The organism is Phytohabitans maris (assembly GCF_031085175.1).
Taxonomy (GTDB): domain Bacteria; phylum Actinomycetota; class Actinomycetes; order Mycobacteriales; family Micromonosporaceae; genus Phytohabitans; species Phytohabitans maris.
The window spans coordinates 1-57,671 of sequence record NZ_JAVHUY010000015.1 but is presented as its reverse complement, the minus strand read 5'-3'; the positions used below and the strand labels follow the sequence as shown (position 1 = coordinate 57,671).

50 protein-coding genes (1 of these 50 running past the window's edge) are annotated in these 57,671 nt (G+C 73.9%); 23 read left to right on the top strand and 27 right to left on the bottom strand.

Annotated elements, in window-relative coordinates:
* A protein-coding gene (locus RB614_RS17480) for an ABC-F family ATP-binding cassette domain-containing protein (protein ID WP_308713578.1) crosses the window boundary here: on the bottom strand, positions 1 to 510 show its 5' end (the start). The gene continues 1,104 nt to the left of window position 1, outside the view; only the first 510 of its 1,614 coding nucleotides appear in the window; the start codon lies at positions 508 to 510; the stop codon falls past the left edge of the window.
* Positions 511 to 790: 280 nt separating this feature from the next.
* On the opposite strand from RB614_RS17480, the gene RB614_RS17475 reads away from it, so the two are divergent.
* From RB614_RS17475 to RB614_RS17460, 4 genes are all read left to right on the top strand, one after another.
* Positions 791 to 1,672 carry a phosphatase PAP2 family protein gene (locus RB614_RS17475; protein ID WP_428983036.1) on the top strand — a complete coding sequence of 294 codons (882 nt, stop codon included), beginning with the start codon at positions 791 to 793 and terminating at the stop codon, positions 1,670 to 1,672.
* 506 nt (positions 1,673 to 2,178) lie between these two features.
* Positions 2,179 to 4,500, top strand: a complete 2,322-nt coding sequence (locus tag RB614_RS17470; protein ID WP_308713576.1) for an MMPL family transporter — start codon at positions 2,179 to 2,181, stop codon at positions 4,498 to 4,500.
* A 19-nt stretch (positions 4,501 to 4,519) separates the two neighbouring features.
* Positions 4,520 to 5,725 carry a sensor histidine kinase gene (locus RB614_RS17465; protein ID WP_308713711.1) on the top strand — a complete coding sequence of 402 codons (1,206 nt, stop codon included), beginning with the start codon at positions 4,520 to 4,522 and terminating at the stop codon, positions 5,723 to 5,725.
* On the top strand, positions 5,713 to 6,354 hold the full coding sequence (locus tag RB614_RS17460) for a LuxR C-terminal-related transcriptional regulator (protein WP_308713575.1): 642 nt from the start codon (positions 5,713 to 5,715) through the stop codon (positions 6,352 to 6,354). The genes RB614_RS17465 and RB614_RS17460 overlap by 13 nt, the downstream gene beginning before the upstream one ends.
* A gap of 4 nt (positions 6,355 to 6,358) precedes the next feature.
* Here the strand turns inward: RB614_RS17460 and RB614_RS17455 are convergent, their stop codons facing one another.
* Entirely contained in the window at positions 6,359 to 6,901 is a 543-nt protein-coding gene (locus RB614_RS17455; protein WP_308713574.1) for a carboxymuconolactone decarboxylase family protein, read from the bottom strand.
* Positions 6,902 to 6,961: 60 nt separating this feature from the next.
* A complete protein-coding gene (locus RB614_RS17450; protein WP_308713573.1) occupies positions 6,962 to 8,206 on the bottom strand; it encodes a cytochrome P450 in 1,245 nt (414 codons plus the stop codon).
* A gap of 75 nt (positions 8,207 to 8,281) precedes the next feature.
* On the opposite strand from RB614_RS17450, the gene RB614_RS17445 reads away from it, so the two are divergent.
* Positions 8,282 to 8,917 (top strand): pentapeptide repeat-containing protein, encoded by a 636-nt coding sequence (locus RB614_RS17445; RefSeq protein WP_308713572.1) that lies wholly within the window; start codon positions 8,282 to 8,284, stop codon positions 8,915 to 8,917.
* A gap of 691 nt (positions 8,918 to 9,608) precedes the next feature.
* On the opposite strand, the gene RB614_RS17440 is transcribed toward RB614_RS17445, so the two are convergent.
* Together RB614_RS17440 and RB614_RS17435 are read right to left on the bottom strand one after the other, a co-directional pair.
* Positions 9,609 to 10,898, bottom strand: coding sequence for an aspartate aminotransferase family protein (locus RB614_RS17440; protein ID WP_308713571.1), 1,290 nt, complete (start codon positions 10,896 to 10,898; stop codon positions 9,609 to 9,611).
* A gap of 92 nt (positions 10,899 to 10,990) precedes the next feature.
* Complete coding sequence (locus RB614_RS17435) at positions 10,991 to 12,793, bottom strand: glycoside hydrolase family 76 protein (RefSeq protein ID WP_308713570.1); 1,803 nt, start codon at positions 12,791 to 12,793, stop codon at positions 10,991 to 10,993.
* A gap of 260 nt (positions 12,794 to 13,053) precedes the next feature.
* On the opposite strand from RB614_RS17435, the gene RB614_RS17430 reads away from it, so the two are divergent.
* From RB614_RS17430 to RB614_RS17410, 5 genes are all read left to right on the top strand, one after another.
* Positions 13,054 to 14,460, top strand: a complete 1,407-nt coding sequence (locus RB614_RS17430; protein ID WP_308713569.1) for a hypothetical protein — start codon at positions 13,054 to 13,056, stop codon at positions 14,458 to 14,460.
* 10 nt (positions 14,461 to 14,470) lie between these two features.
* A complete protein-coding gene (locus tag RB614_RS17425; protein WP_308713568.1) occupies positions 14,471 to 15,292 on the top strand; it encodes an MBL fold metallo-hydrolase in 822 nt (273 codons plus the stop codon).
* 28 nt (positions 15,293 to 15,320) lie between these two features.
* Positions 15,321 to 15,896, top strand: coding sequence for a DUF5709 domain-containing protein (locus tag RB614_RS17420; RefSeq protein ID WP_308713567.1), 576 nt, complete (start codon positions 15,321 to 15,323; stop codon positions 15,894 to 15,896).
* A gap of 81 nt (positions 15,897 to 15,977) precedes the next feature.
* Positions 15,978 to 16,379, top strand: coding sequence for an STAS domain-containing protein (locus RB614_RS17415; protein WP_308713566.1), 402 nt, complete (start codon positions 15,978 to 15,980; stop codon positions 16,377 to 16,379).
* Positions 16,380 to 16,508: 129 nt separating this feature from the next.
* Positions 16,509 to 22,154 carry a CHAT domain-containing protein gene (locus tag RB614_RS17410; protein ID WP_308713565.1) on the top strand — a complete coding sequence of 1,882 codons (5,646 nt, stop codon included), beginning with the start codon at positions 16,509 to 16,511 and terminating at the stop codon, positions 22,152 to 22,154.
* A gap of 87 nt (positions 22,155 to 22,241) precedes the next feature.
* On the opposite strand, the gene RB614_RS17405 is transcribed toward RB614_RS17410, so the two are convergent.
* The 6 genes from RB614_RS17405 to RB614_RS17380 form a co-directional block, all read right to left on the bottom strand.
* Positions 22,242 to 24,455 (bottom strand): xanthine dehydrogenase family protein molybdopterin-binding subunit, encoded by a 2,214-nt coding sequence (locus RB614_RS17405; protein ID WP_308713564.1) that lies wholly within the window; start codon positions 24,453 to 24,455, stop codon positions 22,242 to 22,244.
* Positions 24,455 to 25,429, bottom strand: a complete 975-nt coding sequence (locus RB614_RS17400) for an FAD binding domain-containing protein (RefSeq protein ID WP_308713563.1) — start codon at positions 25,427 to 25,429, stop codon at positions 24,455 to 24,457. The genes RB614_RS17405 and RB614_RS17400 overlap by 1 nt, the downstream gene beginning before the upstream one ends.
* The gene (locus tag RB614_RS17395) at positions 25,429 to 26,004 is read right to left on the bottom strand and encodes a (2Fe-2S)-binding protein (protein WP_308713562.1); all 576 of its coding nucleotides are present in this window, start codon (positions 26,002 to 26,004) and stop codon (positions 25,429 to 25,431) included. The genes RB614_RS17400 and RB614_RS17395 overlap by 1 nt, the downstream gene beginning before the upstream one ends.
* A gap of 144 nt (positions 26,005 to 26,148) precedes the next feature.
* Positions 26,149 to 26,751 carry a response regulator gene (locus RB614_RS17390; protein ID WP_428983035.1) on the bottom strand — a complete coding sequence of 201 codons (603 nt, stop codon included), beginning with the start codon at positions 26,749 to 26,751 and terminating at the stop codon, positions 26,149 to 26,151.
* 59 nt (positions 26,752 to 26,810) lie between these two features.
* Positions 26,811 to 27,947, bottom strand: coding sequence for a sensor histidine kinase (locus RB614_RS17385; RefSeq protein WP_308713560.1), 1,137 nt, complete (start codon positions 27,945 to 27,947; stop codon positions 26,811 to 26,813).
* A gap of 68 nt (positions 27,948 to 28,015) precedes the next feature.
* Positions 28,016 to 28,555: a phytanoyl-CoA dioxygenase family protein gene (locus RB614_RS17380; RefSeq protein WP_308713559.1), complete on the bottom strand. Its 540-nt coding sequence runs from the start codon at positions 28,553 to 28,555 to the stop codon at positions 28,016 to 28,018.
* 131 nt (positions 28,556 to 28,686) lie between these two features.
* On the opposite strand from RB614_RS17380, the gene RB614_RS17375 reads away from it, so the two are divergent.
* Positions 28,687 to 29,847, top strand: a complete 1,161-nt coding sequence (locus tag RB614_RS17375) for a low temperature requirement protein A (RefSeq protein WP_308713558.1) — start codon at positions 28,687 to 28,689, stop codon at positions 29,845 to 29,847.
* Here RB614_RS17375 and RB614_RS17370 read toward each other — a convergent pair.
* Positions 29,825 to 30,505 (bottom strand): hypothetical protein, encoded by a 681-nt coding sequence (locus tag RB614_RS17370; RefSeq protein WP_308713557.1) that lies wholly within the window; start codon positions 30,503 to 30,505, stop codon positions 29,825 to 29,827. The two genes, RB614_RS17375 and RB614_RS17370, sit on opposite strands and share 23 nt — an antisense overlap.
* A 347-nt stretch (positions 30,506 to 30,852) precedes the next feature.
* On the opposite strand from RB614_RS17370, the gene RB614_RS17365 reads away from it, so the two are divergent.
* Positions 30,853 to 32,259 (top strand): glycoside hydrolase family 10 protein, encoded by a 1,407-nt coding sequence (locus tag RB614_RS17365; protein WP_308713556.1) that lies wholly within the window; start codon positions 30,853 to 30,855, stop codon positions 32,257 to 32,259.
* A 51-nt stretch (positions 32,260 to 32,310) separates the two neighbouring features.
* Here the strand turns inward: RB614_RS17365 and RB614_RS17360 are convergent, their stop codons facing one another.
* A complete protein-coding gene (locus RB614_RS17360) occupies positions 32,311 to 33,765 on the bottom strand; it encodes a DivIVA domain-containing protein (RefSeq protein WP_308713555.1) in 1,455 nt (484 codons plus the stop codon).
* A 386-nt stretch (positions 33,766 to 34,151) separates the two neighbouring features.
* Here RB614_RS17360 and RB614_RS17355 point away from each other — a divergent pair, with 386 nt between their 5' ends.
* Positions 34,152 to 36,218: an NPCBM/NEW2 domain-containing protein gene (locus tag RB614_RS17355; protein WP_308713554.1), complete on the top strand. Its 2,067-nt coding sequence runs from the start codon at positions 34,152 to 34,154 to the stop codon at positions 36,216 to 36,218.
* Positions 36,219 to 36,450: 232 nt separating this feature from the next.
* On the opposite strand, the gene RB614_RS17350 is transcribed toward RB614_RS17355, so the two are convergent.
* Positions 36,451 to 37,248 (bottom strand): amidohydrolase family protein, encoded by a 798-nt coding sequence (locus RB614_RS17350; RefSeq protein WP_308713553.1) that lies wholly within the window; start codon positions 37,246 to 37,248, stop codon positions 36,451 to 36,453.
* Positions 37,249 to 37,422: 174 nt separating this feature from the next.
* On the opposite strand from RB614_RS17350, the gene RB614_RS17345 reads away from it, so the two are divergent.
* A complete protein-coding gene (locus tag RB614_RS17345) occupies positions 37,423 to 39,555 on the top strand; it encodes a type 1 periplasmic-binding domain-containing protein (RefSeq protein ID WP_308713551.1) in 2,133 nt (710 codons plus the stop codon).
* An 86-nt stretch (positions 39,556 to 39,641) separates the two neighbouring features.
* Entirely contained in the window at positions 39,642 to 39,935 is a 294-nt protein-coding gene (locus RB614_RS17340) for a DUF6458 family protein (RefSeq protein WP_308713710.1), read from the top strand.
* Positions 39,936 to 39,956: 21 nt separating this feature from the next.
* On the opposite strand, the gene RB614_RS17335 is transcribed toward RB614_RS17340, so the two are convergent.
* Positions 39,957 to 40,928: a GlxA family transcriptional regulator gene (locus RB614_RS17335; protein WP_308713709.1), complete on the bottom strand. Its 972-nt coding sequence runs from the start codon at positions 40,926 to 40,928 to the stop codon at positions 39,957 to 39,959.
* A gap of 197 nt (positions 40,929 to 41,125) precedes the next feature.
* Here RB614_RS17335 and RB614_RS17330 point away from each other — a divergent pair, with 197 nt between their 5' ends.
* Complete coding sequence (locus RB614_RS17330; protein ID WP_308713550.1) at positions 41,126 to 41,590, top strand: DUF2269 family protein; 465 nt, start codon at positions 41,126 to 41,128, stop codon at positions 41,588 to 41,590.
* 3 nt (positions 41,591 to 41,593) lie between these two features.
* Positions 41,594 to 41,851, top strand: coding sequence for a DUF3817 domain-containing protein (locus RB614_RS17325; protein WP_308713549.1), 258 nt, complete (start codon positions 41,594 to 41,596; stop codon positions 41,849 to 41,851).
* Positions 41,852 to 41,867: 16 nt separating this feature from the next.
* Here RB614_RS17325 and RB614_RS17320 read toward each other — a convergent pair whose 3' ends face one another.
* The 3 genes from RB614_RS17320 to RB614_RS17310 form a co-directional block, all read right to left on the bottom strand.
* On the bottom strand, positions 41,868 to 42,206 hold the full coding sequence (locus tag RB614_RS17320) for a type II toxin-antitoxin system PemK/MazF family toxin (protein WP_308713548.1): 339 nt from the start codon (positions 42,204 to 42,206) through the stop codon (positions 41,868 to 41,870).
* A complete protein-coding gene (locus tag RB614_RS17315) occupies positions 42,203 to 42,343 on the bottom strand; it encodes a hypothetical protein (RefSeq protein WP_308713547.1) in 141 nt (46 codons plus the stop codon). The genes RB614_RS17320 and RB614_RS17315 overlap by 4 nt, the downstream gene beginning before the upstream one ends.
* Before the next feature lie 397 nt (positions 42,344 to 42,740).
* On the bottom strand, positions 42,741 to 43,532 hold the full coding sequence (locus tag RB614_RS17310; RefSeq protein WP_308713546.1) for a hypothetical protein: 792 nt from the start codon (positions 43,530 to 43,532) through the stop codon (positions 42,741 to 42,743).
* 190 nt (positions 43,533 to 43,722) lie between these two features.
* On the opposite strand from RB614_RS17310, the gene RB614_RS17305 reads away from it, so the two are divergent.
* Positions 43,723 to 44,631 carry a serine protein kinase RIO gene (locus tag RB614_RS17305; protein ID WP_308713545.1) on the top strand — a complete coding sequence of 303 codons (909 nt, stop codon included), beginning with the start codon at positions 43,723 to 43,725 and terminating at the stop codon, positions 44,629 to 44,631.
* Positions 44,632 to 44,707: 76 nt separating this feature from the next.
* Positions 44,708 to 45,565, top strand: a complete 858-nt coding sequence (locus tag RB614_RS17300; RefSeq protein WP_308713544.1) for a universal stress protein — start codon at positions 44,708 to 44,710, stop codon at positions 45,563 to 45,565.
* A 35-nt stretch (positions 45,566 to 45,600) separates the two neighbouring features.
* Here the strand turns inward: RB614_RS17300 and RB614_RS17295 are convergent, their stop codons facing one another.
* Genes RB614_RS17295 through metX form a run of 3 tightly spaced genes read right to left on the bottom strand, consistent with a single transcriptional unit; the run spans position 45,601 to position 48,632 of the window.
* On the bottom strand, positions 45,601 to 46,089 hold the full coding sequence (locus RB614_RS17295) for a CoA-binding protein (protein WP_308713543.1): 489 nt from the start codon (positions 46,087 to 46,089) through the stop codon (positions 45,601 to 45,603).
* Positions 46,086 to 47,423, bottom strand: coding sequence for an O-acetylhomoserine aminocarboxypropyltransferase/cysteine synthase family protein (locus RB614_RS17290; protein ID WP_308713542.1), 1,338 nt, complete (start codon positions 47,421 to 47,423; stop codon positions 46,086 to 46,088). The genes RB614_RS17295 and RB614_RS17290 overlap by 4 nt, the downstream gene beginning before the upstream one ends.
* Positions 47,424 to 47,444: 21 nt before the next feature.
* Complete coding sequence (gene metX, locus RB614_RS17285) at positions 47,445 to 48,632, bottom strand: homoserine O-acetyltransferase MetX (protein WP_308713541.1); 1,188 nt, start codon at positions 48,630 to 48,632, stop codon at positions 47,445 to 47,447.
* A gap of 93 nt (positions 48,633 to 48,725) precedes the next feature.
* Here metX and RB614_RS17280 point away from each other — a divergent pair, with 93 nt between their 5' ends.
* Positions 48,726 to 49,280, top strand: coding sequence for an OsmC family protein (locus RB614_RS17280; RefSeq protein WP_308713540.1), 555 nt, complete (start codon positions 48,726 to 48,728; stop codon positions 49,278 to 49,280).
* Between the two features lie 10 nt (positions 49,281 to 49,290).
* Complete coding sequence (locus tag RB614_RS17275; protein ID WP_308713708.1) at positions 49,291 to 50,529, top strand: flavin-containing monooxygenase; 1,239 nt, start codon at positions 49,291 to 49,293, stop codon at positions 50,527 to 50,529.
* 27 nt (positions 50,530 to 50,556) lie between these two features.
* On the opposite strand, the gene RB614_RS17270 is transcribed toward RB614_RS17275, so the two are convergent.
* Positions 50,557 to 51,120 (bottom strand): TetR/AcrR family transcriptional regulator, encoded by a 564-nt coding sequence (locus RB614_RS17270; protein ID WP_308713539.1) that lies wholly within the window; start codon positions 51,118 to 51,120, stop codon positions 50,557 to 50,559.
* Between the two features lie 49 nt (positions 51,121 to 51,169).
* Here RB614_RS17270 and RB614_RS17265 point away from each other — a divergent pair, with 49 nt between their 5' ends.
* Both RB614_RS17265 and RB614_RS17260 read left to right on the top strand, forming a co-directional pair.
* Positions 51,170 to 52,801, top strand: coding sequence for an FAD-binding protein (locus tag RB614_RS17265; protein WP_308713538.1), 1,632 nt, complete (start codon positions 51,170 to 51,172; stop codon positions 52,799 to 52,801).
* A gap of 9 nt (positions 52,802 to 52,810) precedes the next feature.
* Positions 52,811 to 53,608 carry an SDR family NAD(P)-dependent oxidoreductase gene (locus RB614_RS17260; protein WP_308713537.1) on the top strand — a complete coding sequence of 266 codons (798 nt, stop codon included), beginning with the start codon at positions 52,811 to 52,813 and terminating at the stop codon, positions 53,606 to 53,608.
* Positions 53,609 to 53,644: 36 nt separating this feature from the next.
* On the opposite strand, the gene RB614_RS17255 is transcribed toward RB614_RS17260, so the two are convergent.
* The 5 genes from RB614_RS17255 to RB614_RS17235 all read right to left on the bottom strand — a co-directional run.
* Positions 53,645 to 54,277: a cysteine hydrolase family protein gene (locus tag RB614_RS17255; protein ID WP_308713536.1), complete on the bottom strand. Its 633-nt coding sequence runs from the start codon at positions 54,275 to 54,277 to the stop codon at positions 53,645 to 53,647.
* A complete protein-coding gene (locus tag RB614_RS17250; RefSeq protein WP_308713535.1) occupies positions 54,277 to 55,335 on the bottom strand; it encodes an NAD/NADP octopine/nopaline dehydrogenase family protein in 1,059 nt (352 codons plus the stop codon). The genes RB614_RS17255 and RB614_RS17250 overlap by 1 nt, the downstream gene beginning before the upstream one ends.
* Positions 55,336 to 55,338: 3 nt before the next feature.
* Positions 55,339 to 56,574: an aminopeptidase gene (locus RB614_RS17245; protein WP_308713534.1), complete on the bottom strand. Its 1,236-nt coding sequence runs from the start codon at positions 56,572 to 56,574 to the stop codon at positions 55,339 to 55,341.
* The gene (locus RB614_RS17240; protein ID WP_308713533.1) at positions 56,571 to 57,305 is read right to left on the bottom strand and encodes a creatininase family protein; all 735 of its coding nucleotides are present in this window, start codon (positions 57,303 to 57,305) and stop codon (positions 56,571 to 56,573) included. Before RB614_RS17240 ends, RB614_RS17245 begins: the two co-directional genes overlap by 4 nt.
* 23 nt (positions 57,306 to 57,328) lie before the next feature.
* On the bottom strand, positions 57,329 to 57,671 hold a 343-nt coding region (locus tag RB614_RS17235; protein ID WP_308713532.1), incomplete at its 5' end, for an acetamidase/formamidase family protein.

The window sequence follows — 57,671 nt, the reverse complement described above, 5'->3', positions numbered from 1 at the left end:
CGCGAGGCGGCCGCGCTGCCCGCCGGAGATCGAGCCGAGCGTCCGGTCGTACCCGATGCCGCCCAGCCCGAGTCCGGCCAGCACCAGCCCGGCGCGGCGGTCGGCGTCCCAGGCGTCGGTCTCCTGGGCCCGGTCGAGCCGCTCGCCGTACTCGGCGAGCAACTCGACGTCGTCCGGTCTGGTGGCGAGCGCGGCGGTGAGCCGGTCCAGCGCGGCGAGCACCTCGCGGGCCTCGCGGAGCGCGTCGTCCACCACGTCGCGCACGGTCGCGGCCAGGTCGAACGGCATCTCCTGGTGCAGGTACCCGAGGTCGGGTGGGCGCACGACGGTGCCGCCGTCCGGCTGGTCGGCGCCGGCCAGCAGGCGCAGGAGGGTGCTCTTGCCCGTGCCGTTTTCGCCGATCAGGCCGATCCGGTGGCCGGGCGCGGCGACGAGGGAGACGCCGTCGAGCACGCGGCGCGCGCCGAACGTGCGGACGAGGTCATGGGCGAGGAGAGGATGACGTGACACGGGACACCACCGCGGAGTAGACGCTGCCGCCCGCCGGGCGATGGCCTCGGACGCGGGCGCGACGGGTGTCTGCGGATCACATCGCCGTCCACGGTAGCCACGGCGGTGCCCCACCCGCAAACGAATAAGCAAGGCCGGCTCCTTCACGCGTTTCTCACCAGAACCGGATCTCCCGGCGGCTACCGTCGGTGGGGTGCCGACGAGCGCGGGCTGGGGTTGAAACGTGACGCTGTGGGGGAAAGAAGGCCCCGTGGCTACGACGGTTGGGGAGCGGACGAAGATCCGCGAAGCGGGCGTCACCCTTCCGGCCGCCTGGCTGGTGCTGCTGGGCCTGGTCGAGGCGGTCAGCGTGGCCGGCCTGTGGTGGTTCTTCGTGCGCGGCGCGCGCGGCCAGCTGCTCGACACCGTCGCCCTGGAGGGCAACGCGATCGGCCAGGACCGCGTCGACGGCCTGGCCAATACCGTCCTCAACGCCATCTCCGTGGCCTCGCTGGCCGTGGCGATGGTCGTCGCCGGGGTGATCGCGCTGGCCCGGGGCCGGGTGCTGCTGACGCTGGTGGTCACCGCGTTCGTGGCCACCGCCAACCTGGTCACCCAGGTGCTCAAGCACGGCCTCGACCGCCCGGACCTCGGCGTCGACCTGGAGCGCGTGTACGCCGGCAACAGCTTCCCGAGCGGCCACGCGACCGTGGCGATGTCCGTGGTCATCGCGCTCGTCCTGGTGGTACCGCCCCGGCTGCGCGGCGTCACCGCGGTCGTCGGCGCCCTCTACGCCACCACCGCCGGCGTGGCGACCATGTCGCTGGGCTGGCACCGGCCGAGCGACGTCGCCGGCGCGGTGCTCGTCGTCGGCGGCTGCGCGGCCCTCGCCGGCCTGCTGCTGGTGCTGGCGCAGGGCCGGGACGCCCGGGTGAAGACCGACGACGCCCGCCCGCTCGCCGTCGCACTGCTGATGATCGCCTCAGCGGTACTGCTCGCGGCCGCGGCCGTCGCCCTCTGGTGGGTGGACCGGGTGGCCACACCCCCCGCCGACGAGCTGGGCCGCCGCACGCTGCTGACCGCGTACGTCGGCGCGGCCGCGGGCATCGCCGGCATCACGTCGGCGGTCACCGCGCTGACGCTGGCCGCGACGCACCGCGTCGTACCCTGGCGCACCGGCTGACCGCGCCGCCTCCGCCGCCGACCTGAAGGCCACATCTTGCGCATGAGCCACCCCACCCACGCTGAGTCGCGGCGTTTCTCCAGGAAGAGTTGCCCCGGTCCGCGCCAGCTGCGGACCGTTTGCGCGGGGTCCCCGGGGAAACGTGGAGCGCAGCGGAGCGTTTTCTTGGGGTGCTTTCCCGCGGGCACCGCTGCGGCCGGCGGCTCGCTGGCGCTCGCCGACTTCCCCGGCCTCCGCTGCCGGCTCCGCGCGGCAAGCCCAACCCCCGCACCCCGCCTCCGAAAGCGATCTAGAACGTTTAGGGCGCTATTTCAGCCCTAACCGTTCTAGATCGCGCCAATTGATCTTCTGGTGGACGCGGAGGCCGGCCAGGAGGAGGGCGACCAGGTCGGCGCAGACGGTGACGGTGGTGCTGGCACCACCGTCAAGAGGCGAGCGCGCTCCATCGATGGCGACCCACCCCGATCCATAGCGTCGAAAGCGACGATCCGGGAGGGGAGAGGGACGTGTTCGAGAGATGGGGTACGGCCGTGGTCCGGCACCCGGTACGGGTGATCCTGGCCTGGCTGGTGGTGGTGATGGGGCTGGGCGGTCTCGGCTACGCGGTGCTCGGCCCGGAGGGCGCGGCGGCCGTCTCCGGCCAGAACGAGACGGACTTCCTGCCGGAGGAGTACGAGTCCGTACAGGCGGCCCGGTTCGCGGAGCAGGCGTTCCCGTCCGGTGCCCGGGAGGGCGCGACCGCCGTGCTCGTACTGTCTCGTGTGGACGGCGCGCCGCTGGCCCCGGCCGACCGGGCCAAGGGGCGGGAGGTCGTCCAGGGGCTGGGCGGCGAAGGGGTACGGGACGTCGGCGAGCCGTCGCTCTCCCCCAACGGGAAGGTGATGCTGGCCCAGGTGACGTTCACCGGGAAGGTCGGCTACACCGGGGTGTCGAGCGCCGTCACCCGGCTGCGCACCGAGACCGCCGAGCGGGTCGCCGGCACGCCGCTGCGCTCCGGGTACACCGGCGAGGCGGCCGTCGCCAAGGACAGCGAGCGGCTCGACCTGCTGGTCAGCGTCGGCATGGTGGTGATGATCCTGGTGCTGCTCGTCGTCATCTTCCGCGGCCCGTGGGTGGCGCTGCTCAACCTGCTCATCATCGCGCTGGTCGGGCAGGGCGCGGTGGCGGTCATCGCGATCGCGGCGAAGGCGGCCGGCACCACATTGGACGGTTCGGTCACCGGGCTGCTGCCGGTGGTGCTCTTCGGCGTGGGCACCGACTACGTGGTCTTCCTGCTGTACCGGTACCGGGAGCGGCTGCGCCTCGGCGAGGACCGGCGCACCGCGATGGTCGCCGCGCTCGCCCGGGTCGGGTCGGCGATCGGCGTCTCCGCGCTGGCGGTGGCGGTGTCGTTCGGCGCGCTGCTGCTGTCCGGGTTCGGGTCGTTCCGGATCCTGGGGCCGGCGCTGGCGTTCGCGGTACTCGTGATGGTGCTCGCCGGCCTCACGCTCATCCCGGCGGTGTTCTCGCTGCTCGGCCACCGCGCGTTCTGGCCCGCCAAGGCGTGGCGCACCGTGCCGGAGACGGGAGGCGGCGCACCGGACGCGGGGCGCGGCGGGGCGACGGTGGGACTCGCGGCGCGTACCGGAAACCTCGTGGCCCGGCGCCCCGCGGCGGTGGCCCTCGCCGCGGTGGCCGTGCTGGCCGCGCTCGGAGCCGGCGCCCTGGCCCACAAGCCCAGCTACGACATCGAGGCCATGCCGGCCGGCACCGAGTCGGCCCGCACGATGGAACGGCTGGAGTCCGGTTTCCCCGCGGGGACGCTGAGCCCGACGACGGTCTACCTCTCCGGTCCCGGACTGACCGAACAGTCAGCGACCGCCTACGCCGAGCGCCTCTCCGCACTCTCCATAGTGGGCGGTGTGGGCGGCGTGCGGGCGACCGGCGACGCGGCCCAGGTCGACCTGCTGCTCGCCGCCGACCCGCTCAGCGAGGAGGCGCTGGACGCGATGGTGCACCAGCTGCGCCCGGCCGCGCACTCCGCCGCACCGCCCGGCACCACCGTGTACGTCGGCGGCGAGACCTCGGTCTTCGCGGACATCCGGGACGTGGTCGGGGTGGACCTGAAGGTGATCCTGCCCGCCGCGGGCCTGCTGATCGGGCTGGTGCTGCTGCTGATGCTGCGCGGCGTGCTCGCGCCGGTGTACCTGCTCGGCGCGGTCGTCGGCGGCTTCGTCGCCACGCTCGGCGCGGCGGTGCTGGTCTTCCAGGGCGCGGTGGGGCGGCCGGGCCTGACGTTCACGCTGCCGCTGATCGTGTACATGTTCGTGGCGTCGATCGGCACCGACTACAACATTCTCATGATCGCCCGGATCCGGGAGGAGCTGCGCGGCGGCGCGTCCCGGCGCGAGGCGGTACGGGTGGCGCTGCACCGGGCCGGCCCACCGGTGGCGGCGGCCGGCGTGATCCTGGCGGCCTCGTTCGGGGCGCTGACCGTCTCGGCCACGCTCGCCGAGGTCGGGTTCGCGGTCGCGGTGGGGATCCTGCTCTCCACGTTCGTGCTGTCGTGGTTGCTCGTGCCGGCGCTGACCGCGCTGCTGGGCCGGGCCGCGTTCTGGCCGGCGCGCCCGAAGCCGCCGGCGGCGGGCCGCCCGGCCCCGGCGCGGCGCGCGGAGCCGGCGGCCATCGGCCTCGCGAGCGGTGCCGGCGGTGCCGCCTTCGCGGGCGGTGCCGGCTTCACGGGCGGCCACGGCTTCGCGGGCGGTGCCGGCGGAGCGGGCGGTGCCGGCCGAGTGGGCGGACCGGGCGGTGCCGGCGGAGCGGGTGGCCACGGGAGAATGGGCCGGTGAGAGTGAGAATGGGGCGGTGATGACGCGGAGGCGGCGGGCGCTGCGGGACCTGCGGCACATGCTGGTGAGCACCGGGCTCGGGCTGGCCGCGCTGGGCCTGCTGCTGCTCACCGTCTTCGCGCTGCTCCTCTGCGTCGTGCCGCCGGTGGGCGGGCCCGCGCTGGTCAACGCGGCCGGCCTGGCCCGCCGCCTGGCGGACCGGCAGCGGCGGCGGGTCGAGCCGCCGATCCCCTCGCCGTACTCGGCCGTCCCGGCCCGGATCCGCGACCTTCTCCCGGACCCCACGTACTGGCGCGACACCGCGTGGCTGCTCGTCTACGGGGTCTGCGGGCTCGTCGCGATGTTCGTGTGGGGGCTCTGGGTGACCGGCCTGCAGGGGCTGGCCACGCCGATCCTCTACCGGCTGCTCCCGGCCGGCGTCGACCTGGAGTTCCAGTCGCTGCCGGTCACCAGCTCCGCCCGGTCGTTCGGCGCGGCCGGGATGGGCGCCGCCATCCTGGTCGCCGCCTACTTCCTGCCCCGCTGGTACCAGGCGGGCGAAGCCCACCTGTCGCGGTGGCTGCTCTCCCCCACCGCCGCCGCCCGGCTCAGCGCCCGGGTCGAGCAGCTCGTCGAGACCCGCACCGCCGCCGTCGACGCCTCCGCGGCCGAGCTGCGCCGGATCGAGCGCGACCTGCACGACGGCGCGCAGGCCCGGCTCGTCGCGCTGACGATGAACCTGGGGATGGCGGAGGACATGTTCGACACGGATCCGGCCGTGGCCAGGGCGATGCTCGCCGACGCGCGGGCCGGCGCGCACTCCGCGATCAGCGAGCTGCGCGACCTGGTACGCGGCATCCACCCGCCGATGCTCGCCGACCGCGGCCTGGCCGGTGCCGCCGAGGCGCTCGCCGCGGCCAGCCCGGTACCGGTCGCGCTGGAGGTGCGGCTCGACCGGCGGCTCGGCGCGCCGGTGGAGTCGGCCGCCTACTTCGTGCTCGCCGAGGCGCTCGCCAACGCCATCAAGCACGCCGGCGCCGCGCGCATCGAGATGTCCGTCGTGGACGAGGCCGTCCACATCAGACTCCGGGTACGCGACGACGGGCGCGGCGGCGCCGACCGGGCCAGGGGCACGGGATTGCGGGGTATCGAGCGGCGGCTGGCGGCCTTCGACGGCGTGGTCACCGTGTCCAGCCCGCCCGGCGGCCCGACGGAGATCGAGGCGGTGCTCCCGTGCGCGTCGTGATCGCCGAGGATCTCGTGCTGCTGCGCGACGGCATGGTGCGGATGCTGACCGCGTACGGGTTCGACGTGGTCGCCGCGGTCGAAGACGGTGCCACTCTCGCCGACACGCTCGTCGCGCTGCGGCCGGACGTGGCCGTGGTCGACGTGCGCCTGCCGCCCACGTTCACCGACGAGGGTTTGCGCGCCGCGATCGCCGCCCGCCGCGCGGTGCCCGGCCTGCCGGTGCTGATCCTGTCCCAGTACGTCGAGCAGGTGTACGCCCGCGAGCTGCTGAGCGACCGCGCCGGCGGGGTCGGCTACCTGCTCAAGGACCGGGTCGGCGAGGTGCGCGAGTTTACCGACGCGGTGCGCCGGGTCGCCGCCGGCGGCACCGTGATGGACCCCGACGTGGTCGCCCAGCTGCTCGGCGGCGGCCGCTCGGCGCAGCTGGCCACGCTCACCCCGCGCGAGCGCGAGGTGCTCGCCGTGATGGCCGAGGGGCGCTCGAACGGGGCGATCGCGGCCCGGCTGGTCATCACCGAGAAGGCGGTCAGCAAGCACATCAACAGCATCCTGACCAAGCTCGACCTGCCCCCGTCCGACGACGACCACCGTCGGGTGCTGGCGGTCCTCGCCTACCTGGGCGGGTGACCTCCTACGCGCTGTAGCCGTGCGCCACGATGACCTGGGCGCTCATCTCGTACGCCGCCGGGTCGTCCGGCACGACGGTGCCGAGCCCGTCGACGTAGCGGTTGAACATCGAGAACGCCGCCGCGATCAGCACCGTGTCGTGGATCTCCACGTCGGTGGCGCCCGCGCCGCGCGCCGCCTCGACCAGCTCGGTGGTGACACTGCGCCCGTCGACCCGGACGGCCCCGGCGATGCGCAGCAGGGCCCGCAGCTTGGGCGAGATGTCGGCCGCGTCGGGGTCGACGCAGGCGTCGCGCACCAAGCGCAGGCCGCCGTCGAGCTGGGCCGCCGCGAACGCCGAGTGCGAGTCGCGGCAGAAGTCGCACTCGTTGCCGCTCGACACGTACGCCGCGATCAGCTCGCGCTCGCCGCGGGACAGGCTGTTGGGCGCGCGGAGCAGGGCGTCGGCGAGGTCGTAGAGCGGCTTGGCCGTCTCCGGCCGGTACATCCTGAGGCCGATGATCCCGGGAAACCGCTTTTCGTCAACACCCAGATCGATGTGCGCCACCGTCTCAGGCTATCGGCCCGACCATAGGTTCGCGACCGTGCGGGAGGCCCGGCGGCAGTCTCAGCGCACGACTGGTACGCGGACCGACGACAGCACCATGCCGCTGCTCGGCCTCGTCGGGATGCGGTGCAGCGGGATGCCCACGTCCTGCTCGGGCACCGTGTACTCCAGCCGGGCCAGCATCGGCAGCAGCGTCCGCAGCAGCGCGACGGTCACCGTCTCGCCGGGGCAGCGGTGGCCGGTGCGCGGGTCGCCGCCGCCCTGCGGGATCAGCTCGTAGGGGCCGATCCGGCGCTCCAGGAAGCGGCCGGGCGCGAAGCCGTACGGGTCGGGCCAGAGCAGCGGGTGGTGGTTCTGGCCGTAGATGTCGAGCACCACCAGCGAGCCGGCCGGGATGCGGTGGCCGTCCCACTCCAGGTCGCGGGCGGCACGGCCGCCGACGAAGGGGGCGAACGGGTAGAAGCGGCGCAGCTCGTGCGCGAACGCCTCGGCGTACGCGGGGTCGCCGTCGCGCAGCCGGTCGCGGTGCTCGGGCCAGAGGTGCAGGGCGTGCGCGGCGAACGTGACGAACCAGCACACCGCCACCGTCGGCCGCAGCACGTTGAGCAACTCGACGGCCGCGACATGCGGGTCGAGCGGTTCGCCGGCCGCGTCGAGGTGCTCGGCGATCGCGGCCAGCGCCGAGCCGGCCGGGGCGGGAGACGTCGTACGGGCCCGGGCCACCACGCCGGCCAGCCACCGCTCGCGGCGGCCGCGGGCCTGGCGGGCGCGCCAGTGGCGGGGACCGGCCGTGGCGAAACCGTCCACCATCGACACCAGATCCTCGGCCAGCGCCCCGTCCGCCTCGTCCAGCGGGACGCCGGCCCACGGCGTCACCGCCCGCGCCAGTACCCGCGCGGTCTCGTCGAAGAGCACGACCCGGTCCCGGGTGACCCAGGTCTCGGCGGCGGCTTCCCAGGCATCGACCGCGTGCCGCTCCAGCAGGGCGACGCCCTCGCCGGTCAGCATCGACATGAACATCGCCTTGCGCAGCCGGTGGTCCACCCCGTCCAGGCCGTGTACGCCGCCGCGGCCGAAGAGCGTGTCCTGTACCGGGCCGGGGAGGGCACCGTGGCGGTGGACGTTGGCCTCCTCGTAGAAGAAGCGCGCCGCGTCCGGGCCGCAGAGGCCGGTCACCCGCTGCCCGAGCAGGTGGGTGCGCACCACGCCGTCGGTCGTACGGCGCCGGCGGTTCGGCAGCCACCCGTACCCCTCCAGGAAGAACCCGATCACCCGGACCGGATGCCCGGCTACGCGAGGACGCAAACTCCTACCCCGGGAATCGTGTCCAGGTGAGCGCGTCGTGGTGAGGGCCGCCGGCCGGCGCTAGGGTCGGTGACCATGGCCGAGCGCAGGTACGGTGCCGCCGCACCGCCCACCGAGTCCGAGGTACGCCACGCGGACTGGGCGTGCGACGACATCTCGGGGCAGGAGCACACCCGGGTCGCGTTCCACGACGTCGACCTGACCGAGGTGGTCGACCAGGGGGCGTCGTTCACCGAGTGCGTCTTCAGCGACTGCCGCTTCAACGCCTCCGTCCACACCGACGCCGCGTTTGTCAACTGCGCGTTTACCAATTGCTCGTTCTTCGACGCCACGTTCACCGGCTGCAAGCTGGTCGGCAGCGTCTTCGACCGGTGCGCGTTCGGCCTGCTGAAGGTGACCGGCGGCGACTGGTCGTTCGTCGGACTGCCCGGCGCCGACCTGAGCAAGTCGCGCATCGTGGGCGCGCGGATGCGCGAGTGCGACCTCACCGGCGCCAAGCTCGCCGACGCCACGCTCACCCACGCCGACCTCGGCGGCGCGCTGCTGCACCGCACCGACCTGAGCCGCGCCGACCTGCGCGGCTCCGACCTGTCCACACTGGACCCGCTCGCCGCCACCCTGCGCGGCGCCATCATCGACCCCGACCAGGCCGCGACGATCGCCGAAGCGCTCGGCCTCGACGTCCGCCCCGCCCTCCCACCACCCTCCTGACCCGCACCCTTCCTGACCCGCGCCCGTCCCGACTCACGGCCGTCCTGACTCACGGCCTTGGTGACGCTCGGTCCGAACGAGCCGCCCGCCAAGGGGCGGGACCGAAGCCGGCGAGGGCTCCGCGGTGACGCCGGCCCTTGATCGGCGTCACCGCCGGCTGGCGGTCCGGAGATCGTGGTACATAACTGCCCCTGGAGGGGCAGCGAAATACCACGATCTCCGCCTTGGGCGATCTCCAAGCGCCGATCATGGGAAGGGTGGTCGGCTCGATCGCGGATTCGGGGCTACCGCGACGTCCGCGGTGGTCGAGATCCGTCTGAGCCTGATGATCGTTCACCCGAAGCCCGCGTTATCCCCGCCGTTCCACGCGGAAACCGGGCGAACGATCACCGCGTTCCCCCGAGGGCTGGCCGCCGGTCGCCGTGACAGCCCGGTCCGGACGATCATCCATTCGGCTCGGGGAGGGGATCGACCGGGTTCTTCGAGAACGGCCGCAGCCGCGGCCGGAGCGCGCTCACCCTCGACCCGAAGCCGTCCACCTACTTCTGCGACGGGGATGTGGGGCGCGCCGCAACCCCGGCTCCGAGAGCGCTCCTGGTGCGCTGGCCACTAACCTTTGCCGGCTTCGCCGACCCGGGTGACCAGCGGCCGAAGGCCGCCGGTCACCCGGTGAACGTTGGTGGCCACCGCACTAGGCGGTGGTCTCGGCGATGGCCTGGTCGAGGATCTCCAGGCCGAGCGCCAGCTCCTCCTTCGTCGCGGTCAGCGGCGGGGCGATCCGGAACGTGCCACCCATGCCGGGCAGCTGCACGACGTTCAGGTGCAGGCCCAGCTCCAGGCAGCGGCGGGTGATCCGGCCGCCGAGCGCGTCCGCACCGCCGTCCAGCGTGGACAGTTCGAGGCCCTGCATCAGGCCGCGGCCGCGTACGTCCCCCACGGCCGGGTGCCGGTCCTTGATCTCGTCCAGGCCGTCCCGGAGCACCGAGCCCAGCTCGCGGGCACGGCCGTCCATCTTCTCCCGTTCCAGGACGTCGAGCACCGTGTTGCCGACCGCGGCGACCAGCGGGTCGCTGACGTGGGTGGTGTAGAAGAGGTACCCGCGCTCGTGTGCCCGCCGCTCGATCTCCTCGCTGGTCACGACGGCGGCCAGCGGCAGCCCGGCGCCGAGGGTCTTGGAGAGGGTGAGGATGTCGGGGACGATGCCGTCCCGCTCGAACGCGTACCAGGTGCCGGTGCGGCACAGGCCGGTCTGCGCCTCGTCGACGATCAGCAGCATGCCCCGCTCCCGGCACTTCCCGGCGAGGGCGGCGAAGTAGCCGGGCGGCGGCTCGATCACCCCGCCGGAGCTGAGGATCGGCTCCACGATGCAGGCGGCGAGGCTGCCGGTGGACTGGGCGTCGACCATCGCGAAGCCGTGGTCGAGCTGCCGCCGCCAGTCGAACCCGCCGTCCGGCGTGGTGAAGTCCGGGCGGTACGGGTTGGGCACCGGGATCGCCAGGTTGCCGGGGGCGTTCGGCCCGTACCCCTGGTGGCCGGCGCTGTACGTGGCGGCCGCCGCGGCCTGTGTCATGCCGTGCCAGGAGCGGGCGAAGGCGACCACCTCGTGCCCGCCGGTGACCAGCTTGGCCATCCGGATCGCGGCCTCGTTGGACTCGGCGCCGGTGGTGAGCAGCATCGCCTTGGACAGCGGCGCGGGCAGTGACTCGGCGAGCCGGCGGGCGAGGTCGACCACCGGGCGGGAGAGCATGCCGCTGAAGAGGTGGTCGAGGGTGCCGACCTGCCGGCGTACCGTCGCCACGATCTCCGGGTGGCTGTGCCCCAGGATCGCGCTCATCTGGCCGGAGGTGAAGTCGAGGAGGCGGCGGCCGGTGCCGGTGAAGACGAAGCTCCCCTCGGCCCGTTCGATGATCTCAGGGGTCCACCCGCCGCCGTACCGGATGAGGTGGCGGTCGGCGTCGGCCCAGAAAGACTCAGCGGTCATGATCACACGCTAGTGCGGTGGCCGCCGAGGTTCACCGGGTGAGCGGCGGCCTTCGGCCACTGGTCAGCCGGCTCCGGCGAAGCCGTCGAGGTTCAAGCGAGCAGCGCGCTGAGGCCGCTGGCCTGGGTACGCCAGTCGCGCGGGTTGGGGGTGCCGCCGGCCCAGCGCAGCCCGATCCGGTTGAGCGGGTCGCGGTCGCTGGACCAGATCGCGGCGGCCTGCCGCTGGGCGTACGTGGCGTAGGCGGCCGCACCGGTCACCGCGGCCAGCTCGCCGAAGTACCGCATGAAGACGCCCTTGAACTGCTTCTGGTTGTCGTCGCAGGTGCCGGCGGGGTCGCACGGCTCGGTGAGCACGCCGTCGCGGGTCAGGGCCGGCGAGGCGATCGCGGCGTCGGCGAGCTGGCGGGCCGAGGTGAGCAGCGCGCCGTCGCCGGTGGCGCGCCACAGCTCCAGCGCCGCGCCGATCGCGAGGCCCTGGTTGTACGTCCACACCGTCTGTCCATTGTTGACACACGAGGTGGTGATGCCGTCGTTGACGAGGCCGGAGCCGTTTATCATGCCGCTGGCCCGGAACCACTGCCATCCCGCGCCCGCCCGCGCCAGCCACGTGGCGTCGCCGGGCAGGCGGTTGTGCAGCGCGGCGGCGAGCCGGATGTAGAGGCCGTTGGTGACCGCGTTCTTGTACGTGCGCTCGCGGTCCCACCACACCCCGCCGCCGCACCGGCTCGTGTCCCAGTAGCCGTGCACGTACGTGCCGATGGTGACCGCCATGTCGAGGTACTTCCGCTCGCCGGTCAGGTCGTACGCGCGCACCCAGGCCAGTCCCCACCAGGCGGCGTCGTCGATCGCGCGGCTGATGAAGTTGCCCTCGATCGGGTCGGAGCTCTTCACCCCGGCCGGGAACGTGCCCCGGTTGACCTCGAACGTGCGGTCCACCACCCACCGCAGGTCGGTGCGGCCGGCGCGCCCCATCCAGTCCATCAGCGTGGTGACGGCGACCGCGCTGTTCCACCAGCTCGACGGCCACCAGGCGGTGTCCGGGCGGTACCCGTACAGGAGCGCGTCGGCGGCGGCCGCGGCCCGGTCGGTGGCCGGGCGGGCCCACGCGGTACAGCTGCCGTTGGCGCCCTCGACCGCACGGCCGCAGGCGCGCACCGCCCCGCCGTACAGCCGGGAGCGGGGATCGCGGGTGTTGACCATCGTGGTGCGGGTGGTGGTGGCGCCGGCCGGCACGCTGGTACGGCCGAGCGAGGAGCCGCCGGGCCAGGAGGCGCCCTCGTCCCAGGAGCGGTCCAGCCACACCTCGTCGCCGGCCCGGCCGTTCGCGAGCGTGGCCCAGGCGAGGCCGCGGGTGTCGACGTGCAGGCCGAAGCGGCGGCCGCCGAGCGTGGTCTCCGGCACCGGCTGGGAGTCGCCGACCGCGGTGGCCGGGTCGGTGCCGTCGCAGGCCGCGTCGCAGACCCGCGCGTGCGCCCAGGCCGTGCAGGCCACGCCCTGCGCGTCGCCGCAGGCCCGGATCATGCCGCGGCGGTGGGCGGCCGGGTCGGCGAGGTTGTACATGAGCGTGCGCGTGCCGGTCCAGGTGGACGGGATGCTCGCCTTGCCCAGCAGCCCGTCCCAGGACGGGCCGCCGTCCCAGGTGCGGTCCAGCCAGACCGCGTCGCCGACCTGACCGTCGTCGATGCTGCCCCACGCCATCCCGTCCACATCGGACACGTGTAGGACCACCCGCCGCCCGTTGAGCCTCAGCTCGGGCACCGGAAACGTCTCCTGCCCGGCCAGGGACGGGTCGCGGGTGTCGCAGTACACCGAGCAGACGGCGGCGGCCGCTTCCGCGCGGGCCGGCACGACCAGCGCTCCCAGGACACCCAGAACGGCGATCCAGACCCGCATCACGCCTCCCCAGAGCTTCCCCACAGGCTGTGATCGAAGCTCCCCTCACGTCGTTGGAACGACTTGAAGGGAGCTTCGATCTCAGCCCATCACCCCGACCCCGAAAGCACTCCAGAGAGCGCTCTCCAAGAAGAGGATCCCGCGCCGATACATCGTTGTCAATGAGTGGTGGGTTGCCGAAACAACCCGGCGGTGGACGTTTGGGCGACCGATTTGCGGCCATCTCGTGCGAGACCGGGCGACCTAAAGGGACGTGGGTGATGTTGGAGGAATCGGCACGTGCGACCGCCGCGACCGCGGCCGGTCCCGATCGGGTCGTGTGCCCGGACAGCCTTACCCGGGTACTCGTCACGGCCGGCGCCCGGGCGCTCCACGGCCGCGACTGCGGTGACCTCGGCCGGCGGCCGATGGTGGCCCGCTACGGCGGCGTCCTGCCCTCCGGTGCCCGCCGGGCCGCCGCGCGCCACGCCAGCCAGGCGGCGATACCCGTGGCGGCCACCAGCGGGATCGACGCCGACGAGGTGGCGCGGTGGGTGGTCGGCCAGTACCCGCGGCGGCAGTACCCGGCGGTGGTCATCGGCTCCCCGCACGGCGCCGCCGTGCACCTCGCGGCCGCGGCCGGCGTGCCGTGGCTCCCCTCCGGCTTCGAGATGGCGGTGCAGTGGCCGGACGGCTCCCCCGACGACCCGGCCGCCGCGCTCACCCACGGCGCCGCGATCGCCGCCCGGCTGCTCGCCAACAACCCGGCCGTCGCCGTTCGCCAGGTGCACGACCCGGTGCTGCGCGGCGTGCTCGCCGGCTCCACCGTCTCGCTGCACGCCCGCTGGCAGCAGCTGCCCGACCCGTACCGGGAGTTCCTCTCCGCGTACCTGACCCGGGGCGCCGCCGTGATCGTGGTCCGCGACATGCGGACCTGGCCAGTGCTCGACGTCGGCGCCGGCCACACGTTCCAGCTCGGCAGCCCGGCGAGCGGCCTGGACGCCGGCGAGTTCCGCACCGCCGGCCCGCAGCTCTGCCAGGCGCTGCGCTACCTCGACGCGGACCGGGTGCGGTGGCGGCCGCCGACCACCTCCTGCCCCGAGCGGTACACCGAGACCGGCGTCGAGGCCGGCTTCGAGGAGAGCGTGCGCTCGTGGGCCCGGGCCCGCCGGCTGCACCTGCACCGGGTGCTCTACGCCGCCCCGGAGGCGTTCAGCGCGGCGGTCGCCGACCTGTACCGCCAGTGGCTGCGCGGCGCCGGCAAGACCGGCAACCGGCTCGTCGTGGAGAGCGGCCGGCTGCTCGACCCCACCCAGGTGCTCCGCGCCGGGCTGGTGCCGTACTGGTGCGAGACCCCGGCCAGCCGCGCCGCGAACGCGCTCTGCTGGTGGCTGGCGGGCAGCACCACGTTCAGCTCGATCGACGTGCTGGTGGACGGCTTCGGCGTACCGACCGCGGCGACGGCCAACCCGTCGCAGTGGCACGCCGCCGCCCGGTTCGGCGCCCGGCGCGCGCACGTCGACCCGGCCGCCACCAACCTGGGCATGTTTCCGCTGCCGGTGCGGCACGCCACCGGCGTGCTGCGCGGCCAGGCCGCCGACCTGCCGCCGCCGGCGCCGCTGCGGCCGGAGGCCGCGATGGAGGCGATCGGCGAATGCGCCGCCACGCCCGCCATCCTCGTCTGCTGAGCGGCGCCGAATGACCGCGAGCGGCCTGCCGCCGGCGAGCGTCACGGTGGTCGGCAACGCGACGACCATCCTACGGATCGGCGGGTTCACCCTGCTCACCGACCCCAACTTCCTGCCCGCGGGGCACCGGGCCTATCTCGGGTACGGGGTCTGGACCCGCCGCCGAGCGGACCCGGCCCTCACCCTCGCCGAACTGCCGCCGCTCGACGCGGTCCTGCTGTCCCACCTGCACGGCGACCACTTCGACCGGGTGGCCCGGCGCGGGCTGGCCCGGCACCTGACGGTACTGGCACCACCGGCGGCCCAGCGGCGGCTGCGGCAGTGGGGCTTCCGGGCGGCGACCGGGCTGGGCCCGTGGGCGAGCCACGAGCTCGTCCGCGGCGCCCAACTGCTCCGGGTCACCGCCACCCCGGCGTATCACGGCCCGCGCGGACTGGCCCGGCTGCTGCCGCCGACGATGGGCGCGATCGTCGAGCTGGAACGGGACGGGCAGCCGCTGTTCCGCCTCTACGTCAGCGGCGACACGCTCTACCGGCCGGGCCTTGCCGAGATCCCCCGCCGGTACCCGGAGGTCGACGCGATGCTGCTGCACCTGGGTGGCGCCCGCGCGCTCGGCGTACCGCTGAGCATGGACGGGCGGCAGGGCAACCTGCTGACCCGGCTGATCCGGCCGCGGGTCACCGTGCCGCTCCACTACCACGACTACCCGGCGTACCGGTCGCCGCTCGGCGACTACCTGCGCGAGGCCACCCGCAACGGCTCGGTGACCCGCCTGCTCCCCCTGCGCCGCGGCGAGACCGCGGAGCTGCCGGTCCGCGCCCGGTCCGGATAAAGCCGCCCGACCTGGGTAGGAGACCGGCATGAGCGACCAGTACCCGCACCCGCTCTCCGATCCCGAGGTGCTCGGCGTCCCCGACGTCGCGGACGACGACTCCGGCGCCTACGACGAGGTCGAGACCGTCCGCGAGGCGGACGGGCCGGCGCCGGCCGCCATCCCGCTGGACCGCGACGACCACCCGGACGGGATCGACACGTTCGGCAACACCCCCGACGAACAGCGCGACGGCGAGTCGCTGGACGACAAGCTCACCCGCGAGACCCCCGACCCGGCGATGCGCGACCCCGGCGAACGCCGCGACGTCAAGACGTCGCCGATCCAGGTGGAGGCGTTCGACCCGGACCCGCTGACCGAGGAGACCGACCGGGTGGACAGCGACACCCCACTGGACGACACCGGCCCGGTCGACCCGCGCCGCGACTCAGCCGTCTCCCTCTACGACCTGGAGCCCGGCGAACGCGAGGTGGGCCGGCTGGTCGAGCCGGACGAGGGGGTCCGCGGGGACACCGAGGAGTCGTCGATCGCCCGGGACGCCGGCGCGGCGGGCGGCGCCCCAACGGCCGAGGAGGCCGCCATCCACGAAGTCGACGAACCGTAGCTTTCGTTCCACATCTTGGTTTGACCCCACCCGTCCGCGGGCAACCACGCCGGCACATGCGGGGGGTTGATCATGGGATGGGTGACGAACGACGGTCTGCACGCCGACCGGCGCCGCGACCCGGGCGGCGACGCCTACGGTGAGCTGGGGCTCACCGTCGAGGTGGAGGAGCACCACGACGTCAGCGTCGCCGTCGCGCGCGGCGTCATCGACTTCTGGAACGTCGGGCCGATGCAGGAGCGCCTCAACGACGCGTTCCTGGCCAGCCCGCACGTGGTGCTCGACCTGCGGGACGTGTCGTTCGTCGACTCGACCGGGCTGGGACTGCTGCTCTCCGTGCACGACCGGGCCATGGCCGAGGGGGGTTGGCTGCGCCTCGCCGCCCTCAACCCGCTCGTGCGGCGGCTCCTGCAGACGACCGAGCTGGAGCGCCGCTTCCACGTCTACCCGACGCTCACCGCCGCGACCGCGTCGCTCGGGTAGCGCGTTCCCGGACCCGGGCGGCGCCACCTTGACCGGCCGCCACCCTCCGTAGTCCCGCATCGACCCGACTGACCATGGGGCGCTATCCGTCATATCTTGTGAGGGCTTCCTCGCATCGGCGGTGATTGGATGGGACAGCACCCGGAGCCGGCGGCACAGCCGTGGCCGTACTGGATGCTGCGCTTCATCGCCGCCAACGGTGACGAGGACGCGTACGCGGACCTGGTCTGGTCGGTCGGCGGCTCCCCGCCGTACGGCGGCGTGGGGGTGGACGAGGCCGACGCCGTGTTCGAGCTGCTGGAGGCGTACGTGGGCGCGGGCGTGGCCGGCGCCGACCACTACGAGCGGGTCGCCGGGTTTCTGGCCGGCCGCCCCGAGGCCAGGCTGGCGCTGGAGGCGTTCCGCGTCCACGACCGGATCGCCAGCGACCCGGAGGGCTTCCGCAGCGCCGACGTGGCGGCCGGGCGGGTGCTCGCCGCGCAGGCCGGTCACGCCGGGCTGGCCATCTACTTCGAGCTGCTGGCGGCCGAGATCGCGCTGCGCGACAACCACGTACGGGTGGCGAAGGACGTACTGGTCGGCGCGCTGCCCCGGCTGACCGCGCTCGCCGCCGCCGACCGCGCGTACGTGGGGCAGGCCCGGGTCGCCGCGCAGAACGCCGCCGCCGTGGCCGCCATGGACGGCGACGCCCACCGCTCCCGGATCGCCAGCGCGGTGCTGGAGGTGCTCGCCGCCGACCCGGCCCTGGCCGCCCAGTACGCGACCGACCTCACCCGCCCGCCCGGCTTCGGCCAGGCGGCACGCTCGGGCGGCGTTCCCCAGGTGGCCCCGGCCGGCAGCTTCGCCCAGCCGGCGCCGTCGCACGTCTTCGACTCCTCGGCTCCGCCGGGCGAGCCCGGCCCGTGGCGCGAACCCGCCGGGCCGGCTCTTCCAGGCGGGCCGCCTCCCGCGCGCGACTTCGCCCCGCCGGCCGACCCCGGCGCCCTGGCCTTCACCAGGCCGGCCGGCCCCGGCGGCTCCGGCTCCCCGGCCGGCCCGGGTGACAGCTTCCCCGCGGTCCCCGGATCAGGCGGCTTCGAAACGGTGACCGGCCCGGGCGGCTATGGGACGGTGACCGGCCCGGGCGGCGGCTCCGCAGCGGCGGCCGGTCCGGGCGGCTTCGCGGCGCTGGCGCGGGAGGGTGCCGACCTGCTCGCCTCCGGTGAGCTGGCGGCGGCGATCGACCGGTTCGCGCGGGCGGAGGTGGCGGCCCGGGCGGAGGGGCAGGAGGCCGGCCTCTGCGGGGTGCTCGGCGAGAAGGCGGTCGCGCTGGACCGGGCCGGCGACGCGCGGGCGGCGGTCGACTCCTACGACCGGGCGATCGAGCACTGCCTGCGCTACGGCGACATGCTCAACCTCAGCCGCTGGACCGCCAACCTCGTCGCCCTCCTGATCAGCCGTGGCGGCCTCGACGAGGCTGAGCGGATCATCGCCACGATGCTCGACGCGGCGGCGCGGACCGGCCGCGCGGACCGGCTGGCCATCGCCGAGACGCAGACCGCCGCCTACCTCGCCGCCCGGCAGCGCTACCCCGAGGCGGTCGACCGGCTCGGCCTGGCGGCGCGGCACGCCGGCGGCGACCCGGTCCTGGCCGGCGCGGTCCGCCGGGACACGCTCGTCACCCACCTCGCCTGGGCGGAGGCGCTGCGCCGCGACAACGCCCGCGCGCCGGCCGAGGCCGCGCTGCGCACGGTGGTACGGCTCGCGGACGCCACGAACGCCGAGGAGTGCCGCCTCTCCGTCCGCGCCCACCTGCTCCTGGCCGAGCTGCACGACCGCGACGTCGCCAGACCGACCCAGCCGCCTCCCCCGGCCACCGGCCCGGATCACCTGGACGCCCCGCCGCCGCCGGCCCAGCCCGGGACCGCCCTCGCCACCCCCGACCACCCGCGGCCAACGACCACGGCCGCCGGACCCGACCACCCCGACCACACACCGGCGACCCCGGCCGACCACCCCGACCACACGCCGGCGACCGCGGCCGACCACCCGGACCTCACGCCGGCGGCGACCGCGGCCACCGGCGCCGACCACCCGGACGAGCCGCCGGCGGCGACCGCCGGTCACCCGGAGGACCCGGCGGCGGCCGCCACCCCCGAGGACCCGGCATCGACCGCGACGACCGGCGCCCAACACCCCGATGAACCGCCGGCGAAGCTCGAGCCGGAACCGGAGACCGCGGGCACCGAACCCGATCACCCGGACGACCAGGCGGCGCGAGCCGAGCCGGAGCCGCCCGCCGGATCTGACCAGCCGGACCACCACCCCACGGTGGACGTCGAGGCTCGGCAACCGGACGTCGAGGCGGCCCCGCCGGAGCCACCGGACACGGCGACCAGCCCCGAGCAGGCCGAGCCACGCGACGAGACAGTCGAACTGCTCGCCATGCGCCGCGACGACCTGGACCTCGTACTCGGCGCGTGGGTGGCCGGCGCGGACGGCGGCGCGGCACCGGCCGAGGCGGCGACGCCGTTCCTTTCCTGGTTGGATGCGGTTCAGGATCGGCTCGACCGGGGCCGGCCGGATCCGGCGCCGGCCACCTCCGCCGGTGGCGCCGCGGGTCTGCTCCACCTCGGCGAGGAGGTCGCCGAGGGGCGGCGGCCGTACGAGGCGGCCCGCGAGACCACCGCCGCCCTGGGGCTCGACGCCGACGTGGCGACCGCCGTCTGCCTGCACGTGGCCCAGGGCGGCGACGGGGTCATGGCCGGTACCGTGATCCAGCTCGTCGCCGACACCACGCCGGACGACCTGCTCGCCGGGCGCCTGTACCGGCTCCTGCTCGCGTTCGTCGAGTCGCCGGACGACGACCAGCGGTTCCTCGACCTGATCGAGGTCGGGCTCGCCCGGCTCTCCGGCGGTGCGGACGAGGCGCTCCGCGCCGAGCTGCTCAACGAGGGCGCGGCGCACCTCGCCCGGCTCGGCCGGCAGGAGGAGTCGCTGCGGTACGCGCGGGAGGCCCGCGTGGTGGCCGCCGAGCAGGGCTACGAGCGGCTGGCGCTGGTGGCGGCCGGCAACGAGAGCGCCGCGCTGATGGCCCTCGACCGCGGCGACGAGGCCGTCGCCCTCCTCGACCCGCTAACCGCCGAGTCACACCCCGACGGCGAGACCGCCGCCCCGCCAATGCACGCCGACAGCGAGACGTCCGCCCCCCAGGCGCACGCCGACAGCGAGGCGGCCGCCGGCCCGGAAGGGCGCGACGGCCCGACCCACGCGGAAGCCGGTGGCGCGGCGGCGAGCGGCGGCGGGACGGCGGAGCCGGAGGTCCCGGGCGAGAACGCCGGGCCGGAGGCGGACCGCGAGCCAGCCGGGACCGGGCTGCGCGGGCTCGAACGGGCCTGGCTGGAGACCGCCGACCCGGCGACGGGTGTGGCGCTGGCCCGGGCGTACACCGCCGGCGGGCGCGCGACGGCCGCCCTCACGGTGCTCAACGCCCTGCGCGGGCGGGTCGAGTCGGGCGCGCAGGGCGAGCTGCGGATCGAGTTCCTGACCGTGGAAGGGCTCGCCCACCGCGCCGGCCACGACACCTCCGCCGCGCTCGCCAGCCTGGGCCGCGCGCACGAGCTCGCCCTCGCCGCCGACCCCTCGCCGATCGGGGCGGCCGCCACCGGCGAGTGGGGCCTGGCGCTGACCGCCGCCGGACGCGCGGCCGAGGCGGTCGAGGCCCTGGAGCCCCGGGTACGCGCGCTGGGCGGGCACCCGGCCGCGGCGGCGTACCTCGAACAGGTGCTGGCGCGGGCGCTCACCGCGACGGGCGACGCGGCCGGCGCCAACCGGGTGCTCGGCCGGGCGGCCGAGACCTTCCGCGCGGAGGGTGACCTGGGTGGGCTGGGCCGGACGCTGGCGATCCGCGGCGAGGTGGCGTTCTCCCTCGACGACCTCGACGCCGCGCGGGACCACCTCGCCGCGGCGGCCGACCTCGCCGAGCAGGCCGGCGACCGCCACGCTCACGCGGCGGCGCTGGACACCCTCGGCACCGTCCACATGAGAGCCGGAGACGCCGCGGCGGCGGCCGTGTGCCACGAGCGGGCCGCCATCGGGTACCGCGAGCTCGGCGCCGCCGAGCAGGAGCGGGTCGCCCGGCTCAACCTGGTGGAGTGCCACCTCCAGCGCGGCGACGCGGGCGCGGCCGAGGAGGCGTTCCAGCCGGTACTCGCGCCGGGCGCGCCGGTGATCGTGTCGCTCGCCAGCCGCACGTACTTCCTCACCGCGCTGCTCTCGGCCGAGCGCGGCGACTGGCCCGGCGCCCGCCCGGCCCTGCGCCAGTGCCTGGACGCGGTCTCCCGGGACACCGGCCCGGTCGGGTCGCCCGGCGAGCGGTGGCGGCGGGCGCGCGGCACCGACCGGGCGTACGAGCTGGCCGGCGCGGCGGCGGTCCGGGCGGGTGACGCCACGTTCGCGGCGGAGGTGGCCGAGGGGCGGCGGGCGGCGTTCCTGCGGGCGGTCTTCGGCGAGGCCCTCCCGGCGGCGGCGCTGCCCGCGCTGGAGGAGGCCACCGCGGCGCTGCCGCCGGACACCGTCGCCGCGTACCTCGACCTGGCCCCCACCCTGACCGTCGTCTGCGCCGGGCGGCGCGGGTGGAGCGCGATCCTCGAACGCCCCGGCGTCGGCGCGGACGACGTCCCGGCGGCCACCGGCTCCGCCCTGCCCGCGGGCCGGCTGGACGCGGTGGGCCGGCTGCTCGGACGCGAGCTCTGGGCGCCGCTGCTGGCGGCGGTCCCGGCGGGTACGGCCGGTGTCGTGCTGCTCCCCTCCGCCCGCCTCGCCGGCCTGCCGCTGGACGCGGCCCGGCTCCCGGATGGCGGCCAGGTGGGCGAGCGGCTCCGGATCTCCTACGCGCCGAGCCTCACCCTGCTCCGCCCCGACGAGCCTCAGCCGGGTCCGCGGGACGAGCCGGCACCACGGGACGAGCCAGGTCCGCGGGGCGAGGCGGCACCGCGGGACGAGGCACCACCGCGGGACGAGGCGGCACCGCGGGACGAGGCGGCACCGCGGGACGAGGCGGCACCGCTGGACGAGGCGGCACCGCTGGACGAGGCGGCGCCGCGGGACGAGGCCGTCGGGGCGCGCACGCTGGGGCAGGCCGTGGACGTCGCCGGGGGGCGCCCGCTCAGCCGGCGGGCGGCCGGCACCGCGGCCATGCCGGCGACGACGTTCACCGGAGACGAGGCGACCGTGGACGCGGTGCTCAAGCTGCTGCGCGGCTGCGACGTCGTGCACTTCGCCGGCCCCGGGCGCTTCGACCCGGACGAGCCGGCGCGCTCGCACCTGCGCTGCGCCACCGCTGACGGCGACGACGGCCGGCTCGGCGTGGCCCGGCTGCTCGCCGACGACGGGCCGGTCGGGGCGTCGCTGGTCGTGCTCTCCGCCTGCGACTCGGGCACCGCCTCCGCCGGACGGTGGCGCGGCGACGCCGTCGGCCTGCCGGGCGCCCTCCTCGCGGCCGGCGCCGGGCGGGTGATCGCCACCCACTGGGCGGTCGGCGACCTGGAGGCCGCGCTGATGGTCGGCGAGTTCTTCCGGTGCTGGCGGCAGGGCGCGGTCCCCGCCGCGGCGGCCCTCGCCGCCGCCCGGCGTTCCCTGCGCGCCGAGCTGTCCAATGCGGACGTCGTCCGCGTGCTGCGGGAGTGGGACGCGGCCGGCCCGGTGCTGGCGGACTGGGAAGCCCGCCCGCCGGACGCCCCGGCCTTCGCCGGCACGGTCGACTGGGCCGCCTTCCACCTGGCCGGCCTCCCGTAAGCCGCAAGCCGCAAGCCACCGGCCCGCCGGCCCGCCGCAAGCCGCCGGCCGGGCGGGCATCCCTTCAGCCCACCGGGGCCGGGTGGGTCAGCGAGGGCCAGCGACCAGCTTGTCCGGCGTGATGGGGAGGTCGCGGACGCGGATCCCGATGGCGTGGTAGACGGCGTTGGCGATGCTGGCGTGCACCCCGACCGCGACCACCTCGCCCAGTCCCTTCGCGCCCAGCGGATGCGCGCCGTAGTCCGGCTCCTCCACAAAGGACACGTCGATCTCGCCGACGTCGGCGTTCACCGGTACGTGGTAGTCGGTCAGCGCGGGCGCGATGAAGCGGCCCGTCACCGGGTCGGCGGTCAGCTCCTCCATGAGGGCGCCGCCGAGCGCGTACACGATGCCGCCCTGGGCCTGGTTTCGCGCGGTCTTCGGGTTGAGCACCCGGCCGACCGCGAAGACGCCGACGTGCCGGGTGACCCGCACCCGGCGGAGCGTGTCGTCGATGCGGACCTCGGTGAAGTGGGCGCCGAACGTGGCGTACGAGAAGCGCGGGTCGCGGCCGGCCAGGTCGTGGAAACCCTGCTCCACTATGGACCGCCGGCCGTTACGGCGCAGCAGCTCGCGGTACGTCTCGCCGCGGCGGGGAGCGTCCACATCGTACAGCCGGCCGTGGGCGGCGCCGATCCGCTCCTCGGGCAGGCCGTGCAGGGGTGAACGGGCGTCGGCGATCGCCAGGCGGGCCGCGACCTGCCGTGCCCGCAGGGCCGCCAGGTGCACCGCCGTGCCGGTGCTGCCGGTGGTGCGGGACCCGTACGTCGGCGACGACTCGGGCAGCGTCGTGTCGCCGGAGCGGAAGCCGATCCGGTCCGGTTCGATGCCGGTGCCGCCGGCGGCGACCTGGGTGAGCGTGGTGAGGTTGCCGGTGCCGATCTCCTGCGTGGAGGTGCGCACCTCGGCCGTACCGTCGTCCCGGATCTCCACGACGGCACGCGCCGGCCCGTGGTGCTCCAGCCGTTGCGCGGACGACATGCCGAAGCCGACCCAGTCGCCGCCGTCGCGCATCATCCGCGGGCGGGGCGCGCGCCGCTCCCAGCCGAACCGGCGGGCCCCCTCGTCGTAGCACTCCAGCAGCTGCTTGCCGCTCCACGGCTTGCGTTCCAGCGGATGCGCGGCGAGGTGGTTGCGGCGGCGCAGCTCGACCGGGTCGATGCCGAGCTCGTACGAGAGCTCGTCCAGCGCGCTACCCACCGCGAACATGCCCGGCCCGTCGCCCGGCGTGCGCATCGTCGCCGGGGTGGGCATGTGCATGCGGGCGACCTCGACGCGGACGCCGACGCTGCGCAGGGCGTACACGGTGCCGGTCGGCGAGATCGCCCCCTCCGGCCGGTCGAAGAGGACCGGGGTGCCGTTGACGGTGTGGTGGACGATCGCCTGCAGCGTGCCGTCCCGGTTGGCGCCGACCCGCAGCCGTTGCAGGATCGGCGGCTGGTGCCCGTGGCAGGTGAAGACCTGCTTGCGCGTGACCACGAGCTGGACCGGGCGTCCCACTTGCCGGGCGGCCACCGCGGCGAGCAGCGTGGGCCCCCAGACCGCCGTCTTGTTGCCGAACGCGCCGCCGACCAGCGAGGAGATGACCCGTACCCGGTCCGGTGGCACGCCGAGCGCGCCAGCGATGACCGGGCGGTCGCCGTGAACGTGCTGGCTGGTCGTGTACACGGTCAGCGAACCGCCGGCCCAGTGCGCGAGGGTGGCGTGCGGCTCCATCGGGGCGTGGCTGTAGTAGGGGGTGCGGTACTCCCGCTCGATCCGTACGTCCGCGGCGGCCAGCATCGCCTCCGGGTCGCCGATCGCGAGCAGCGTGGGAAACTCCGGCTCGAAGCGCCACACCGGCTGGTGCGCGTCCGGCAGGGCGGCGTCCAATGTGGGCACGGCCGGGCGGGTCTCGTAGTCGACCGCCACGAGGTCCGCGGCGTGCGCCGCCTGCTCGCGGGTGCCGGCGACGACCATCGCCAGGTACTGGCCGTGGTGGTGGATGTGCTCGTCGGCGAGGGGGAAGCGGGTCTCCTGGTACCGCAGGGCGTCCGGCGTACCGTGCCACTGTGGACGGTTGAGGTGGGTGAGGACGGCGAGCACGCCGGGTGCCGCCTCGGCGCGGGTGGTGTCGATGGCGCGCACCCGGCCGGCCGAGACCGCGCTGCCGACCAGCGCCGCGTACACCATGCCGGGCAGCCGCGCGTCGGCCGTGTACCGGGCCGCGCCGGTCACCTTCTCCCGGGCCTCCACGCGGTTGAGCGGGCGACCGATGGCCATCACTTCTCCCCGAGCTCGGTCAGGGCCCGGCGCACGACGCCGCGGACGAGCTCCACTTTGTACGCGTTGTCGGGGCGTGGCCTCGCCCCGGCGGTCGCCGCCTCCGCGGCCGCCTCGACGGTCGCCGCGTCGAGCCGCTCGCCGCGCAGCGCGCGTTCGGCCGCGTGGGCCCGCCACGGCTTGGGCGCCACGCCGCCGAGGCAGATCCGGGCGTCGCGGACCACGCCGTGTTCACTGTGGACGGCCACGGCGGCGGAGGCGAGGGCGAAGGCGTACGAGGCGCGCTCGCGAAACTTGACGTACGTCGAGCGGGCCGCGAACGGGCGGGCCGGCACCTCCACCGCGACGACGAGCTCGCCGGGGCGCAGCGCGTGCTCCTCGTGCGGGGTGTCGCCGGGGAGGCGGTGCAGGTCGCCGACCGGGATCCGGCGGGTGCCCCGGGTGCCCTCGACCACCACGGTCGCGTCGAGGGCGACCAGGGCCACCGCGCAGTCCGACGGGTGTACCGCCACGCACGCCGCACTCGTGCCGAAGATGCCGAGCAGCCGCCCGTCCCCGCCGGCGGCCGCGCAGCCGGCGCCGGGATCGCGCCGGTTGCAGGCGAACTCGGGCAGCCGGAAGTACGGGCACCGCACGCCCTGCAGCAGGTTGCCGCCGAACGTGGCGCGGTTGCGGATCTGCGGCGACGCCCCGGAGCGCAGTGCCCGCACCAGCACCGGGTACGCGGCCGCGAGGCGCGGGTCGTCGACCGCGTTGCGGCACAGGGCGCCGATCCGGACGCCGTCGCGGCTCCACCGGAGCCCGTCGAGCGGCAGGCCGTTGATGTCGACCAGGCGCCCCGGCGTGCGTACCCGGTCGCGCAGGAGGGTGACCAGGTCGGTGCCGCCGGCGACGAACGCGGCGTCGGGGTGGCCGGCGACCAGCCGCAGCGCCTCGCGGACGCTGGCCGGTCGCCGGTAGTCGAAGGTGTCCACTACTCCCCCTCGCGGGACAGGCGCGCGGCGGCAGCGATGGCGGCGCGGATGTTGCCGTACGCGGCGCAGCGGCACAGGTTTCCGCTCATCAGCTCCGGGATCTCGGCGTCGGTCAGGTCCGGGTGTTCGGCCAGGAGCCCGACCGCCGACACGATCTGGCCGGAGGTGCAGAATCCACATTGGAACCCGTCGTGGTCGGCGAACGCCCGCTGCACCGGATGCAGCCGGTCGCCGTCGGCAAGTCCCTCCACTGTGGTCACCTCGCTCCCCTCGTGCATCACCGCGAGGGTGAGGCAGGACAGGACGCGGCGGCCGTCGAGCAGCACGGTGCAGGCGCCGCAGGCACCCTGGTCGCAGCCTTTCTTGGTGCCGGTGAGGTGGAGCCGGTCGCGCAGGGTGTCAAGCAGGCTGGCCCGCACGTCGACGTCGACGCGTACGCGCCGGCCGTTGACCACCAGCGTGAGGAGGTCGGTCTTCGGGGTGCTCGCCTCGGCCCGCGCGGGCGCCGCCGCCAGGCCGACTCCCACGGAGAGCCCCCCGGCCAGGACGGTCCGGCGTTTCGTTCCGTCGCTCATGCGGTCCACCCTGCCCCCGGGGCACCGGCCGGTGACTCCTGCCGCGGGCCGCACCGTGCGGACCCTACGGACGAGGCGGTCCTCCGACTGGCCGGCCACCGGGTTGAGCCAGGACGGCGGCCGGGCGGCCGTACTCTCGGCGGCCTAGCGCATGCGGGTGCGGTTGGTCTCGTACGCCCACATCGCGATCTCGACCCGGTTTCGCACGCCGAGCTTGGTCATCAGGCTGGTGATGTGCGACTTGACGGTGCTCAGCGTGATGAAGAGCTCGTCGGCGATCTCCTTGTTGGTGCGCCCGCGCGCGACCGCGACCAGCACCTGCTCCTCCCGGTCGGTGAGCGCCTCGATCGGCTGCCTGGGCGGGGCGGCCGGGCCCGCGTCGGCGAACGCCTTCAGCAGCCGGGTCGTGACGCTCGGCGCGATCAGCGCGTCACCGGCGGCGGCCGCGTGCACGGCCTGGGCGAGCAGGGCCGGACCCGCCTCCTTGAGCAGGAAGCCGCGGGCGCCGGCGCGCAACGCCGCGTACACGTAGTCGTCGAGGTCGAAGGTCGTGATGACGACCACCGCGAGTGGATCCGCGACCGACGGTCCCGCGAGCGCCCGGGTCGCCTCGATGCCGTCCATGCCGGGCATGCGGATGTCGAGCAGGCACACGTCGGGGCGGAGCCGCTGGGCGAGCTCGACCGCCCGCCGCCCGTCGGCCGCCTCGCCGACCACCTCGATGTCCGGCTGCGCGTTCAGGATCATGGTGAGCCCGGTGCGGACGATCTCCTGGTCGTCGGCGACGAGCACCCGCACGGGCTCGCTCACGCCGCTCCGGCGCGGGGCAGGACCGCGGTGACCGTCCAGCCGCGGTCGGGGTTGGGGCCGGCGGCGCAGCTGCCGCCGAGCAGGTCGGCGCGCTCCATCATGCCCATCAGGCCGAAGCCGGGCGTGCCGGCCGGACGGACGGTGCCGGCCTCGCCGTCGTCGCTCACCCGCAGGTGTACCGAAGTGTCGTCGGCGGCGACGCTGACCTGGATGCGGGTGGCGTGGCGGGCGTGGCGGCGGGCGTTGGTGACCGACTCCTGGGCCAGCCGGTAGAGCGCGGAGCCGACCGACGGCGGCAGGTCCTCGACGTCGCCGCGGATGTCGACGGCGACGGCGGGCCCGGCGCGGGACTGGCCGGCGAGCCGCTCGATGTCCGCCACGCGCGGGCTGGGCGCCAGGTCGGCGGGCTGGTCGCGGCGGAGCACCCGGACCATGGCGCGCATCTCGGCGAGCGCGCGGGACGCCTCCGCCTCGATCACCCGGAGCGCCTCGACCGCCGCGCCCGGCTGGGTGGCCGAGGCGGCGATGCCGGCCTGGGCCCGGATCGCCATCGCCGACACGTGGTGGGCGACGGTGTCGTGCAGGTCGCGGGCGAGCCGCTCGCGCTCCAGCAGCTTGACCCGGTCGAACTCGCGCAGCCGCGCGCTGGCCCGGAAGCGGACGGCGGCGCCGAGCGTGGTCACGGCGAACATCACCGCGAAGCCGGCGATCACCTCGCCGCCGCTGATCGTGCCGGCCAAGCCGGCGAGGGCCACCTTGGCCGCGACGAACACCGAGCCGATCACGGCCTCGCGGCCGCTGCCCCAGCGGAACAGCGCGTAGGGCAGCAGGAGCAGGAAACCCATCGAGTACATGTGGCAGGGGTCGCCGGGCAGCACGAACGGCGCGACCGCGGTCAGCCCGAACGCGACCGCCACCGTCGCCAGCGGCCGGGTGCGCCGCCAGAGCAGCGTGGGCAGCAGCGCGAGCGCGACCACCACGCAGCCGGCTCGCCACTGCAGGTCGGGGCGGAAGATCCCCTCCAGCACGATCGCCGGCACGAAGGCGGCGAGCACCACCCAGTCGCGCCAGACGCGCGCCGGGGCGCTGGGAGAGCGGGGCTCTGCCAGCAGCGAGCGCAGACGAGGGTGCACGGTCCTATCGTACGAAGGCGGGCGCGATCTCCAGATCATCCCAAAGTACGACTGATTTGTCCGGGTACTCAGCCCGCCGTCCGGTAGCGTACCCCGGCGAACAGGGGCTGGACCTCTGGCGCCAGCCGCTCGTGCAGGTCGCGGTCGAGGTCGAGCTGGCCGTAGTTGTGCGTGTGGCCGTCGCGGAAGTAGCAGATCGCCAGCATCGTACGCGGGCGGTCGGTGTGGTTGACCGTGCCGCGGTGCATCAGGGCCGGGTCGCGGATCAGCAGGTCGCCCGGCTCCAGCACCACGCGCCGGGACGGAAACATGGCGGCCAGCGCCTCGAAGTCCGGGTTTCGTCCATCTTGGACGGTGTCGTCGTAGCCGAGCCCGCGCAGGACGTCGTCGCGCCAGAGGTGGCTGCCGCAGGGCCAGATCTCCAGCGGGCCGTTGTCGAGGTCGCAGCGGTGCAGCGGGATGTTGACGATGTAGCCGCGCGGCTCCCACGACAGCCCCGGGTCCATCTCCCGGTGCGGCGACTGGATGACCGCGCCGGCCAGGCAGGTGTCGCAGGTGATGCCGGCCATCTCCAGCGTCTCGCCGTCGCCGGTGGGACCGCGCCGCACCCCGCGCTCCCCACGGCTGTGATCGAAGCTCCCCTCATGTCGTTCTAGCGACTTGGGGGAGCTTTGATCACGGATCGTGGGGAGTGCGGGACGCGGCACCCCGACTCGGAAAGCCCTCTAGGCTCCGTGCCATGGCGCGTACGCGGTGGCGGCACAGTGGCGACCCGGCCGGGCGGGTGACGACGGTCGAGCTCTTCTTCGACGTGGTGTTCGTCTTCACGCTCACCCAGCTCACCCGGGTCCTGGAGGAGCACCTCACGCTCACCACCGTCGGCCAGGTGCTGCTGCTCTTCGGGATCATGTGGTGGATGTTCGACGGGTACGTGTGGCTCGCCAACCACGTACCGCCCCGCCACTCGTCGCAGAAGCTGCTGCTCTTCGTCGGCATGGCCGGCTTCCTGACCGCGGCGGTCGGGGTGCCGCGCGCGTTCGACGGCACCGGCGTGGTGGTCGGCGTGGGCTACCTGGTGGTGATCTGCGTGCATCTGCTGCTCTTCACCCAGGCCGGGTTGGGCCGTGCGCTGACGCTGCTCGCCGTCTACAACATCGGGGCCGCGCTGCTCGTACTCGGCGGCGGGTTCGCGGACGGCGGGCTCCGCACCGGGCTCTGGGTGGGCGCGCTGGCGCTGCAGATGATCGTGCCGTACCTGGTGCCGCGGCACTCGTGGATGGGCACGGTGCGCTCGTTCCACCTGGCGCCGGAGCACTTCGTGGAGCGGCACGGGCTGCTGGTGATCATCGCGCTGGGCGAGTCGGTGGTGGCGATCGGGGCGGGTGTGGACACCGAGCACATCACCGCCGGCACGGTCGCGGTGGTCGTGCTGGCGCTGGCGCTGCCGGCCGGGCTCTGGTGGACGTACTTCACGGACACGCACGCCGCCGAGGTGACCCTGGCCCGTACGACCGGCGCGGCGGCCAGCCGGCTCGCGCTCTGGCTGGGGCTGACGCACATCCCGCTGCTGCTGGGCATCGTCGTCGCGGCGGCCGGCATCCACGGGGCGGTCGCCCACCCCGGCGACCACGCGCACTGGCCGGAGGCGCTGGCGCTGGCCGGCGGCGTCGCGGCGTACCTGTGCGGCATCGCGGCGATCCGGCACGCGCTCGGGGTACGCCCGGTGTGGCGCCGCCTGCTGACGGCCGCCGCGGTGCTGGCCACCGTGCCGGTCGGCACCGAGGTCGGCGCCGGGCTCCAGCTGGCCGCGGTCGCCGCCGTCGTCGCGGTGCCGCTGGTGGTCGAGCGGGGCCGGCACTCGGCGCCCGCGTCCTCCACTATGGAGCGAGCGGAAGCTTGACCCGCTCGGCGTCGACCCACTCGTGCAGGCTGCCCTTGCCGAGCAGGTAGCGGGTCCGCCGGTCACCGTCGGTGAGCACGGCGAGCACCCGCCAGCCGCCCTCGTCGGCGCCGGGCTTGCCGGCGTGCTCGACCACGATGCCGGGCAGGAAGCCCATGAGGAAGCCGTCTTCGCGGGCGGCGCCGGCCTGCGCGGCGGCGACGCGGGCGTGTGCCTGCTCGGCGGCCCGCACGAACGCCTCGGCGACGCTGGCCCGCGCCCGCACCGTCTCGGTCGCCACCGCCGCCCGCCCGCGCACGTCCGAGCCGAGCAGGTAGGCGATGCCGAGGATCGCGGCGGCGGTCACGACGGCACCCACCCAGAGCGCGACGTGCTGGTTGTCCGGGTTGGACGACCACCAGCCGCGGATCGCCGCCCAGGCGGCGACGACCAGGCCGCTGAGCCCGGCCGCCCACCACTTGCTCGCCGCGGTCGCGCCGGCCTCGATGAGCGCGACGCTCTCCGGCGGCCCGGCGAACGCGGACGAGATGCCGCGCGCCTTGCTCATCTCGGCATCGGTGGGGAGCAGCTTGAGCCCGCGCAGCAGCGCGGTCGACGGGTCGGCGATGTCGTCGCCGGCGACGGCCTCGGACGGTACCCGCACCTCACTGGCGACCATGGGAGACACCCTTCGCGTGGAAAGCCACAGTGGAACGACCGGCAACCGATCATGGTGGAAAGCCACCGCGCTGGCAAACCGCCGTCGGGTATCCGTCAGCGGCGGCAGGCACGCAGGCCAGGCCATCGGGGGGCTTGGATTTACCGGAAATCTTTCGTAACCTGAGCAGGATCCGGGCCGGCGGCCCGGACGGTCGTGCGGATCGAGCACCACGGGCCTGGCGGAGTGGCACCCCGGCCGACCTCACCGCCCCCCGGTGCGCCCAACGGCGCGCGGGGCGGTCCCCCAACATGCTCGCGTGGCCCCGTGCCGTCGCGACACCCACCCCACGTGTGAAAGAGGCAACGATGACACAGCAACTCCGGCGCCGGAAGGCGAGGATCGCGGCCACCTGGTCGGGCATCCTGGCCGGTGTGGCCGCCGCGGCCGCGATGACGACGGTGATGGCGGGCTCCGCCGTCGCCGCCACCACGCTGGGCGCGTCCGCCGCCGAGCGGGGCCGCTACTTCGGGACCGCCGTCGCGGCCAACAAGCTCAGCGACTCGGCGTACACGACGATCCTCAATCGCGAGTTCAACTCGGTCACGCCCGAAAACGAGATGAAGATCGACGCGACCGAGCCCAACCAGAACCAGTTCAACTACGCGAACGCGGACCGGATCGTGCAGCACGCCCGCTCGCAGGGCATGCAGGTGCGCGGCCACACGCTCGCCTGGCACTCGCAGCAGCCGGGCTGGATGCAGAACATGTCCGGCACCGCCCTGCGCAACGCGATGCTCAACCACGTGACCCAGGTGGCCACCCACTTCCGCGGCCAGGTCGTGGCGTGGGACGTGGTGAACGAGGCGTTCGCCGACGGCTCCACCGGCGCCCGGCGCGACTCCAACCTGCAGCGCACCGGCGACGACTGGATCGAGGCGGCCTTCCGGGCCGCGCGGGCCGCCGACCCGAACGCCAAGCTCTGCTACAACGACTACAACACCGACGACTGGACGCACGCCAAGACCCAGGCCGTGTACCGCATGGTGCAGGACTTCAAGCAGCGCGGCGTGCCGATCGACTGCGTCGGCCTCCAGTCGCACATGAACAACCAGTCGCCGTACCCGAGCAACTACCGCACCACGCTGTCCAGCTTCGCCGCGCTCGGCGTCGACGTGCAGATCACCGAGCTGGACATCGAGGGCGCCAACGCCACCTGGTACCGCAACGTCGTCAACGACTGCCTCGCGGTCGCCCGCTGCAACGGCATCACGGTGTGGGGCATCCGGGACAGCGACTCGTGGCGCGCCTCCCAGACGCCGCTGCTCTTCGACAACAACGGCAACAAGAAGCCGGCGTACGACGCGGTGCTCCAGGCGCTGAACAACGGCGTCACCCCGACCACCCCGCCGACGACGACGCCGCCCACCACACCGCCGACGACCCCGCCGACCACGCCGCCCACCACACCGCCTCCGGGTACCGGTGGCTGCACCGCGACGGTCTCGCTCAACTCGTGGACCGGCGGCTTCGTCGCCACGGTACGGGTGACGGCCGGCGCCAGCGGCACGAACGGGTGGCGGGTCACGATGACGCTGCCCTCCGGCGCCACCATCACCAACGCCTGGAACACGACCCGCAGCGCCAACAGCGGCACGGTCAACTTCACGAACGTGAGCTACAACGGCCGCATCGCCGCCGGGCAGTCGACGGAGTTCGGCTTCCAGGGCACCGGGGTCGGCACCGGCATGACGCCGACCTGCACCGCCAGCTAGAGGAAACAGGGCCAGGGTGCGGCGGGGTCACCCTCCGCACCCTGAGACCGGCTACTCGGCCACTCGGGGTCCGGGCCGCGCGGGTACGGCGCCGCCGGCGTGCTCCGGGTGGCCGTTTCCGTTGCCGCCGCCGTCGTGCTCGCCGCCGGCCTGCTCGACCTGACCGTTGCGCGGGCCCGGCTCGAAGAGGCTGCGCGCCGGCGCGGGCACGGCCTCAGGGCGGTGCGCGGCCTCCGGCACGGGGACGGGCTCCGGCACGTTCGCCGGCTCCGGGGCGGGCGCGGCCGCCTCGTCGGGCACCTCCTCGGCGGCCGGCGCGGGCTTTTGCCGGGGCGGGCCCACCTGCGGGTACTCCCCGGTCTGCACGTTGGTCGCCGCGGCCGCCATCACCGCGGCGGCGGCCAGGTCGGCGACCCGCTTCGCCTCGCGCTGCACCCGGGCCCGCACCTCCTTGGCGTGCCGCTCGGCGGACTCGGCGGAGCCGCGGGCGTGCTCCAGCCGGTCGAGCTCGCCGGCCAGGTCCTGCCGCACCGCGCCGAGCTGCTGCAACAGCTCGGCCACCTCACGCTCGGCGACGTCGCCGTCGTGGCGCACCTGGGTGAGCTGCTGCTGACCGGTGTCGAGCTCGCTCTGCAGCTGGGCCAGCGCCTGCCGGCGCATCTGGATCTCCTGCTGCACGAGCTGGAGCTGCTGCTGGTGGCTGGCCTGCTGCTCGTCCGCGCGGCGCCGGATCTCGGCCGCGTGCTGCTGCGCCTCGGCCAGCAAGGTGGCGGCGCTCTGCTCGGCCTGCGAACGCTCGTCGGCCATCTTGGCCTGGGCCGCGGTCAGCTGCTCGTTGAGGTCGCGCTCGGCCGCCGAACGCCGGTCGGCGATCTCCCGCTCCACAGTGGCCTGCCACTGGGTCAGCTCCTGGTGGGTGCTGGCCCGGGCGGTCTCGGTCTCCTGCTGCGCCTGCGCCCGCGCCGCCTCCACCAGCGCCTCGGCGTCGGCCCGCGCCTGCTCGGCCCGCTTGGTGGCCTCTTCGTCGACCTGCTGGGCCGCCTGCATGCTCCGGTCGTGGGCGGCCTCGCCCGCCGCGCGCACCCGCTCGGCCAGGTCACGGGCGTCGGCGAGCGCCTTCTCCGCCTGCGCCTCGAGCGCGGCGGCCCGCTCCGCGGCCGCGTTGACCAGCAGCTCGCCCTGCTTTTCGGAGAGCTCGATGATCTGGTCGACGATCGCGCCGAGGTCGCGGTACGACGCCTTCTCCAGCTGCCGCGGCCGGTCCCGTATCTCGGTCAGCTCGGCGTGCATCTCGGCCAGCTCGGACCGCTGCTGGTGCAGCTGCCCGGCCAGGTCGCGGGCCTGAGCCAGCGCCTGGTCGCGCTCCCGCTGGACGGCCGCCATGCCGCTCTCCGCCTGGGCGACGAACCGGTCCACCTGCCCTTTGTCGTAACCACGCAGGGTGATCTGGAACCGCTGGGACGCCGCGCCCTCGGGCGCCGCAACCGCCTCACCTCGCTGGGACATGCGCATCCTCCAAACCGACGGACAGCGAGCATGGGCCGCCGGCTGAAGGGGGCGGCCCGCCGCCCGCAAACGCTACCGTCACCGCGCCGCGAGCCATAGTGGGGTGTTCGGCCTTCTTCCCGTCCCTGCCTACGCCACCTGGCTTGTCCCATATGGACATCGCCGTCCGTCACCGCGGACCGGGCACGCCTCCACCGAAGCGAGAACTCGTATTTTATGAATTAATATTGACACGCGCCTGTAACCCGCTGGAAGATCCTCGAAACACAGGCGCGCGGGCATCGACCGGTGCGGACGTCCTGGCGACTCCCTCCACTCAGGAGCGGGCGCGGCGCCCCCGGCCGGGCGCTCCGCCGTGCCTTCCGCCGGGCAGCAAAGGACCTGATGTGAAACGACATCTCACCGCCCTGATCGCCCTCGCCGCCGCCCTGCTCGTCGCGCCGGCGCCCGCCCGGGCCGCCGGCCCCTTCGCGACCGCACCGGCGCCCGCGCCCCTCAGCCCGACCCCCTACCAAGGGTGGAACACGTACTTCGGGCTCGGCGGCAACTTCTCCGAGCAGGCCGTACGGGAGGCCGCCGACGCCCTGGTCTCGCGCGGGCTGGCCGCCGCCGGGTACGACATCGTCTGGCTGGACGGCGGCTGGCAGGACCCGGAGCCGCGTACCGCCGCCGGCGACCTCCAGGCCGACCGGACCCGGTTTCCCAACGGGCTCAAGCCGCTGGTCGACTACATCCACGCCAAGGGGCTGAAGGCCGGCATCTACACCGACGCCGGGCCGTACATCCCGGGGCGGTGCGGGCTGGGCAGCCACGGCTACTACCAGCGCGACGCCGACCAGTTCGCCGCCTGGGAGTTCGACGCGGTCAAGGTGGACTTCCTCTGCGGGATCGCCGCCGACCTCGACCCGAAGACGGTGTTCACCGAGTTCGCCCGGGCACTGCGCGACAACGCCAGCGGCCGCCCGATCATCTTCAACCTCTGCAACCCGGTGACCTCGCCGGACTGGGGCGACTACCCCGAGGAGCAGCAGTCCACGTACTCGTGGACGTACGCGCCGGCGATCGCCCAGTCCTGGCGCACGTACACGGACGTGGGGTTCGTCGGTGAGATCAAGTTCAAGGACGTCCTGCGCAACTACGACGCGAACGCCCGGCACCCAGAGGTCGTCCGCCCCGGACACTTCAACGACCCGGACTACCTCGGCCCGCAGCTCGGCATGACCGACGAGGAGTTCCGCACGCAGATGACGCTCTGGGCGGTGGCCGCCGCGCCACTGGTGATCGGCAGCGACGTGCGTACGCTCAGCCAGGCCTCCGTCGACATCCTCACCGACCGCGACGTGCTGGCGATCAACCAGGACCGGGCCGCCGTCCAGGCCGTCCGGGTCGGACCCGCCGGCACCACGGAGACCTGGGTGAAGCGGCTCGCCGACGGTTCCCGGGCGGTCGTGCTGCTCAACCGCGGGGACGCCGCGCGGGTGCTGACCGCCCGCGCCGCCGCGGTCGGCCTCTTCGGCTCCCGGTTCACCGTGCGGAACGCCTGGACCGACCAGGTCACCGAGAGCGGCGGCACGCTCAGCGCGGCGGTACCGGCCCACGGCGCCGCGCTGCTGCGGGTCGCGCCCAGCCGCGGGCTCCCCGGCGTCCCGCACGTGACCGCGAGCCTGCCCCAGGTCACCCGGGTCGGCGGCGCGCCCGTCCCGGAGGGGAGCGCACCGGTGCTCGCCGGCGGTGACGCCGCCCGGGTCGAGGTCGCGGTACGCAACGACGGCGTGCTCCCGGTCCTGGCGCCGCGGGTCTCGCTCGCCGCGCCGGACGGCTGGTCGGTCCGCCCCACCGGTCACGCCCCGGCGGTACTGGCGCCCGGGCACGCCAGCACGCTCGCCTTCACCGTGACCCTGCCCGCCACGACCGCGCCCGGCACCGGCACGCTCACCGCCACCACGTCGTACGAGGTGATCGGCAAGGGGCGGCAGCGGCAGCGGACCAGTACGGCGGTGACGATCGCGCCGGCGCCGCCGGACGGTGCCACCGTCCTGTCGCACCACGAGTGGATCAGCGCGACGAGTGGATGGATGAGCCCCACGGTCGACCTCAGCGTCGGCGGCGGTTCGCCGATCAGCCTGCTCGGCCAGGTGTACCCGACCGGCCTCGGCGTGGCCTCCCCGTCGACGGTCCGCTACTACCTCGGCGGCGCCTGCGCCCGGCTGGCCGCGACGGCCGGCATCGACGACGCCGTGCGCAACGTCGGCCCGGACGGCGGCACGGCCACGTTCCAGGTGGTCGGCGACGGCCGCGTCCTGTTCGACAGCGGGGTGGTCACCCGCGACGCGACCGCGCGGATCGACGTCGACCTGACCGGCGTCCGCCTCCTCGACCTGGTGGTCGGCGACGCCGGCGACGGCGGCTACAACGACCGCGCCGACTGGGCCGGCCTCGACGCCACCTGCTGACCCCAGCGACCCCCGCCGGTGATCGAAGCTCCTTTCAAGTCGCTCTAGGGCCTGTATCAAAGAGTTTGTCGGTGCGAGCCGGAGTCCAGGCGGCGTCAGGTGGTGGCGGGCGCAAGGTCGCATACCGGTGTTGTATGCGGGCTTACGCCCGACGCCGCATGGCGCCGCCTGGGCCCGGCGCAGCCCGGCAAGGAATTTGATCCAGGCCCTAACAGCTTGAGAGGAGCTTCGATCACGCTGAACCGGTGAGCAGGCGGCTCAGCGTGCCGCCCAGGATCGCCTCCTCCTCGGCCCGGTCGAGGCCGAGCGAGCGGATCGTGGCGATCTCCGCGGCCGGGTCCGCCATCGGCCAGTCGGAGCCGAAGACGATCCGGTCCGCGCCGTGCCGGCGGATGATCGCGCGGAGGCGGTCGGGATCGAGTTCGGCCAGCCGCGGCGGCCAGGACGTCTCGAGGACGATCCGCGAGCCGAGCACCTCGGCCTCGGCCTCGTCGAGCCGGTGGTATCCGCCGTAGTGGCAGGCGACCAGCGTGAGGTCGGGCACCGCGTCGTGCAGCGCCCGCAGGCTCCGGGGCGCCCCGCGCTCGTTGGCGGCCTCGTCGCCGCCGGCGCCCGCGTGCGTGACGACCACGATGCCGGCCTCGGCCAGGGCGCGCGCGATGTCGACGACCCGCGGGTCGGCCAGCGACAGGTCCTGGAAGAGCGGGTGCAGCTTGACGCCGCCGATCCCGTTGTCCCGCAACGAACGCAGGTTTTCCGCGACCGGGAGGTCCGGGTGGACGGTGCCGAACGGGACCAGCCGGTCGCGGTCGATCGAGCCGATGAACTCGTTGACCCGGCGCACGTGGCGGGCCGTGTTGGCGATGCCGAGACAGACCGCGCGATCGACCCCGGCCGCGTCCATGGTGCGGATCAGCCCGCCGACCGTGCCGTCGAAGACCGGGTCGAGGGCGGCCGGCCGGCTGGCCAGCACCTGCGGGGCGATGTGGTCGGGCCAGACATGACAGTGCACATCGACGATCATTGGCATCCCTTCTAGGATAACCAATATCATAGATCATGGGCTTGGCGAGAAGCGGTGCCGGCGAGCCTTCGTGTTTGCGGTGGTTCGTACCATCGAGGGCTACCTCTGCCATCGCCTTCCGTGAGGTCCCCATTGCCAAAGCGTGCGCATCCGGGCAGGTTCTTCCGCTCGCTGCTGACCGTGGACGTCGTTCTCCGGTTGGCGGCGGTGGTGCTCGCCGGCCTCATCGTGGTCCGCGCGCTGCTCGCCGGGGCCTCCGGGCTCTGGTCGATCGTCCTCGTCCTGGCCGCGTCCGCCGCGCTCTGGGGCACGCTCCGGCTCTACGAGAGACTGCGTACGCTGCTCGCCCAGGCCCGGTCCGACTCCGGCGACGAGCCGCCGAGACCCGGCGGGCCCTCGTTCGTCAGCCGCTCCCGGTCCCGGCTCGCCGCCATGCTCGCGCTGCTGATCCTGGTCGTGCACGCGGCGATCACGGGCTACGTCGGCGTGTGGACGATCCTGGTGGCGATCGTGCTGGGCGTCATCGCCACCCTGCTGAGCCCCAACCTGCGGCTGGTCGCGTTGCTGGGCGGCACGGCCATCGTCTTCGCCGGCGCCACCGTCTTCGTGGCCGAGGTGTTTCGGGGCAGCACCGAGGCCCGCGCGCTCGCCATCTCGATCGCGGCGGTGGTCCTGCCGGTACTTGTCTCGGACAAGATCGGCAAGATCGCCCGGCAACCGGCGCTCACCGCCAACCACCACGTGATCCTGGCGGTGCTCACGCTCGTGCTGGGCTTTCTGGGCTGGACCCGGGACGACTGGCTGCCCGGCGTCGTCAACCGCTGCTACACGCTGCCGACCTCGACCGGGATCACGGTCCTGCGGACGACCGCCGACGGTGAACGCTGCTACGGCCTGCTCGACACCGCCGACCCCGGGGTGTTCGCCGCGCCGGCCTTCGGCGGCGACCCGGTGACCATCGCGCTGGAGCGCCGGATCCTCGCCAACAACCAGCCGCTGCGCGACGGCGATCTCACCGTGGTGTGGCTCGGCGCCCTCTCCTGCGAGTCGCACCCCGCGGACGCCACGCGGTGCGCGGACGGCCGGGACTATCCGTCCGAACGCGACCAGTTGCGCGCGCTGCTCTTCGCGCAGACCCAGATGGCCGCGGCCGGCACGCACCGGCTGCACGTGGTCATCGCCGACGCCGCCCAGGACGTCGGGCACGCCGACGACGTCGCCCAGCTCGTCATCTCGCGCCGGGAGGCGCTGGGCCAGCGCCTGGTGGTCATCGGTGGCGGCGACAGCCGCGACGTCACGCAGCGCGCGATCAACCGGCTCCTCGACGCCGGCATCCCGTTCATCGCCCCGAACCTGCTGGCCGACCTCGGGGCGCCGGACCGGCCGTTCGTTGACCGCCCCGGCTACCTCCAGCTTGCTCCGTCCAACATGGACTACGCCGCGGACACCGTGGCCCGGTTGCGGCAGCGCTTCCCCGCGGGGTTCGCGCTGGACATCTACCAGCAGCGGGACCCGACCGACCAGTACACGACGTCGCTCGTCAACGACCTGCTCGCCGCGGTCAAGCCGGCCCCGGGAGCCACCGCGCGGCACCTGCCCGCCCTGGACCGGATCGACGCCACGGCCTGTACGGCACACGCCGGCGGGCCGCCGACGGTGCTCTACTTCGCCGACCGGTGGACGCGGTTCGCCGACTTCGTCCAGCGGATCAACGACGTCTGCGGCCACTCCCGGCCACGGCTGGTCATCGCGGACGTCTCGGCCAGCCGCTTCATGGCCAACTACCAGCTACGCGCGGTCAGCAACGCGGACTGGCCGGTCGACTACTACGTCAGCGGTCCCGGGTGCGCGGACCTGACGGACGGCATGTTCACGACGCTCACCACGCAGATGTACGCCTCGCGCGGCGTGCTCAACCTCCGCCCGGAGGAGACCTTCACCTGCGCGGACCGGGCCGAGGACGCCCTGGCGGGGGAGGTCCGCAACGCCTGCACGCTCGACGCCGCCGCCAAGCTGACCAGCCAGCCGTGCCGCCCCAACGACCTCGGCACCTACCTGATCCCGATGTGGGACGCCGTGCTGCTGGCCGACGCCCTGCTGCCCGACCGCCCACCGCCCGGCGAGGACTACCTGACCAGCCTCGAGACCGCCGGGGTGAGGCTCACCACCGGCGCCACGGCCACCGTACGGGAGGGCCGGCTCGTCGAGCCCACCATCGCGGTCCGGATGTGGCACGTCGACCCGCTCAACGACCCGAGCCGCCTCTGGGAGCGGCCGAGCCCGGAGCTACGCCTGCCCACCGACCCCGGCTGACCGGCGGGCTACGCGGCACCACCACAACGAGGCGATACTCACCCAATCGCCGTTCCCGTGGGACCGGGCCGGCGGATGCTCTGGTGGTGGGCATCAGCGGCGGAATCTTCCTGATCGCGCTCGGCGCCGTACTGGCGTTCGCGGTCGAGGTCCACCCCTGGTGGATCGACCTGGAGGCGACCGGCGTCATCGTGATGCTCGCCGGCGGCGCGGTCCTGCTGGTCACGCTCTGGTACTGGCAGGACCGCCGGCGCCGCGCCGCCGTGCGGCAGCGCCGCCCGTCGCCCGGGGTGTCGCTCCCGCCGCCGGACGCGGGGCGGCCCACCAAGGCCTCGCCCGCCGACCCGCCGGCGACCTCACCGCCGACCGACGGCACGTGATCCGCCACGGGTGAGTCGCGTTCAGGCCGTGGGTTTCGGTCCGGCGGTGGTGGGTTTCTGGAAGGCGGCCCGGTACGCGTGCGGGCTGGTGCCGACGACCCGCTTGAAGCGGTCCCGAAACGCGGTGGGTGAGCCGAAGCCGACCTGGGCGGCGATCCGCTCGACCGGGTGGTCGGTGGCTTCCAGCAGGTACTGGGCCTGGCGAACGCGGTTGCGGTGCAGCCACTGCAACGGTGTCGTGCCGGTCTGCTCGCGAAAGCGGCGGTTGAGCGTGCGGGTGCTCATGCCGGCCTGGGCGGCGATTCCGCCGAGGGTGAGGTCCGTGGCGGCGTTCTCCCGCATCCAGCGCAGCACGGGCTCGAGGACCGAGCCGCGCGGGGTGGGCGGCTGGTCGTGCACGATGAACTGGGCCTGCCCGCCTTCGCGTTCCAGCGGCATGACGGAGAGCCGGGCGGCGTCGGCGGCGACGGCGGAGCCGTGGTCGCGGCGGATCAGGTGCAGGCACAGGTCGAGCCCGGCCGCCGCGCCCGCCGAGGTGAGCAGCTGGCCGTTGTCCACGTAGAGGACGTCCGGGTCGACGACGACGGCCGGGTGGCGCTCGACCAGCAGGTCGGCGGCGAGCCAGTGGGTGGTCGCGCGCAGGCCGTCGAGCAGCCCGGTCGCGGCGAGGATGAACGCGCCGGCGCAGATCGAGGCGATCCGGGTGCCGTCGGCGGCGGCCGCCCGCAGGGCGTCGAGGACCTCGCCGGGGATCGGGGCGGCGGGATCGGTGCAGCCCGGGAGGATGATCGTGTCCGCGCTGGCGAGGGCGTCCAGACCCCAGGGCGGCCGCAGCGTGAACGCGCCGGCGTCGACCTCCGCGGCGGCGCCGCAGACCCGGACCCGGTAGGCGGGGCGGCCGTCGGGCAGCCGGGTGCGGGTGAACACCTCGATCGGGGTGGACAGGTCGAACGGGACGACCTTGTCCAGGGCGAGCACGGCCACGGTGTGCATGGCGACAACGTACGCCGCCCGCCCGTTACCGCCAACGCCGCCGACCGCGTGCGCGGTGCTGTCTTCGCTGGTCATGGCCGTTGGCGAGAATCCGTCGCAGCATGGCAATCCAGCCACTTCCGGCGCCTGTCCGGCCTGGCTAGCGTCGGCGTGACCGCGTTGCTCGCACACGAACCGAGTGGGATGGGCCTTTGCCGATGACGAAGTTCCTGCTCTCGGTACACGTGCTCGCCGCCATCGTCGCGATCGGGCCGGTGACCGTCGCCGCCAGCATGTTTCCCGCCGCGGCCCGCCGCGCCCGCGCCGCGTCCGGCACCGACCGCGACCTGGCCGTGCTCCGCTCGCTGCACCGGATCTGCCGCGTCTACGCCGCGGTCGGGATCGTGGTACCGGTATTCGGGCTCGCCACCGCCACCAGCCTCGGCGTGCTCGGCGACGCTTGGCTGATCACCTCGATCGCCCTGACCACCGCCGCCGCGGCCGTCCTGGCGCTGGTGATCCTCCCCCGCCAGGCACGCACCCTCACCCCGGCACCGCCGCCCGCGCGAGCGGACGAACGCGCGCCGGCGCGGCTGGCCATGTACACCGGCATCTTCAACCTGCTGTGGGCCACGGTCACCGTCCTGATGATCGTCCGGCCCGGCTCCACCACCGGGGCATGAGCCGTGAGCCCACGCCAAGCCCTCCGCATCGCGGCGGCCGCGGAACTCGCCACGCTGGCCCTGCTGCTGACCAACCTGGCGACCGTGCACTGGCCGCAGATCTCCTCCGCGGTCGGCCCGATCCACGGCTGCGCCTACCTGTTCGTCATCATCCTCACCGCCCGCCTACACCGGGCCACCCACGTGCGGGCGCTCGCCGCGGTCCCGGGAATCGGCGGCCTCCTCGTCCTGCGGCAACTCACCAGCGCCGGAAAGGCCTGAGCCAGCCCGCGCGGCCCTACAGGCCGAGGATCTCGCGGATCCTGGACTCGACGCTTCGCATCTCGGCTATCGCCAGGCGGCCGAGCCGCCTGCGGAGCCTAGGTTTGTCAATGGTGTGCACGTTGGCGCAGTTCACATATGACTCGTCGTACTTGGTGACACCGGCCTCCGGTCCGATTCGCACATGGGTGGTGTTCGGCCCGGCCGACCCTGTCACCAGCGCCACGGTGACGGCCGACAGCGGCTCGGCTATGCGGTTGACGGTAAGAACGACTACAGGGTGGGGACCCGCCTGCGGCACCGCACAGGCCCAGACCTCCCCGCGCATCGGCGCGAGCTGCCGGCGAGCCGTCACCACTGCTCGGCGTCCGCCGCCGCCAATTCTCCTTGCGTCGCGGCAACGACGCCTTCGGGTAGCGGTGCCTGTTCGCCACCGTAGTACTCCCGGATCTCCTGGGCGGCGGCGATCTCTCTGGCCTCCCGCACCAGCATGCGTATGCCTTCACGGAGAGCGTCCGAGGTCGTGGCTAGACCCAACTGCCGCATGACGTCGCGGAGCTCGGCCGCCTCGTCTGCCTGGAGGCGTACCTGCGCCACACGGGAGGCAGCAGGCGCATCCACACGTCGCCGATCCCGGACAGGGCCGTTCTTGGGCACGCGAGCGCCCGACTTCTGCCCCCTCGTCACCTTACGTAGCGCATTCTGCTGGGCCCGCTTCTTGGGTGCTCCTTGCGTCTCCGGCGAGCTCCGTCGTACACCTGTCATACGGCCAAGTATCGTTCGAGGGCGGCCGCCTCGCAACGCCCGTGGAGCGCAGCGGAGCGTTCTCTTGGATGCATTCCCGCGGGCACCGCTGCGGCCAGCAACGCATGCGTGCGGACACTCCGCCTCATCCTGCGTCCTGGTCCAGTCGCAGTGTCGCCCGCCGCAGGAAGTCGTCGACCTGGGTCCGGTCGTAGCCGCGCGGTCCCTCGGGCAGCACCGGGCCCGCGGCCAACTCGTCCCGTACCGCCGGGCGGGACGCCACGCCATTCGCCGACATGGCCGCCTCGACGCGCCGCACCAACGCGTCGACCTGCCCGATGTCGTAGCCGTACAAGACGACCTCGAACCGGGGCGCGCCCCTCGCTGCCGCCTCGTGCAGCAGGTCGACCCGGTGCCTTCCGCCGGAGTACCCGGCCACCGCCCCGATCAGATCCGCCGTGCCGACGTCCGGCACGGTCAGCGTGCCAGCGGAGCCGGCCGCCGCGACGGCCTCCCGTCCGGCGTCCGTCAGCACGATGCGAAGAGCGGGCCGGACCGGACCGGTCCGCGCGGTGCCGATGAGCGTGAGTGCGCCGACGGTGTGCCACGGCAGATACACGTAGGTGCGCACCCGCCGGCCCTGCTTCGCCACCGCGTACACGTGCAGGCCGTCACGCGCCACCCGCAACGCCGCCGGCTCCGGAAGGCGGTAGTCCCGCATCCGGATCGGCATCGCGAGCGTCAGACCCGCGAGGACCACACCCAGGCCGGCTCCGTACGCCGCGCCGGAGCCGCCCCCGATGAGCGAGCCGAAGAAGCAGCCGGACGCCAGGGCGACGAGGGCCGCCGCGACGAACCAGTGCGGCCACGAGATCGGCGGGATGCCGTTGTCACCAAACTCGATACCGCCGTGCGGAAGGGGACGATCGACCGCCACCACAGCAGGGTAGCGGCGATGTCGACGGCTAATTCGGTTGCGGCTGGTGGACGGAGGCGGGAAGCTGTGCCGCGTCGATCGGGAACCGGCCGTGTGCCGGTCGAGCGGAGGGAGGCGAGCCGAGTGACGAAGCCCGTCGTGGGCGCGATGCCGCCTGCCCTGACCGCTTTCTTCCCGAGGAGCACCTTCCTTGCGCGACTTCGATCCGCGACGCCGTGGCAAACGGCGTTTTGACGACGACGCACCACGCTACGAAAAGCGCCGCCCCGCCCGTCCTCGGCCGCCCGACGACGACGCCGTCGACGGCCTGCCCGAGGGTGACCGCTGGTCCACTTGGGACCAGTCCACGGCCGGGCAGCGCGGGCCACGACCGCACCCCGACTGGCTGGTCACCGCGCTCGCCGCGGTCGACACCGAACTGGGCGTGCTGAAGACCGGCAAGGAGGCCGACGTCTTCCTGCTGCGGCGCGGCATCCCGGGTACCGACGAGTCCTGCCTGCTCGCGGCGAAACGGTACCGCGCCGCCGAGCACCGGCTCTTCCACCGGGACGCCGGATACCTGGAAGGGCGGCGGGTCAAGGAGTCCCGGACCAACCGGGCGATGGCCAACCGCACCGCGTTCGGCCAGCAGATGATCGCCGCGCAGTGGGCCGACGCCGAGTTCGCCGCGCTGTGCCGGCTCCACCAGGCCGGCGTACCGGTGCCGTATCCGGTGCAGATCCTCGGCACCGAGGTCCTGCTGGAGTTCATCGGCGATGCCGACGGTACGGCGGCGCCCCGCCTGGCGGAGATTCGCACCCGCGGGGCCGACCTCGTCCCGCTCTGGGACCAGGTCGTGGAGATGCTCGTGACGCTGGCCCGCTTCGGGCTGGCCCACGGCGACCTGTCCGCGTACAACCTGCTGGTCCACCGCGGCCGGGTGGTCGTGATCGACCTGCCGCAGGTCGTCGACGTCGTGGCCAACCCCCGCGGGCCGTACTTCCTGGAGCGGGACGCCTCGAACGTGGGCAGGTGGTTCACCGGGCACGACCTGACCGGCGGCGCGGTCGCGCCCGACGAGCTGCCGGCGCTGCTGTGCAAGGAGGCCGGCCTCGCCTGAACCGGTAAGCGCTGCCGCCGCCCGCGCCGGGGTCTAGCCTGGGGCTGGAGGGCCGAAACAAGGGGGGTGGTCGTGGATGGCAGCCACTGTCGGCACCCCGGTCGTCGTGGGCGTGGACGGTTCCGAGGCGAGCCTGGCCGCGGTCGACCTGGCCGTGCGTACGGCCGCCGAGCGGCACCGCCCGCTGCGGGTGCTGCACGTGTTCGCCTGGTCGTCCCTCGACCTGCCGCCGGAGGCGGGGCTGCGCGCCGACGCGGAGCGGCTCGCCGACCGGGCGGCGGCGTACGCGCACGGCCTCGACCCGCGGGTGACCGTGACGTCCGAGGCCGTGCCCGGCACCCCGGCCGAGATCCTGGTCCAGCACTCCCGCGAGGCGGCCGTGGTGGTCCTCGGCCATCGCGGCCGCGGCGGCTTCGCCAGCCTGCTGGTCGGTTCGGTCGCCGCCCAGGTCACCGCGCACGCGGCCAGCCCGGTCGTGGTCGCCCGCGGCACACCGCGCGGCGAGGGCCCGGTCGTGGTCGGGGTGGACGGCTCGCCGACCTCGGCCGCCGCGATCCGGTTCGCGGTCGAGGAGGCGGCGTGGCGCAAGACCAACGTGGTCGCCGTGCACGCCTGGGCGGTACCGATGTCGACCGGTCCGGCCGACATGCTCCCGCTGCTGTACGACCCCGACCGGCTCGCCGCCGAGCAGGAGCGGGTGCTCGCCGAGTCGGTCGCCGGGCTCGGCGACGACCACCCCGACGTGCACCTCGAGCGGCAGCTGGTCGAGGACAACACCGCGGCGGCGCTGATCGAGCACTCGAAGCGGGCCCAGCTCGTCGTCGTCGGCTCCCGCGGGCACGGCGGCTTCACCGGCCTGCTGCTCGGGTCGGTCAGCCACGCGCTGCTCCACCACGCCGAGTGCCCCGTGGCCGTCGTCCGGCCGCCGGCCTGAGGACGGTCCGCCCGCGCGGGGCCGTCGCGCGTCCTTTACTGGAGGCCGGAGCGGACGGACGTGATGCGCTGGGTGTTGAAGCCGAGCCAGTGCATCCGGCCCAGGTAGCGGGCGTGCTCGACCTTGACGCAGCGGTCCATCACCACGGTCAGGCCGCCCTCCTCCGCGATCCGCCCGCCCTCGGCGTTGACCACGCCGAACTGGCACCAGATCGCGGCGGCGTGGATGGCGACCGCGTCCCGGGCGATCCCCGGCAGCGCGTCCGGCGCGCGGAAGACGTTCACGAGGTCCACCGGATCCGGTACGTCGTGCAGGCTGGGGTAGCTGGTCTCGCCGAGGATCGCCGTCTCGCGCGGGTTCACCGGGATCACCCGGTAGCCGTGCCGCTTGAGGTAGTAGCCGACGAAGTAGCTGGCGCGCAGCTCGTTGGCGGAGAGGCCGACGATCGCGATCGTGCGGGCGGTGTGCAGCACCCGCTGGATCGCCGCCACGTCCTGGTACCGGTGCGGGTCGGTCGTGGTCATGCCGTTGCCACCTCGTTTCCGGTCGTCGCGGCGACCTTCGCGAAACCCTGTTCCAGGTCCCAGATCAGGTCCTCGACGGACTCGGTGCCGACCGACAGGCGCACCGTCCCCGGCGCGACGCCGGCCGCCCGCAGCTCGCCGTCACTGAGCTGGCGGTGCGTGGTGCTGCCGGGGTGGATGATCAGGCTCTTCGCGTCGCCGACGTTCGCCAGGTGGGACCAGAGCGTGACGCCGCGGATGAGGTCCTGCCCGCCGGCCCGGCCGCCGGCGCACTCGAACGAGAAGACCGCGCCCGCCCCGCGCGGCAGGTACTTCTCCACCAGCGGCCGGTAGCGGCTCGCCGGCAGGCCGGGGTAGGTGACGTTCGCCGCCAGCTCATGCGTCTCGAGGAAGGCGGCGACCGCCAGCGCGTTCTCGACGTGCCGCCGCATCCGCAGCGACAGCGTCTCCAGGCCTTGCAGGAAAAGGAAGGCGTTGAACGGCGAGAGCGCCGCGCCGAGGTCGCGCAGCGTCTCGGCGCGCAGCTTCATCAGGTACCCGTAGGTGCCGAACGTCTCGTGGAACCGCAGGCCGTGGTAGGCCGGCGACGGGTCGGCCACGACCGGAAAGCGCCCGTTCGACCAGTCGAACGTGCCGGCCTCGACGACCACCCCGCCGATGCTCGTGCCGTGGCCGCCGATGAACTTGGTCGCCGAGTGGACGACGATGTCGGCGCCCCACTCGATCGGCCGGCACAGGTACGGCGTGGCGAACGTGTTGTCCACGACCAGCGGCAGCCCGTGCTCGTGCGCGATGCCCGCCACGGTCTCGATGTCCAGCACGTTGCCGGCCGGGTTGCCGATGGTCTCGCCGAAGAAGGCCTTCGTGTTCGGGCGGACCGCCCGCCGCCACGCGTCCGGGTCGTCGGGGTCGACCCAGGTCAGCTCGACGTTCATCTTGCGCAGCAGGTGTTTGAGCTGGTTGACCGTCCCGCCGTAGAGCGCGGTGGAGGAGACGACGTGGTCGCCCGGCTCCAGCAGCGTGAAGAGCGCGGCGGCCTGCGCGGCGATGCCACTGGCGAACGCCACCGCGCCGCAGCCGCCTTCGAGGTTGGCCACCCGCTCCTCGAACACGGCGACGGTCGGGTTCATGATGCGCGAGTACGTGTTGCCGTACTCCTGGAGGTTGAAGTACGCCGCCGCCGACTCGGGGTCCTCGAAGACGTAGCTGGTGGTCTGGAAGATCGGCACGGCACGCGCGCCCGTGTTCGGGTCGGGGCGTTGCCCGGCGTGCAGTTGCCTGGTCTCGAATCCGAACGCGCGGTCTTCCTCGGCGCGCGGTGGCTTGTCGCTCACGGAGTGCCTCTTTCCTCGACGTCAGCCGTCGGCCAGGAAACGACGGATGATGGGCGTCTGGCGCGCTTCCTCGAGCAGGAAGCAGTCGTGGCCGTACGGCGCGTCGATCACGTGGAGCTCGACCGGCTTGCCGAGGGCGCGGAGCGCCTCCTCGATCTCCCGGGACGCGGCCGGCGGGTAAAGCCAGTCGGAGCTGAAGGCGATCAGCAGCGTCCGCGCCCTGACCGCCTCCAGGGCCGGCGCGAGCGCTCCCCCGCCGTACTGGCGGGCCAGGTCGAAGTAGGTCAGCGCGCGGGACAGGTACAGGTAGGTGTTGGCGTCGAAGCGCCGCACGAACGAGTCGGCCTGGTGGCGCAGGTAGCTCTCGACCTCGAACTCGGGTTCGGTGACGGTGTAGCGGATGTCGTCGGCGAACCGCAGCCGCCGGCCGAACTTGTCGTCGAGCGCCGGCGCCGACAGGTACGTGATGTGGCCGACCATCCGTCCCACGCCCATGCCGCCGTCCGGTGCGCGGCCGGTGCCGTAGTAGTGGCCGCCCTGCCAGGCGGGGTCGCGCATGATGGCCTCGCGGGCGATCGCGTTCCAGGCGACGCCCTGCGGGTGGAGGGCGTGCGTGCTGGCGATCGCCACGACGGCGTCGACCTGGTCGGGATACCGGATCGCCCACTCGAACGCCTGCATCCCGCCGAGCGACCCGCCGGCCACCGCCGCGAGCCGCCCGATGCCGAGTACGTCCAGGAAGGCGCGCTGTGTCCGCACCATGTCCGCCACGGTGATCACCGGGAAGTCCGACCCGTACGGCCGGCCGGTCGCCGGGTCGACCGACGACGGCCCGGTGGTCCCGCGGCAGCCGCCGAGCAGGTTGGTGGCGATGACGAAGTAGCGGTCGGTGTCGAACGCCTTGCCGGGGCCGATCATCCCGTCCCACCAGCCGAGCCCTTTTCCGGCGGTGCCGTCGCGGTCTTCCGCGGCGAACCCGTCGCGCGTGCTCTCCCCGGTCGGCGTCGCCGAGCGGCCCGCGGCGTGGGCGTCGCCGCTGAGCGCGTGGCAGACCAGGATCGCGTTGTCTCTTTCGGGTGACAGCACGCCGTAGGTCTCGTAGGCGACGCGGACCGGGTCGAGCTCCCGCCCGCACTCCAACCGCACCGGTTTGGGCAGGTCAAGGTAGTGGGTCTCGACACTGCCGACCGAGCCGGCCGCTGGCCTCACGCGCATGATCGTAGCCAACCACATGCCCCCGGTGCTATTGTCTACCACCCCAATAGGTATTACCGGGATCTCAGTGAAGGTGGGGCACGAGACATGACCACGGTCGACAACGGAGTCAACGTCCAGGCACTGCTCGACGCGCGGAAAGCGCTGGCGGGAGCGCCCGAGGCGGCTCAGTTCACCTGGCGGGCGTCCGCGAAGTGGCAGAACGGCGTGCACAGCACGACGACGGTGCGTAACTTCTTCGGCCTCGGGGCGGAGCAGGCGCACAAGTCCGAGGCGGTGTTCGACGCCGACCACCCGGAGGTCTTCGCGGCGGAGGACAACGGCATCACACCCATCGAGTACCTGCTCGTCGGGCTGGCGAGCTGCCTGACGGCCGGTGTGGCGTCCGTCGCGCAGAACCGCGGGATCCAGCTGCGCTCGGTCGAGTCGACGGTCGAGGGGCAGCACGACATCCGCGGCATCCTCGGTGTCGACAGCGACGTCCGCAACGGCTTCAACGACGTCAAGGTGACCTTCAAGATCGACGCGGACGCCTCCCCGCAGGACATCGAGGCGCTGGTGGCCCAGTCCCAGAAGCGTTCCGCGGTGTTCGACGCCCTCACCAACCCGACGAACGTTACCGTCGAGGTCGCCGCCGCCTGAGGAGACCGTCATCGAGCACACCACCACGGTCGTCGTCGGGGCCGGCCACGCGGGCCTGGCCGCCAGCCACTTCCTCACCGAACGGTCGATCGACCACGTCGTCCTGGAGCGTGGCGAGGTGGCGAACTCCTGGCGCCGGGAGCGCTGGGAGTCACTGCGGCTGCTCACGCCCAACTGGCAGAGCCGGCTGCCCGGCCACCGGTACAGCGGCCCGGACCCGGACGGGTACATGACGGCCGGCGAGGTGGTCGAGCTGATCGACCGCTTCGCCGCCGTCTCGCGCGCGCCCGTCCGGACCGGCACGAACGTCACGTCGGTACGCGCCGTCGACGGCGGCTACCACGTGACGACGAGCCGCGGCGAGATCCGCTGCCGGACGGTGGTCGTCGCCAGCGGCGCCTGCAACCTGCCGGCCGTACCGCCGATCAGCCAGGCGGTGCCGGCCTCCGTCGAGCAGCTGACCCCGTTCGACTACCACAGCCCGGGCAAGCTCCCCGACGGCGGCGTCCTGGTCGTGGGGGCATCGGCGACCGGCGTACAGCTCGCGTCCGAACTGCGGCGGTCGGGGCGGCGGGTGCTGCTCTCGGTGGGCGAGCACGTGCGGCTGCCACGCACCTACCGCGGCCGGGACGTCCTGTGGTGGATGGACGCGTCCGGGGTGTGGGACCAGCGGTACGACGAGGTGGACGACCTCACCCGGGCCCGGCGCCTGCCCTCGCCGCAGCTGGTCGGTACGCCCGAGCGGAGCACCCTCGACCTCAACGCGCTCACCGCGTCCGGTGTCGAACTGGTCGGCCGGTGGGCGGCCGTACGGGACGGCAGCGCCCTCTTCTCCGGCGGCCTGCGCAACGTCTTCTCGCTCGCCGACCTCAAGATGGACCGCCTGCTGGGCACGTTCGACGAGTGGGCCAAAGAGCAAGGGCGCGACGCCGAGGTCGACCCGCCCGAGCGTTTCGCGCCCACCCGCGTCCCCGACTCGACGCGGCTGCGGCTCGACCTGGCGAGCGGCGAGATCCGCGCGATCGTGTGGGCGACCGGCTTCCGCCCCGACTACCGGTGGCTCGACGTGCCCGTGGTCGACGCGAAGGGGCACCTGCGCCACGACGGCGGCGCGGTCGACAGCCCCGGGCTCTACGCCCTCGGGCTGCCCGTGCTGCGGCGGCGCCGGTCGACGTTCATCCACGGCATCGAGGACGACGCCCGCGAGGTGATCGCGCACCTGGCCGGACGCCTGGCCGCCCGCGGGTGACGCGCCGGGCGGGTTGACCTCGCCGGGTCAGCCCGGCGGCAGCAGCCCGGCGACGGCGAGCGCGTGCCGCACCTGGCGGCGCAGGTCGGTCCCGTCGGTCGCGGTGACGACGATGCCGAACGCCATGCGCTGGGCGAGCATGACGTCGTCCACCGTGAGCCGGCGGTCGACCAGGCCCGCCTGCTGCGCCCGGGCCAGCGGCGGCCCGAGCAGCGCCCGCATGCGCTCCGCCCCGTCGTACCCGGTGGCGTTGCGCCGGGCGTCGACGACCATCTCCACGAACGCCGCCTCGTCGATGGTCTTGTCGACGATGAGTGCCCAGAGGCGCCCGAAGGCGCCCGGATCCGGGCTGGCCGAGAGCGCCTCGTACTCCGTCCAGTCTTCGTCGAAGACCGCGAAGGCGAGCTCGAGCCGGGTCGGGAAATGCCGGTAGAGGACCCCCTGGCCGACGCCGGCCTCCTTCGCCACGGCGGACAGGGGCGCGTGGTAGCCGCGCTCGGCGAAGACCTTGCGGGCGGCGGCCAGGATCGCGCGGCGGTTGTCGGCCGACGCGGCCGGGCCGCGGTTGACCTTGCGTGGGTTGCCGGGCACACTGGGGAGTGTAACCGGACAATATTGTCCGGTTGGAAGGAGGTTCCCGATGACCTTCGACAAGACCTATGACGTCGTCGTCGTGGGCACCGGTGCGGCCGGTTTCGCCACCGCGCTGGGCGCCATCGACGAGGGCCTGTCGGTTGTGATGTTGGAGAGCACGGCGAAGTGGGGCGGCAACAGCGCGAAGTCCGGCGGCGGCATGTGGCTGCCGAACAACCCGCTGATGCGCCGCGACGGCGTCGGAGACTCCCGGGCCGAGGCGCTGACCTACCTGGAGGCCACCGTCGGCGACGAGGGGCGTTCGACCAGCCGGGAGCGGAAGGAGGCGTTCGTCGACGGCGTCGCCGACTTCGTCGAGACCGCCCAGAAGTACGGCATGGAGTTCCTGCGCGCCCCGGAGTACGCCGACTACTACCCCGAGCGGCCGGGCGGCAAGATCGGCCGCAGCATCGAGCACAAGCCGTTCGACCTGCGCAAGATCGGCGCGTGGTGGCGGTCGTCGCAGGCTCCCTCGGCGATGCCGATCCTCACCGGCGACGTGTGGCTGCTGGGCCGGGCGTGGTCGACGCCGAGCGGCTTCCGGCGGGGTGCCCGCCTGGTCTTCCGCGCCGCCGGCGGCCTGGCCCGGGGCGCGAAGCTCGCCGGCATCGGCGCCGGCCTGACCGCCTCGTTCCTGAATGTCGTGGTGATCCGGCACAAGGCCGACCTGTGGCTGGAGTCGCCGCTGGAGGATCTGGTGGTCGCGGACGGCCGGGTGGTCGGCGTACGCGTCACGCGCGGCGGCAGGCAGCTGACGATCGGCGCGAACCGCGGCGTGATGCTCGCGGCCGGCGGCTTCGACTACAACCGCCAGTGGCGGCGCAAGTACCACGGCATCGACGGCTCCCCGTCCGGCGCGCCGGGCAACCTCGGCAAGCCGATCGACATCGCCATGTCCCACGGCGCGGCCGCCGAGCTGCTGGACGACGCGTGGTGGGGCGCGTCCGTCGCGGCCACGAGCGCGTCCGAGCCGTCGTTCATCGTCGGCGAGCGGTCGTTCCCGTACTCGATCATCGTGGATGCCCAGGGCGACCGGTTCGCCAACGAGTCGGAGTCGTACGTCGACCTCGGCCACCACATGCTCGCGCACGACAAGGTCGGTCCCTATTGGATGGTCGCCGACCGCCGGCACGCCCGCCGGTACCTGCGCAGCTACGCCATGGATCCCCGGGCGGTGAAGGCGATGCGGCGCGAGGGCGTGCTGTTCAGGGCCGGTACGCTGCAGGACCTGGCGAAGCTGATCGACGTCGACCCGGCCCGGCTGACCGCGACCGTGCAGCGGTTCAACCGCTTCGCCCGCGCCGGCGTCGACGGTGACTTCGGCCGCGGCAACTCGGCGTACGACCGCTACTACAGCGACCCGCTGGTCCACCCCAACCCCAACCTCGGCCCGCTGGAGCACGGACCGTTCACCGCGGTCAAGGTCGTCATCGGCGACCTCGGTACCAAGGGCGGTGTGCTCACCGACGCCGACGGGCGGGCGCTGCGCGAAGACGGATCGGTGATCGAGGGGCTCTACTCGGCCGGCAACAACTCCGCCTCGGTGATGGGCCGGACCTACCCCGGTCCCGGCTCGACGATCGGCCCGGCGGTCGTGTTCGGGCTCCGCGCCGCGCGTCACATGGCGCGCCGCCGGTAAGGGGACCCCGTGGAGATCAGGGACAACGTCTTCGTCGTCACCGGCGGCGGCAACGGGATCGGCCGCGAGGTCGCCCTGGCGCTGCTGGCCCGCGGCGCCCGGGTCGCCGCGGTCGACCTCAGCGAGGCCGGCCTGGAGCGGACGGCCGCTCTGGCCCGCGCGGGCGACCGGCTGACCGCCATCCCGGTCGACATCACCGACCGGGAAGCGGTCCTGGCGCTGCCCACGGCGGTCACCGCCACCCACGGCCGGGTCGACGGGCTGGTCAACGTCGCCGGCATCGTGCACGCCTTCAAGCCCATCGCCGACCTGGGCTTCGACGACATCGAACGGGTCCTGGCGGTCAACTTCTGGGGCACGGTCAACACCACGAAGGCGTTCCTGCCGCTGCTCGTGGCGCGGCCGGCGGCGGCGCTGGTCAACGTCGCGTCGATGGGTTCGCTGGTCCCGTTTCCGGGCCAGGGCGCCTACGGCGCGAGCAAGGCGGCGGTGAAGCTCTTCACCGAAGGGCTCATCGCCGAGCACCAGGACGGCCCGCTCAAGGTGACCGTCGTCTTCCCCGGCGGCATCGCCACGAACATCCTGGGCAACTCCGGGATCGGGGCGCCGGGCGGCGCGACGAGCCAGGCCTCCGCCAAGCTCACCTCCGCCGCGGAGGCCGCCCGGCGGATCGTCGACGCCGTCGCCACCGGGGCGCCGCGGGTCACGATCGGCAAGGACGCCCGCATGCTCGACCGCCTCTCCCGCCTCATGCCCGCACGGGCGATCCCGCTGATCGCCCGGAAGATGCGGGACCTCGTGAGGTAGCGCCCGGCGCTCAGCCCGCCGCCCGGCCACCGGGCTTCAGCGCGGCGTGGACCAGGCTTCGACGAGGGTGGCCACGGTTGGTTGGGCGGTCAACGGCCGCAGCGACTCCAGGGTCGCGTCGTGCAGTGCCGGGTCGAAGCAGGCCGAGCCGTCCGGCGGGAGGACCACGGTGTAGTCCAGCGCCCACGCGTCGCGGACGGTGGCGGCGACGCACTGGTTGGTGAAGCCGCCGACCACCACCACCGTGTTGACACCGAGGTCGCGCAGCAGCAGGTCGAGCGGGGTGGCGAAGAAGCCGGACGCGCGCGGCTTGTCGACCACGAAGTCCGCCGGTGGCAGGTCGGCGAGTTGGCGGGTGCCCCAGGTGTCCCGGCGCAGGCCCTCCTCCAGCAGCCAGGGTCGGGCCGCGACCAGCCCGGCGGCGGCCACCGCGCGGCCGTCGGCGCCGGTCAGCACGTACTGGGAGCAGAGCACCACCGGGCGGCCGGCGGTCTGCGCCGCGGTGGTCAGGCGGGCGACCGCGGGCACGATCGCGGTGAGCGGTTCGCAGGAGGCGCCGTGCCGGGCGTACGCGCCGTCGGGGTGGCCGAAGTCGTTGGTCATGTCGACGAGGAGCACGGCCGCGGCCGACAGGTCGAAGCCGTCCGGTGGCAGGTATCCGCCGCGCATCAGGCCGCCATCGCGCTGATCTCACCCGCCGTGAGCCCGGCCAGCCCCATGTCGGCCAGCGTGCGGCCGGGCGGTGTGGCGCAGAGCGTACGCCCCACGCGCAGCACCGCATCGGTCACCGGCACCGGTACGCCGGCCACCGCGGCGAACTCGGCGGTGCAGGCCAACCCGAACGGCAGGTCTTCGGTCAGGTACCGGGACTCGATCGCCGACGGGCTGGCCAGCCCGTGGTAGACGTCCCGGTCCAGGACGGCGAAGAGCCGCACGAGGTCGCGGTCGCGGACCTGGTACGCCCGCTCGATCCAGGCGTCGAGGTCCAGCGCCGAGCAGCCGTACGCGCGAGCGACCGCGACCCGTTCGGCGTCCAGCGCCCGGATCAGGGCGGCCACGCCGGGCCCGACACCGTCGCCGTAGAACCGGAAGTGCTGCCCGGCCTCGATGCGCCCGGCGTTGAGCAGCGTGATCGGCGGGTGGATCACCGGGTTGAGGTTGGCGAACAGGACGTCCAAGATGGACGGTTCGGCGGCGGCCTGCGGGTAGAGCTGGCGGACGAGGCCGGTCAGCGCGGCCGTTCGGGCACTGTCCACAGCGGACACCATGAGGTGCTTCTTCAGCGCGTGCACCCCGACGGTGCCGTCGCGGTCGACGCGGCAGGCGTACGCGAGCGTGTCGGTGGCGCCGAGCACCACGCCCGTTCCCGCGGCGCCCCAGATGTGGGCGACCTCCAGCGCGCCGCCGGTGCCGCCGGGGTGGAGCAGGACCGACTGGCCCGGCCGCACGTGCGGGGCCAGCGCGCCGGCGATCCAGGAGATGGCGAAGCCCGGTACGACGACCATGACCAGGTCGGCCCCGGCGACGGCGTCGCCGAGCGCGGGCCGGGTGGCGTCGACGGTGGCGACGCCGCTGACCGCACCGGCCAATGTGATCTGTCCACTGCGGACAAGGGCGCTGTCCGGGTCGAGGTACCGGTCCCAGAGGCGGACCCGGTGCCCGTTCAGCGCGGCGTGGCCCGCGGCGGCCAGCGCGCCGTTGCCCGCGCCGATGACCGTGAGGTCCATCGGTCAGGCCCGTGCCGCTGGCGCGACGACGCCGTAATGGGCGAGCAGGCCCAGCACCTGGGCGTCGCGGGTGCCGGTGCCGGCGCTCAGCATCCCGGTGTGCAGCGCCAGCAACGCCTCGGCCGCCGCGTGGTCGTCGCCGACCTGGGCCCACCGAGCCTCGCCGCTGGCGTCGACCCAGGCCACCTCCAGCCGGCCGGACATCTCCCGGGTGGCCAGCCGGGCGAGGGTGAACGAGCCGCCGGCGGGGTGGAACGAGTCCAGGCTCTCCCGCTGCAGGGCCTGCTCGACCACCTCGCCGTCGCGGAGCAGGTCGACCCCGTCGATGCTCACCGTCGCGGCGGCCATGATGGCGTCGGCGTGGATGGTGCTGGCGTTTTCGCCGCCGATGCCGACCGAGTGGCCGAAACCCACGTGCGCGGTGCCGAGCTGCTTCTCGTCCTCGATGACGATGCCGACGGTGCGGGCGGCCGGGTTGGTGCCGACCGCGATCTCGGCGACCATCCGGGCGGAGGGCCCGTGCCGGACCAGCTCGTGCTCGAACTGCTCGCCGGCCGGGCCGCCGCGGACCGCGCTCACCGCACCGTCCACGATTTCTATCTCGACCGGTTCCCTGAGGTTGCCGGCGCTGGTGGAGAGCATGATGTCGGCGACGATCCGGCCGGAGCAGCTCCCCTCGATCGGGGCGAACGCCACCTCGCCGGCCGGCATGTTGCCCAGGCCGCCCGCGACGCTCATCATCCCGGTGTCCAGAAACGGTGACCGGCGCGGGCCGCCGAGGTCGGCGACCAGGTCGGTGCCGGCCTTGGTGGTGACCCGGACCTGCCGCCCCCGGGCGAACAACTCTCCCCATCGGACGGTCAGCCGCTCGACCTCGCCGTAGTCGGCGGTCATCGCGCCAGCGCCGAACATCTCGTAGTTCACCCCGGGCATGGAGAGCACCCGTACGCCCGCCTCGGTGGCCGCGATGACCCCGGCGGAGTGGCTGGCCGACCAGCTGGTGGCGAGGATGGCGATGTCCGAGGCGCGGATCGCGGCGACGACCGGCGCGGCGAAGTTCTCGCCGTTGGTGTGCCGGGCCCGGACCCGGCTCAGGTCGGCGTCCGCGCCGAGCGCGAGCGCCTGCGCGAACAGCATCTCGCCGACCCGCGGGTCGATGCGCTCGTCGGTGACGATGGTGACGGTGTCGCCGGCCTGCACGCTCAGCTGGCCGAACAGGATCTCCACGCCTGGCTTCACATCTTCTCCCCAACAGCGGCGACCAGGTACTCCTCCAGCGCGGCGACGATCGCCTCGCCCAGCTCGGCGGTGGCGCCGCGGGGGTCGCCGAGGATGCCGTTGGCGGTGAGCGGCTTCAGCCCGGAGGCGAACAGCTCGTCGATGTCGAAGGGCCTCATGTGCCCGGCCTCGGCGAGGTCCATCCGGACCAGGTCGGGCCGCAGGTACAGCATGATGGAGGTCTCGATCAGGTCCGCCTGCACGGCCGGGATCCCTTGGTCCAGGCCGCGTTCGGCGGGCACCTTGCGCAGCGCGGCGACGAAGTCGGCGAGGCTGAGCACGTCGACCAGGCGCATGCCGTACTCGGCGGCGACCGCGCGCAGGTGGGGCAGGGCCTCGTAGAGCGGCCCGAAGTTTCCGCCGTGCGACGAGGTGAGCACCACCGTGGCGAAGCCCATCCGGCCCAGGCTGCGCAGGTGTGCCTCGGCCTGCGCGACGAGCAGCTCCGGGCCGATCGTGAACGTGCCGCCAAAGCCCAGGTGGTGGTCCGAGCAGCCGGGCACGATCAGCGGGGCGACCAGCGCCGAGCCGAGCCGGGTGGCCAGCCGGCGGGCCAGCTCGGTGCCGTAGACGGTGTCGGTGTCGCAGGGCAGGTGCGGTCCGTGCTGCTCGACCGAGCCGGCCACCACCACCGCGGTCTGGGCGCCGCCGGCCACCGCGGCCTCGATCGCCGTCGCGGACATCTGTGCCATGAACAAGTGCGGCTCCCCCGGGATCACTCGAAGACGTCCAGCGGCAGCGCCGCGGACACCAGAACGTTCGGAATGTTGACGACCGACGAGATATGCAGATCCGCCGCCACACTCACCAGCACGTACGCCTGCTCCCGGCTCAGCCCCCGATACGCCACCAGATGATCGACCAACTCACCAAGCGCATTCGCCGCCGCGAGCCCGACGTCCATGAACCGGTTCTCCCCACCCGCCGTCACCGGCACCCCCGTCGTAGCCACATACTCCCGCGTCGACCGCTCCCGGAACCGATACATCGGCGCACCCGGCAACCCCGGCAACTCCCCCCGCTTACGCAACCCGATCCGCAACACCGCCCGAGCAGCC

Bases quoted from the DNA above. Each gene is read 5' to 3' on its own strand.
- RB614_RS17405 (WP_308713564.1), bottom strand. From the start codon at position 24,455: ATGGCCATCGGTCGCCCGCTCAACCGCGTGGAGGCCCGGGAGAAGGTG.
- RB614_RS17360 (WP_308713555.1), bottom strand. From the start codon at position 33,765: ATGTCCCAGCGAGGTGAGGCGGTTGCGGCGCCCGAGGGCGCGGCGTCC.
- RB614_RS17315 (WP_308713547.1), bottom strand. From the start codon at position 42,343: ATGCTGGTGCGGGAGGCCAGAGAGATCGCCGCCGCCCAGGAGATCCGG.
- RB614_RS17295 (WP_308713543.1), bottom strand. From the start codon at position 46,089: ATGACCACGACCGACCCGCACCGGTACCAGGACGTGGCGGCGATCCAG.
- RB614_RS17330 (WP_308713550.1), top strand. From the start codon at position 41,126: ATGACGAAGTTCCTGCTCTCGGTACACGTGCTCGCCGCCATCGTCGCG.
- RB614_RS17410 (WP_308713565.1), top strand. From the start codon at position 16,509: ATGGGACAGCACCCGGAGCCGGCGGCACAGCCGTGGCCGTACTGGATG.
- RB614_RS17300 (WP_308713544.1), top strand. From the start codon at position 44,708: ATGGCAGCCACTGTCGGCACCCCGGTCGTCGTGGGCGTGGACGGTTCC.
- RB614_RS17435 (WP_308713570.1), bottom strand. From the start codon at position 12,793: ATGCGGGTCTGGATCGCCGTTCTGGGTGTCCTGGGAGCGCTGGTCGTG.
- RB614_RS17440 (WP_308713571.1), bottom strand. From the start codon at position 10,898: ATGACCGCTGAGTCTTTCTGGGCCGACGCCGACCGCCACCTCATCCGG.
- RB614_RS17350 (WP_308713553.1), bottom strand. From the start codon at position 37,248: ATGCCAATGATCGTCGATGTGCACTGTCATGTCTGGCCCGACCACATC.
- RB614_RS17420 (WP_308713567.1), top strand. From the start codon at position 15,321: ATGAGCGACCAGTACCCGCACCCGCTCTCCGATCCCGAGGTGCTCGGC.
- RB614_RS17425 (WP_308713568.1), top strand. From the start codon at position 14,471: ATGACCGCGAGCGGCCTGCCGCCGGCGAGCGTCACGGTGGTCGGCAAC.
- RB614_RS17430 (WP_308713569.1), top strand. From the start codon at position 13,054: ATGTTGGAGGAATCGGCACGTGCGACCGCCGCGACCGCGGCCGGTCCC.
- RB614_RS17445 (WP_308713572.1), top strand. From the start codon at position 8,282: ATGGCCGAGCGCAGGTACGGTGCCGCCGCACCGCCCACCGAGTCCGAG.
- RB614_RS17240 (WP_308713533.1), bottom strand. From the start codon at position 57,305: ATGGCACAGATGTCCGCGACGGCGATCGAGGCCGCGGTGGCCGGCGGC.
- RB614_RS17250 (WP_308713535.1), bottom strand. From the start codon at position 55,335: ATGGACCTCACGGTCATCGGCGCGGGCAACGGCGCGCTGGCCGCCGCG.
- RB614_RS17395 (WP_308713562.1), bottom strand. From the start codon at position 26,004: ATGAGCGACGGAACGAAACGCCGGACCGTCCTGGCCGGGGGGCTCTCC.
- RB614_RS17375 (WP_308713558.1), top strand. From the start codon at position 28,687: ATGGCGCGTACGCGGTGGCGGCACAGTGGCGACCCGGCCGGGCGGGTG.
- RB614_RS17370 (WP_308713557.1), bottom strand. From the start codon at position 30,505: ATGGTCGCCAGTGAGGTGCGGGTACCGTCCGAGGCCGTCGCCGGCGAC.
- RB614_RS17335 (WP_308713709.1), bottom strand. From the start codon at position 40,928: ATGCACACCGTGGCCGTGCTCGCCCTGGACAAGGTCGTCCCGTTCGAC.
- RB614_RS17465 (WP_308713711.1), top strand. From the start codon at position 4,520: ATGACGCGGAGGCGGCGGGCGCTGCGGGACCTGCGGCACATGCTGGTG.
- RB614_RS17255 (WP_308713536.1), bottom strand. From the start codon at position 54,277: ATGCGCGGCGGATACCTGCCACCGGACGGCTTCGACCTGTCGGCCGCG.
- RB614_RS17365 (WP_308713556.1), top strand. From the start codon at position 30,853: ATGACACAGCAACTCCGGCGCCGGAAGGCGAGGATCGCGGCCACCTGG.
- RB614_RS17280 (WP_308713540.1), top strand. From the start codon at position 48,726: ATGACCACGGTCGACAACGGAGTCAACGTCCAGGCACTGCTCGACGCG.
- RB614_RS17265 (WP_308713538.1), top strand. From the start codon at position 51,170: ATGACCTTCGACAAGACCTATGACGTCGTCGTCGTGGGCACCGGTGCG.
- RB614_RS17390 (WP_428983035.1), bottom strand. From the start codon at position 26,751: ATGATCCTGAACGCGCAGCCGGACATCGAGGTGGTCGGCGAGGCGGCC.